The sequence below is a fragment of the Allobosea sp. Root381 genome, assembly GCF_001429395.1.
In the GTDB taxonomy this organism is placed as follows: domain Bacteria; phylum Pseudomonadota; class Alphaproteobacteria; order Rhizobiales; family Beijerinckiaceae; genus Allobosea.
In genome coordinates this window covers 55411-109435 of the sequence record NZ_LMJT01000034.1, presented here as the reverse complement: position 1 = coordinate 109435, position 54025 = coordinate 55411, and the positions used below count along the sequence as shown (strand labels likewise).

General features: G+C 67.7%; 58 protein-coding genes (1 of these 58 cut by a window edge). 29 read left to right on the top strand and 29 right to left on the bottom strand.

Annotated elements, in window-relative coordinates:
• Nucleotides 1–9 precede the first annotated feature (9 nt).
• From ASE63_RS20370 to ASE63_RS20355, 4 genes are all read right to left on the bottom strand, one after another.
• Nucleotides 10–540 (bottom strand): winged helix DNA-binding protein, encoded by a 531-nt coding sequence (locus ASE63_RS20370; protein WP_056805665.1) that lies wholly within the window; start codon nt 538–540, stop codon nt 10–12.
• An 81-nt stretch (nt 541–621) separates the two neighbouring features.
• Nucleotides 622–1617 carry a TRAP transporter substrate-binding protein gene (locus ASE63_RS20365; RefSeq protein WP_244491494.1) on the bottom strand — a complete coding sequence of 332 codons (996 nt, stop codon included), beginning with the start codon at nt 1615–1617 and terminating at the stop codon, nt 622–624.
• Between the two features lie 49 nt (nt 1618–1666).
• Entirely contained in the window at nt 1667–2977 is a 1311-nt protein-coding gene (locus ASE63_RS20360) for a TRAP transporter large permease subunit (RefSeq protein ID WP_056805663.1), read from the bottom strand.
• A 4-nt stretch (nt 2978–2981) separates the two neighbouring features.
• Nucleotides 2982–3530 carry a TRAP transporter small permease gene (locus ASE63_RS20355; RefSeq protein WP_056805660.1) on the bottom strand — a complete coding sequence of 183 codons (549 nt, stop codon included), beginning with the start codon at nt 3528–3530 and terminating at the stop codon, nt 2982–2984.
• A 213-nt stretch (nt 3531–3743) separates the two neighbouring features.
• On the opposite strand from ASE63_RS20355, the gene ASE63_RS20350 reads away from it, so the two are divergent.
• Nucleotides 3744–7343, top strand: coding sequence for a hydantoinase B/oxoprolinase family protein (locus ASE63_RS20350; RefSeq protein ID WP_056805657.1), 3600 nt, complete (start codon nt 3744–3746; stop codon nt 7341–7343).
• Nucleotides 7344–7370: 27 nt separating this feature from the next.
• Here the strand turns inward: ASE63_RS20350 and ASE63_RS20345 are convergent, their stop codons facing one another.
• A complete protein-coding gene (locus tag ASE63_RS20345) occupies nt 7371–8348 on the bottom strand; it encodes a tripartite tricarboxylate transporter substrate binding protein (RefSeq protein ID WP_056805654.1) in 978 nt (325 codons plus the stop codon).
• 143 nt (nt 8349–8491) lie between these two features.
• Here ASE63_RS20345 and ASE63_RS20340 point away from each other — a divergent pair, with 143 nt between their 5' ends.
• The 5 genes from ASE63_RS20340 (at nt 8492) to ASE63_RS20320 (ending at nt 13401) form a co-directional block, all read left to right on the top strand.
• A complete protein-coding gene (locus tag ASE63_RS20340; RefSeq protein WP_056805651.1) occupies nt 8492–9187 on the top strand; it encodes an SDR family oxidoreductase in 696 nt (231 codons plus the stop codon).
• A 136-nt stretch (nt 9188–9323) separates the two neighbouring features.
• On the top strand, nt 9324–9998 hold the full coding sequence (locus ASE63_RS20335) for an RraA family protein (protein WP_056805648.1): 675 nt from the start codon (nt 9324–9326) through the stop codon (nt 9996–9998).
• A 162-nt stretch (nt 9999–10160) separates the two neighbouring features.
• Nucleotides 10161–11837, top strand: a complete 1677-nt coding sequence (locus tag ASE63_RS20330) for a methyl-accepting chemotaxis protein (protein WP_162261813.1) — start codon at nt 10161–10163, stop codon at nt 11835–11837.
• An 82-nt stretch (nt 11838–11919) separates the two neighbouring features.
• Nucleotides 11920–13011 (top strand): ATP-dependent RecD-like DNA helicase, encoded by a 1092-nt coding sequence (locus ASE63_RS20325; RefSeq protein ID WP_056805642.1) that lies wholly within the window; start codon nt 11920–11922, stop codon nt 13009–13011.
• 72 nt (nt 13012–13083) lie between these two features.
• A complete protein-coding gene (locus ASE63_RS20320; RefSeq protein ID WP_056805640.1) occupies nt 13084–13401 on the top strand; it encodes a putative quinol monooxygenase in 318 nt (105 codons plus the stop codon).
• A 49-nt stretch (nt 13402–13450) separates the two neighbouring features.
• Here the strand turns inward: ASE63_RS20320 and ASE63_RS20315 are convergent, their stop codons facing one another.
• Both ASE63_RS20315 and ASE63_RS20310 read right to left on the bottom strand, forming a co-directional pair.
• Nucleotides 13451–14197 carry an anti-sigma factor gene (locus ASE63_RS20315; RefSeq protein ID WP_056805636.1) on the bottom strand — a complete coding sequence of 249 codons (747 nt, stop codon included), beginning with the start codon at nt 14195–14197 and terminating at the stop codon, nt 13451–13453.
• Nucleotides 14194–14757, bottom strand: coding sequence for a sigma-70 family RNA polymerase sigma factor (locus ASE63_RS20310; protein ID WP_156410504.1), 564 nt, complete (start codon nt 14755–14757; stop codon nt 14194–14196). Before ASE63_RS20310 ends, ASE63_RS20315 begins: the two co-directional genes overlap by 4 nt.
• A 193-nt stretch (nt 14758–14950) precedes the next feature.
• Between ASE63_RS20310 and ASE63_RS20305 the strand changes: the two genes are divergently transcribed.
• Nucleotides 14951–15745 (top strand): DUF4394 domain-containing protein, encoded by a 795-nt coding sequence (locus ASE63_RS20305; RefSeq protein WP_056805630.1) that lies wholly within the window; start codon nt 14951–14953, stop codon nt 15743–15745.
• Between the two features lie 149 nt (nt 15746–15894).
• Here ASE63_RS20305 and leuD read toward each other — a convergent pair whose 3' ends face one another.
• From leuD to rplS, 7 genes are all read right to left on the bottom strand, one after another.
• Nucleotides 15895–16497, bottom strand: coding sequence for a 3-isopropylmalate dehydratase small subunit (gene leuD, locus ASE63_RS20300; protein ID WP_056805627.1), 603 nt, complete (start codon nt 16495–16497; stop codon nt 15895–15897).
• Nucleotides 16498–16540: 43 nt separating this feature from the next.
• Complete coding sequence (locus ASE63_RS20295) at nt 16541–17170, bottom strand: LysE family translocator (RefSeq protein WP_056805624.1); 630 nt, start codon at nt 17168–17170, stop codon at nt 16541–16543.
• A gap of 2 nt (nt 17171–17172) precedes the next feature.
• Nucleotides 17173–17625 carry a metallopeptidase family protein gene (locus ASE63_RS20290; RefSeq protein ID WP_082610150.1) on the bottom strand — a complete coding sequence of 151 codons (453 nt, stop codon included), beginning with the start codon at nt 17623–17625 and terminating at the stop codon, nt 17173–17175.
• Nucleotides 17625–17870, bottom strand: coding sequence for a hypothetical protein (locus ASE63_RS20285; RefSeq protein ID WP_056805622.1), 246 nt, complete (start codon nt 17868–17870; stop codon nt 17625–17627). The genes ASE63_RS20290 and ASE63_RS20285 overlap by 1 nt, the downstream gene beginning before the upstream one ends.
• Nucleotides 17871–17892: 22 nt before the next feature.
• Nucleotides 17893–19311 carry a 3-isopropylmalate dehydratase large subunit gene (gene leuC / locus ASE63_RS20280; protein WP_056805617.1) on the bottom strand — a complete coding sequence of 473 codons (1419 nt, stop codon included), beginning with the start codon at nt 19309–19311 and terminating at the stop codon, nt 17893–17895.
• Nucleotides 19312–19421: 110 nt separating this feature from the next.
• On the bottom strand, nt 19422–19574 hold the full coding sequence (locus ASE63_RS27525; protein ID WP_156410503.1) for a hypothetical protein: 153 nt from the start codon (nt 19572–19574) through the stop codon (nt 19422–19424).
• Nucleotides 19575–19732: 158 nt separating this feature from the next.
• Nucleotides 19733–20128: a 50S ribosomal protein L19 gene (gene rplS, locus ASE63_RS20275; RefSeq protein WP_056805613.1), complete on the bottom strand. Its 396-nt coding sequence runs from the start codon at nt 20126–20128 to the stop codon at nt 19733–19735.
• Between the two features lie 205 nt (nt 20129–20333).
• On the opposite strand from rplS, the gene ASE63_RS20270 reads away from it, so the two are divergent.
• From ASE63_RS20270 to ASE63_RS20250, 5 genes are all read left to right on the top strand, one after another.
• Complete coding sequence (locus tag ASE63_RS20270; RefSeq protein WP_056805610.1) at nt 20334–21122, top strand: SDR family oxidoreductase; 789 nt, start codon at nt 20334–20336, stop codon at nt 21120–21122.
• Between the two features lie 117 nt (nt 21123–21239).
• Nucleotides 21240–22040, top strand: coding sequence for a class I SAM-dependent methyltransferase (locus ASE63_RS20265; RefSeq protein WP_056806154.1), 801 nt, complete (start codon nt 21240–21242; stop codon nt 22038–22040).
• 243 nt (nt 22041–22283) lie between these two features.
• Nucleotides 22284–24362 (top strand): elongation factor G, encoded by a 2079-nt coding sequence (locus tag ASE63_RS20260; protein ID WP_056805606.1) that lies wholly within the window; start codon nt 22284–22286, stop codon nt 24360–24362.
• Between the two features lie 124 nt (nt 24363–24486).
• Nucleotides 24487–26199 (top strand): AMP-binding protein, encoded by a 1713-nt coding sequence (locus ASE63_RS20255; RefSeq protein ID WP_056805603.1) that lies wholly within the window; start codon nt 24487–24489, stop codon nt 26197–26199.
• 152 nt (nt 26200–26351) lie between these two features.
• A complete protein-coding gene (locus ASE63_RS20250) occupies nt 26352–27434 on the top strand; it encodes a sulfite oxidase (RefSeq protein WP_056805600.1) in 1083 nt (360 codons plus the stop codon).
• Nucleotides 27435–27440: 6 nt separating this feature from the next.
• On the opposite strand, the gene mtaB is transcribed toward ASE63_RS20250, so the two are convergent.
• Together mtaB and dapF are read right to left on the bottom strand one after the other, a co-directional pair.
• A complete protein-coding gene (gene mtaB, locus ASE63_RS20245) occupies nt 27441–28715 on the bottom strand; it encodes a tRNA (N(6)-L-threonylcarbamoyladenosine(37)-C(2))-methylthiotransferase MtaB (RefSeq protein WP_056805597.1) in 1275 nt (424 codons plus the stop codon).
• On the bottom strand, nt 28715–29599 hold the full coding sequence (gene dapF, locus ASE63_RS20240; protein WP_056805594.1) for a diaminopimelate epimerase: 885 nt from the start codon (nt 29597–29599) through the stop codon (nt 28715–28717). Before dapF ends, mtaB begins: the two co-directional genes overlap by 1 nt.
• A 167-nt stretch (nt 29600–29766) precedes the next feature.
• Between dapF and ASE63_RS20235 the strand changes: the two genes are divergently transcribed.
• On the top strand, nt 29767–30633 hold the full coding sequence (locus ASE63_RS20235) for a GyrI-like domain-containing protein (protein WP_056805591.1): 867 nt from the start codon (nt 29767–29769) through the stop codon (nt 30631–30633).
• A gap of 115 nt (nt 30634–30748) precedes the next feature.
• Here ASE63_RS20235 and ASE63_RS20230 read toward each other — a convergent pair whose 3' ends face one another.
• From ASE63_RS20230 to ASE63_RS20210, 5 genes are all read right to left on the bottom strand, one after another.
• Nucleotides 30749–31807, bottom strand: coding sequence for an MBL fold metallo-hydrolase (locus ASE63_RS20230; RefSeq protein WP_056805587.1), 1059 nt, complete (start codon nt 31805–31807; stop codon nt 30749–30751).
• 54 nt (nt 31808–31861) lie between these two features.
• Entirely contained in the window at nt 31862–32461 is a 600-nt protein-coding gene (locus ASE63_RS20225) for a class I SAM-dependent methyltransferase (RefSeq protein WP_056805583.1), read from the bottom strand.
• A gap of 14 nt (nt 32462–32475) precedes the next feature.
• Nucleotides 32476–33102: a LysE family translocator gene (locus ASE63_RS20220; protein ID WP_056805581.1), complete on the bottom strand. Its 627-nt coding sequence runs from the start codon at nt 33100–33102 to the stop codon at nt 32476–32478.
• Between the two features lie 107 nt (nt 33103–33209).
• Nucleotides 33210–33785 (bottom strand): CAP domain-containing protein, encoded by a 576-nt coding sequence (locus ASE63_RS20215; protein ID WP_056805577.1) that lies wholly within the window; start codon nt 33783–33785, stop codon nt 33210–33212.
• A 72-nt stretch (nt 33786–33857) separates the two neighbouring features.
• Nucleotides 33858–34289: a hypothetical protein gene (locus tag ASE63_RS20210; protein WP_244491493.1), complete on the bottom strand. Its 432-nt coding sequence runs from the start codon at nt 34287–34289 to the stop codon at nt 33858–33860.
• Between the two features lie 304 nt (nt 34290–34593).
• Between ASE63_RS20210 and ffh the strand changes: the two genes are divergently transcribed.
• The 6 genes from ffh to trmD all read left to right on the top strand — a co-directional run bounded on the left by ffh (nt 34594) and on the right by trmD (nt 39697).
• Nucleotides 34594–36168, top strand: a complete 1575-nt coding sequence (ffh, locus tag ASE63_RS20205) for a signal recognition particle protein (protein WP_056805574.1) — start codon at nt 34594–34596, stop codon at nt 36166–36168.
• Between the two features lie 186 nt (nt 36169–36354).
• Nucleotides 36355–36714: a 30S ribosomal protein S16 gene (gene rpsP, locus ASE63_RS20200; protein WP_056805571.1), complete on the top strand. Its 360-nt coding sequence runs from the start codon at nt 36355–36357 to the stop codon at nt 36712–36714.
• Between the two features lie 150 nt (nt 36715–36864).
• The gene (rimM, locus tag ASE63_RS20195) at nt 36865–37389 is read left to right on the top strand and encodes a ribosome maturation factor RimM (RefSeq protein ID WP_056805568.1); all 525 of its coding nucleotides are present in this window, start codon (nt 36865–36867) and stop codon (nt 37387–37389) included.
• On the top strand, nt 37386–38054 hold the full coding sequence (locus ASE63_RS20190; protein ID WP_056805565.1) for an HAD family phosphatase: 669 nt from the start codon (nt 37386–37388) through the stop codon (nt 38052–38054). Before rimM ends, ASE63_RS20190 begins: the two co-directional genes overlap by 4 nt.
• A 224-nt stretch (nt 38055–38278) precedes the next feature.
• Complete coding sequence (gene catB / locus ASE63_RS20185; RefSeq protein WP_056806147.1) at nt 38279–38920, top strand: type B chloramphenicol O-acetyltransferase; 642 nt, start codon at nt 38279–38281, stop codon at nt 38918–38920.
• A gap of 81 nt (nt 38921–39001) precedes the next feature.
• On the top strand, nt 39002–39697 hold the full coding sequence (gene trmD / locus ASE63_RS20180; protein WP_056805563.1) for a tRNA (guanosine(37)-N1)-methyltransferase TrmD: 696 nt from the start codon (nt 39002–39004) through the stop codon (nt 39695–39697).
• 113 nt (nt 39698–39810) lie between these two features.
• On the opposite strand, the gene ASE63_RS20175 is transcribed toward trmD, so the two are convergent.
• From ASE63_RS20175 to ASE63_RS28755, 4 genes are all read right to left on the bottom strand, one after another.
• A complete protein-coding gene (locus tag ASE63_RS20175) occupies nt 39811–40233 on the bottom strand; it encodes a rhodanese-like domain-containing protein (protein WP_056805560.1) in 423 nt (140 codons plus the stop codon).
• Between the two features lie 5 nt (nt 40234–40238).
• Nucleotides 40239–41441 carry a pyridoxal phosphate-dependent aminotransferase gene (locus tag ASE63_RS20170; protein ID WP_056805557.1) on the bottom strand — a complete coding sequence of 401 codons (1203 nt, stop codon included), beginning with the start codon at nt 41439–41441 and terminating at the stop codon, nt 40239–40241.
• A gap of 241 nt (nt 41442–41682) precedes the next feature.
• Nucleotides 41683–41877 carry a hypothetical protein gene (locus ASE63_RS20165; RefSeq protein WP_056805554.1) on the bottom strand — a complete coding sequence of 65 codons (195 nt, stop codon included), beginning with the start codon at nt 41875–41877 and terminating at the stop codon, nt 41683–41685.
• Nucleotides 41874–42005: a hypothetical protein gene (locus tag ASE63_RS28755; RefSeq protein WP_280137457.1), complete on the bottom strand. Its 132-nt coding sequence runs from the start codon at nt 42003–42005 to the stop codon at nt 41874–41876. The genes ASE63_RS20165 and ASE63_RS28755 overlap by 4 nt, the downstream gene beginning before the upstream one ends.
• Before the next feature lie 267 nt (nt 42006–42272).
• Here ASE63_RS28755 and ASE63_RS20160 point away from each other — a divergent pair, with 267 nt between their 5' ends.
• From ASE63_RS20160 to ASE63_RS20145, 4 genes are all read left to right on the top strand, one after another.
• On the top strand, nt 42273–42749 hold the full coding sequence (locus ASE63_RS20160; protein ID WP_056805551.1) for a YaiI/YqxD family protein: 477 nt from the start codon (nt 42273–42275) through the stop codon (nt 42747–42749).
• 268 nt (nt 42750–43017) lie between these two features.
• On the top strand, nt 43018–43992 hold the full coding sequence (locus tag ASE63_RS20155) for a tripartite tricarboxylate transporter substrate binding protein (protein WP_056805546.1): 975 nt from the start codon (nt 43018–43020) through the stop codon (nt 43990–43992).
• Between the two features lie 92 nt (nt 43993–44084).
• A complete protein-coding gene (locus tag ASE63_RS20150) occupies nt 44085–45047 on the top strand; it encodes a phosphatase PAP2 family protein (RefSeq protein WP_056805543.1) in 963 nt (320 codons plus the stop codon).
• A 79-nt stretch (nt 45048–45126) separates the two neighbouring features.
• Nucleotides 45127–46251 carry a PQQ-dependent sugar dehydrogenase gene (locus ASE63_RS20145; RefSeq protein WP_056805540.1) on the top strand — a complete coding sequence of 375 codons (1125 nt, stop codon included), beginning with the start codon at nt 45127–45129 and terminating at the stop codon, nt 46249–46251.
• Between the two features lie 4 nt (nt 46252–46255).
• Here ASE63_RS20145 and ASE63_RS20140 read toward each other — a convergent pair whose 3' ends face one another.
• The 3 genes from ASE63_RS20140 to ASE63_RS20130 all read right to left on the bottom strand — a co-directional run bounded on the left by ASE63_RS20140 (nt 46256) and on the right by ASE63_RS20130 (nt 47718).
• On the bottom strand, nt 46256–47026 hold the full coding sequence (locus ASE63_RS20140; protein ID WP_056805537.1) for a class I SAM-dependent methyltransferase: 771 nt from the start codon (nt 47024–47026) through the stop codon (nt 46256–46258).
• A gap of 5 nt (nt 47027–47031) precedes the next feature.
• The gene (locus ASE63_RS20135; protein WP_056805534.1) at nt 47032–47388 is read right to left on the bottom strand and encodes a DMT family protein; all 357 of its coding nucleotides are present in this window, start codon (nt 47386–47388) and stop codon (nt 47032–47034) included.
• 69 nt (nt 47389–47457) lie between these two features.
• Nucleotides 47458–47718 carry a SemiSWEET transporter gene (locus ASE63_RS20130; protein WP_056805532.1) on the bottom strand — a complete coding sequence of 87 codons (261 nt, stop codon included), beginning with the start codon at nt 47716–47718 and terminating at the stop codon, nt 47458–47460.
• Nucleotides 47719–47852: 134 nt separating this feature from the next.
• Here ASE63_RS20130 and ASE63_RS20125 point away from each other — a divergent pair, with 134 nt between their 5' ends.
• The 6 genes from ASE63_RS20125 (at nt 47853) to ASE63_RS20100 (ending at nt 53287) form a co-directional block, all read left to right on the top strand.
• Nucleotides 47853–49049: a lytic murein transglycosylase gene (locus tag ASE63_RS20125; protein WP_056805529.1), complete on the top strand. Its 1197-nt coding sequence runs from the start codon at nt 47853–47855 to the stop codon at nt 49047–49049.
• A gap of 134 nt (nt 49050–49183) precedes the next feature.
• Nucleotides 49184–49576, top strand: a complete 393-nt coding sequence (locus ASE63_RS20120) for a RidA family protein (RefSeq protein ID WP_056805525.1) — start codon at nt 49184–49186, stop codon at nt 49574–49576.
• A 104-nt stretch (nt 49577–49680) separates the two neighbouring features.
• Nucleotides 49681–50790 (top strand): 3-isopropylmalate dehydrogenase, encoded by a 1110-nt coding sequence (gene leuB, locus ASE63_RS20115; protein ID WP_056805522.1) that lies wholly within the window; start codon nt 49681–49683, stop codon nt 50788–50790.
• A gap of 195 nt (nt 50791–50985) precedes the next feature.
• On the top strand, nt 50986–51942 hold the full coding sequence (msrP, locus tag ASE63_RS20110; protein WP_056805521.1) for a protein-methionine-sulfoxide reductase catalytic subunit MsrP: 957 nt from the start codon (nt 50986–50988) through the stop codon (nt 51940–51942).
• 69 nt (nt 51943–52011) lie between these two features.
• The gene (locus ASE63_RS20105) at nt 52012–52575 is read left to right on the top strand and encodes a methylated-DNA--[protein]-cysteine S-methyltransferase (RefSeq protein ID WP_056806142.1); all 564 of its coding nucleotides are present in this window, start codon (nt 52012–52014) and stop codon (nt 52573–52575) included.
• A 157-nt stretch (nt 52576–52732) separates the two neighbouring features.
• Nucleotides 52733–53287 carry an NADPH-dependent FMN reductase gene (locus tag ASE63_RS20100; RefSeq protein ID WP_056805519.1) on the top strand — a complete coding sequence of 185 codons (555 nt, stop codon included), beginning with the start codon at nt 52733–52735 and terminating at the stop codon, nt 53285–53287.
• Between the two features lie 695 nt (nt 53288–53982).
• Here ASE63_RS20100 and ASE63_RS20095 read toward each other — a convergent pair.
• Nucleotides 53983–54025: the 3' portion of a LysR family transcriptional regulator gene (locus tag ASE63_RS20095; RefSeq protein ID WP_056805517.1), read on the bottom strand. 848 nt of this gene lie beyond the right edge of the window; the window shows 43 of its 891 coding nt (coding positions 849–891); its start codon lies off the right edge, out of view; the stop codon is at nt 53983–53985.

Genomic DNA, 54025 nt, shown 5'->3' with positions numbered 1-54025 from the left:
GGACCCGCTCTACAGGCTCGCGGCGGCCCTTGCGGCCTGGTCGTACTGGCCCGACAGCGAGCGCATGGCAGCGGCGATCTCGGAGAGGCGCTTCGGGTCGATGCCGGTGCCGAGCACCGACCTGACCAGGAGCTGCTCGCGGATCTGGGCATAGCGCCGGCAGGCGTCTTCGCCCGCAGGCGTGACGGAGACTGTCTTCTCCTTGCCCTTGCGGCCGGACTTCAGGAGCTTGAGGCGCTCGAGCTTCTTCAGCGCGTAGTTCACCAGATGCGTGTCCTCGATGTTGAGGACGAGGCAGATGTCGGCGAGGCGCTTGGGCTTGGACCGATGGTTGACGTTGTGCAGGACCAGCACGTCGAGCGGCGAGAGATCGGGCACGCCAGCGGCTGCCATGCAGCGGACCATCCAACGCTGGAAGGCATGCACCGTCATGGTCATGGCGAACTCGAACTCCGAGAGGGCCGGCATCGCGCCCGCGGCCAGATGGCCGGAGGAGACGATGGGGCCGAGTTCGCTTACGTTCGGTGAGGTATCGGGCATTCAGTCGCTTGCAAAATGGGTCGCGGGGAACCCTCTCTCCTTAGAGGAGAGAGGGGGCCGCAGTCTTCAGGGCGTATCGCCTCACATCTTCTTGTAGGCGTCGATGATGGCCTGGCCTTCGGCGCCGGCCTTCTTCAGCCAGTCGGCGGTCAGGGTGTCGCCGGCCTTCTTGAAGCCGGCCGCCAGCTCGGGGCTCGGGGCCTGGACCTTCATGCCCTTGGCCTTGAGCTGGTCGAGATACCAGCCGGCCTTTTCCTGCCACATCTTCCAGCCGCGCTCCTCGGCCGTGGCGGCGGATTTGAGGATCGCGTCCTGCGTCGCCTTGTCGAGGGCGTTGAAGGCTGCCTTGTTGACGAAGGTGGCGTCCTTCGGGATCCAGGCCTGGGTGTCGTAGAAATGGGTCAGCGTCTCCCAGGCCTTCGAGTCATAGCCGGTGCCGCCCGAGGACATGAAGGAGTTGACGACGCCGGTGGCCAGCGCCTGCGGCAGCTCCGCCGCCTGGATGGTGACCGACTGCATGCCGAACAGCTCGCCGAGGCGCGTCGTGCCGACATTGTAGGAGCGCCACTTCAGGCCTTTCAGGTCGTCGGGCGTGTTGACGTCCTTCTTGGTGTAGACGCCCTGCGGCGCCCAGGGGACCATGAACAGCAGCTTCACGCCCTGGCTGTCGAGCTTCTTCTCGACGGCGGCCTTCGAGGCGGCATAGAGCTTCTTCGATTCCGGGAAGGAGGAGGCGAGGAACGGCACCACGTCGATGCCGAAGATCGGGTCCTCATTCTCGTGGATCGAGAGCAGCACCTCGCCCATCTGGGCCTGGCCGGTCTGGACGGCGCGCTTGATCTCCGGCGCCTTGAACAGCGAGGCGTTCGGGTGGACCGTGATCGTAAGCTTGCCGCCGGTCGCGGCCTCGACGTCCTTGGCGAAGAGGACGAGGTTCTCGCTGTGCGGGTTGTCGGCCGGGTAGGCGGCCGGCAGGTTCCACTTGGTCTGCGCCATTGCGCCACCAGCGGCGAGCGCGAGCGTCCCGGCCGCGACGCCGACCGCCAGAAGGCCCTTCATGAATTCGTTGCGCGTCATCTTGCTTTTCTCCGTTCCCGTTATTTGCCGATCGTGTGTTCTGGAGAGCCTATTGCGGTGGAAACGCCATCTGCGGCAGCAACATCACGATCTGGGGGAAGATCGTAATGATCGCCACGGCGGCGACCAGCAGAAAAAAGAAGGGCAGGGCGGCCAGCGCCACCGTGTTGGAGTCCTTGCCGGACATGGTCTGCAGCACGAACAGGTTGAAGCCCACCGGCGGCGAGACCTCGGCCATCTCGACGATCAGCACGAGGAAGATGCCGAACCAGACGAGATCGAAGCCGGCGGCCTTGATCATCGGCAGCACGATCGCGGTGGTCAGGACGATCATCGAGATGCCGTCCAGCGCCGTGCCGAGGATGATGTACATCACCGTCAGCGAGGCGATCAGCGCATAGGGCGAGAGGTGGAGCGAATCCACCCAGGCCGCCAGCGCTGCCGGGATGCCGGTATAGGCCATCGAGGTCGACATGAAGGAGGCGCCGGCGAGGATCAGCATGATCATGCCGGTGATCCGGGTCGTGCCCATCACGCTCTGCCAGAAGGCTTCCTTCGTCAGCGAGCCCGACCACCAGGCGATGCCGAAGGAGCCGAGCACGCCCCAGGCGGCGCATTCGGTCGCCGTCGCCCAACCCAGCATCAGGGAGAGGAAGACGAGCGCGATCAGCAGCATGCAGGGGATGAGCTGGGCCGATTCCCTGAGCTTCTCGCGCAGGATCATGCTCGGCTCCTTCGGCGGAGCCTGGTCGGGATAGATCATGTGCCAGACCGCGATGTAGCCGGAATAGAGGGTCATCACGAGCAGGCCGGGCAGGAAGCCGGCAAGGAAGATCTGGATGATCGAGACGTTGGCCGCGACCGCATAGACCACCATGGTGATCGAGGGCGGGATCAGGATGCCGAGCGTGCCGGCGCCAGCAAGCGAACCGAGCGCCAGCTTCTCGTTGTAGCCGCGCTTCTTGAGCTCCGGCAGGGCGATCTTGGCGACGGTGGCGCAGGTCGCGGCCGAGGAGCCGGAGACCGAGCCGAAGATGCCGCAGGCCAGCACGTTGACATGCATCAGCCGGCCGGGAAGCCAGTTCAGCCAGGGGGCGAGGCCGCGGAACATCTCCTCGGAGAGCCTCGTCCGGTAGAGGATCTCGCCCATCCAGATGAAGAGTGGCAGCGCGGCCAGGGTCCAGGAGGCGCTGTTGCCCCAGATGGTCGTCGCCAGCACGGCGCCGGCCGGGATGCCGCCGGCAACGAACTGCATGGCGACCCAGCCGCAGGCCATCAGCGAAATCGCGATCCAGACGCCGCCGGCGAGGAAGACGATGAGCAGCAGCAGGAGCAGCCCGGAGATCTCGATCATCGACATGCGATCAGACCCCGCTCGCCATGGCGCGCTCGACGATCTCCTCGTCGGATTGCGCGGGCGGCTTTTCGTAGCGCGGCTCCAGGCGGCGCAGGACGACATGGACGAACTCGTCGAGGAAGGCGATGAACAGGATCACGAGCCCGCCCGAATAGCCGATCTGCGGGATCCAGAGCGGCATCGGCACGACGCCGCCGGCGACGTCGTTGAACGCGTAGGACTGCCAGGTCATCACCACGGCGTGCCAGGCGAAGAAGCCGACGAAGCCGAGCCCCAGCACCAGCGAGAACACCTCGAAATACCAGCGGCCGCGGCCCTTGAACCGGTCGATCAACAGCCCGACGCGGATCATGTCGCCGGATTTGAAAGTGTGGGCGAGGCCGAGGAAGGCCATCGCGGCCATGCACCAGGAGGCGAAGTCGTCGCCGGCAGGGATGTTGAAGCCGACCTCGCGACCCAGCGACAAACCCATCATCAGCAGGAAGATGAGGACCAGAAAGGCGCCTGCAGCGTAGCCGGCCCAGAGATAGAGGCCATCGAGCGCGCGGCGGAGCATCAGCGGGGCCTCCCGGACGCGATAGGCCGTGCGTGTCCGATTGCCAGGGCTGATCCTGTCATTGCATCCTCCGTCGCGACCGCCCGGCCCCTCAGCCATGTTCCGGTCACAATCGCGATCGTATCCGCCGATTCATCCTTGTCAACGACACATCGACAAATTATCGATGAAATGTCATCGATATGGGCGGTGCGCAGCCGAAGGGAGATCAGGATGTCGTCGTCGCGTTGGGACTTCTGGATCGACCGGGGCGGGACCTTCACCGATGTCATCGGCAGGGATCCGTCTGGCAAGCTCCATGCCAGGAAGCTGCTCTCGGAGAATCCAGGCGCCTATCGCGACGCGGCGGTGCAGGGCATCCGCGACCATCTCGGGCTGCGGGCCGGCGAGGCGATCCCCGCCGGGCTGGTCGGCGAGGTCCGCATGGGCACGACGGTGGCGACCAATGCGCTGCTCGAGCGCAAGGGCGACCGCACCCTGCTGGTGACGACCAAGGGCTTCCGCGACGCGCTGCGCATCGGCTACCAGGCGCGGCCGGACATCTTCGCCAAGGAGATCGTCAAGCCGGACCAGCTCTATGACGCGGTCGTAGAGGTCGAGGAGCGGGTTCTCGCTGACGGCGTGGTCGAGCAGGTGCCGCAGGAACTCGCGATCCGCACCGCGCTGCAGGCGCATTACGATGCCGGCTTCAGGGCCGTCGCCATCGCGTTCATGCACGCGTATCGCTATCCGGCCCATGAGCAGCTCGCGGGCAGGATCGCCCGCGAGATCGGTTTCCCGCAGGTCTCCGTCAGCCATGAGGTCTCGGCCCTGATCAAGCTGGTCGGGCGCGGCGACACCACCGTGGTCGATGCCTATCTTTCGCCCATCCTCGGCCGCTATGTCGCGCAGGTTTCGGAAGAGCTCGACATCGCCCGCACCGGCGCGCGGCTGATGTTCATGATGTCGTCGGGCGGCCTCACCGCCGCCGAGCTCTTCCAGGGCAAGGACGCCATCCTCTCCGGCCCGGCCGGCGGGGTCGTCGGCCTCGCCGAGACCGGGCGTTCGGCCGGCTTCGACAAGGTCATCGGTTTCGACATGGGCGGCACCTCGACCGACGTCGCCCATTTCGACGGCGAATATGAGCGCGCCTTCGAGACCGAGGTGGCGGGCGTGCGCATGCGTGCGCCGATGATGCTGATCCACACGGTTGCTGCAGGCGGGGGATCCATTCTCCACTATGACGGGGCGCGCTTCCGCGTCGGGCCGGATTCGGCCGGGGCCAATCCCGGGCCGGCGGCCTATCGGCGCGGCGGGCCGCTCGCGGTGACCGATGCGAACGTCATGGTCGGCAAGCTGATCCCGTCCTATTTCCCGGCGATCTTCGGCGAGGGTCGCGACCAGCCGCTCGATGTCGAGGCGGTGAAGACGAAATTCGCCGCGCTCGCCGCCGAGGTCGGTGACGGTCGCTCGGCGGAAGAGGTCGCCGACGGCTTCGTGCAGATCGCGGTCGCGAACATGGCCGAGGCGATCAAGAAGATCTCGGTGCAGCGCGGCTACGACATCACGCGCTATGCGCTGAACTCGTTCGGCGGCGCCGGCGGGCAGCATGCCTGCCTGGTGGCCGATGCGCTCGGCATCAAGACGGTGCTGTTGCACCCGTTCTCGGGGCTGCTTTCCGCCTATGGCATGGGGCTGGCCGAGATCCGCTCGACCCGCACGGTGGCGCTGGACGTGCCCCTCGATGGCGGCGCGCAGGCGGCCGTCGAGGCGCTCGCTCGCGGCCTTGCCGCCGATGCGCAGGCCGAGGTCGTGGGGCAGGGCGTGCCGCAAGCCGAGATCACGCTGCTGACGCGTGCCCATGTCCGCTATGCCGGCACCGATACCGCCATCGCGGTCCCGGCCGGCGAGGCGCAAGCGATGAAGGCCGCCTTCCAGACCGCACACAAGGCCCGCTTCGGCTTCATGGACGAGAGCAAGGCGCTGGTCGTCGAGGCGGTCGAGGTCGAGGCCGTCGGCGGCGGCGCGAAATTCGAGGAGGCGGTCGCCGCGGAGAGCGCCGGCGAGCCGGGCGTGGCCGAACGCACGCGCTTCTTCTCGAAGGGGCAATGGCACGAGGCGGCGATCGTCCGGCGCGAGGCGATGCGGCCCGGCCAGGGCGTCGCGGGGCCGGCGATCATCATCGAGCCCAACCAGACCGTGGTGGTCGAGGAGGGCTGGTCAGCCAAGCTTACGGCCAAGGACCATCTCGTGCTCGATCGTACGAAGGCGCTGGTCCAGCAGGCGGCGATCGGCACCAGGGCCGATCCGGTGATGCTCGAGATCTTCAACAACCTGTTCATGTCGATCGCCGAGCAGATGGGCGTGACGCTGCAGAACACCGCCTATTCGGTGAACATCAAGGAGCGGCTCGACTTCTCCTGCGCCGTGTTCGACCAGACCGGCGCGCTCGTCGCCAATGCGCCGCACATGCCGGTGCATCTCGGCTCGATGGACAAGTCGGTCGAGACCGTCATCAAGAACAATCCGGTGATCAGGCCGGGCGACGTCTACTGCCTGAACGCGCCCTATAATGGCGGCACGCATCTGCCCGACATCACGGTCTGCACGCCGGTCTTCGACGAGGCCGAGAAGGAGATCCTGTTCTGGGTGGCGAGCCGCGGCCACCATGCCGATGTCGGCGGCACGGCTCCGGGCTCGATGTCGCCGCTGGCGACCGTGATCGAGGAAGAGGGCGTCTATATCGACAACTTCAGGATCGTTGACCAAGGGCGGTTCTGCGAGGACGAACTCGTCGCGATCCTGACCGGGGCGCGCTATCCGGTCCGCAACGTCGTGCAGAACGTCAACGACCTGAAGGCGCAGATCGCGGCCAACGCCAAGGGCGTCGCCGAGCTGAGCAAGATGATCGGCTCCTTCGGGCTGGAGGTGGTGCAGGCCTATATGGGCCATGTCCAGGACAATGCGGCGGAGAGCGTGGCGCGGCTCCTGACCAAGCTGCACGATGCCGCCTTCACCTATCCGATGGATCAGGGCTGCGCGATCAAGGTGAAGATCACCATCGATCGCGAAAAGCGCGAGGCGACCGTCGATTTCACCGGCACCTCCGAGCAGCGCCCGGACAACTTCAACGCGCCGGCCCCGGTGACGCGGGCCGCCGTGCTCTACGTCTTCCGCGTCATGGTTGATGATGCGATCCCGATGAATGCGGGGTGCCTCAGGCCGATCAGGATCATCGTGCCCGAGGGTTCGATGCTGGCGCCGCGCTATCCGGCAGCGGTGGTGGCGGGGAATGTCGAGGTCTCGCAGGCGGTGACGAACACGCTGTTCGGCGCGCTGGAGGCGATGTCGGCCTCGCAGGGGACGATGAACAACCTGACCTTCGGCAACGACCAGTACCAGTATTACGAGACGATCTGCTCGGGCTCTCCGGCAGGGCCTGGCTTCAACGGCACCTCCGGCGTGCATGTCCACATGACGAATTCGCGCCTGACCGATCCGGAGATCCTTGAGACGCGTTTCCCCGTCGTGCTGGAGGATTTCCACATCCGGGCCGGCTCCGGCGGCAAGGGACGATGGAACGCCGGCGACGGCACCAGCCGCACCATCCGGTTCAGGACCGGCATGGACTGCGCGATCCTGGCCTCGCACCGCAAGGTTCCGCCCTTCGGCGCCAAGGGCGGCGAACCCGGCCAGGTCGGCAAGACGCTGGTGCGGCGCCTGTCCGGCGCGGTCGAGGAGCTGAAGCCCTCCGACCAGACCTGGCTCGACGCCGGCGAGGCGGTGACGGTGATCACGCCAACTGCCGGCGGTTATGGCAAGCGGGAGGGCTGAGCGCCCTCCCATAGGCCGCGTAGCGGCTTACTGCTGAAGGCCGGCGGCCGCGACCAGCGGGCGCCAGGCTTCCATGCCAGCCTTGATCGCCGCGGCGAACTGGGCTGGCGTGTTGGCCTCCGGCGCGACAAAGCCGAGCTGTTCGTAGCGCTGGGCGATCTCGGGCGAAGCGACTATCGCGGAGATCTCGCGGTTGTAGAGCTCGACGATGCCCTGCGGCGTACCCTTCGGCAGCAGATAGCCGTTCCAGCCATTGCTCTCGAAGCCCTTGACGCCGGCTTCGGTGAAGGTCGGCACGTCGGGCAAGGCGGGCGAGCGCTTCGCCCCGGACACCGCCATCACCTTCAGCGTGCCGGCGCGGTGCTGCTCGCTGAAATCGGCGACCGTCGCGACGGCGCCGGAAAGCCTTCCTGCCAGCACGTCCTGCATCGCCAAGGCCATGCCGCGGAAGATCACCATCTCGACCTTGGCATCGGCCGCCTCGACGAAGCGCAGGCCGGTGAGATGCGACAGGCTCGCCTGCAGCGGCACGGCGATATTGGCCTTGTCGGGGTTCTTCTTGAGCCAGTCGATGAAGGCCGCGACGTCGGCCGCACCCGTCTGCTGCGAGGCGGCGACGGCGAGCTGGAAATCGGCGGCGCGGACAACCGGCTCGAAATCGGCGAAGACGTCGTAGCTCAGGTTCTTGAAGGTCACCGGCGCCAGCACGACGAGGCCGATATTGCCGACGAGCACGGTCGAGCCATCCGGAGCGGCTTTCTTGACCTGCTCGGCGGCGAGGCGGCCCGAGGCGCCGGCGTTGTTCTCGATGATGACGCCGCGGCCGATCCGCTGCGACAGGCGCTCGCCGATCAGCCGGGCCATGGCGTCGGTCGAGCCGCCGGCGGCGAAGCCGACGACCATCCGAACCGGCCCCGGAGGCAGTTCCTGCGCCCTTGCGGTAGCGGGCAAGGCGAGGCCGGCGGCGCTTGCCGCGGCTGCACCGATGAATTGGCGCCGATCCATTCTGTCATCTCTCCCATCAAATCAGGCTCCGCCCTCTGTCGGAGCCGCATCCTGACACCATATCGTCCGGGCGACGCCGGATATCTTCGCCGGCGGTTACTGCGCCGCCGTTGCGTCTATGCCTAACCGAAGGGAATTTCGCCATGCCCCAGACCTGGATGATCACCGGCGCCAATCGTGGCATCGGGCTTGCGCTGACGATGGAACTGGTGCGGCGGGGCGACCATGTCGTCGCGGCGGCGCGGGACCCCTGGGGCGGCGCGCTGGCCGAGCTCGCGGCCGAGCATGTCGCGGCCGTGACGCCGCTCGAACTCGACGTCACCTCCGACGACAGCGTCGCGGCGGCGAAGGCGGCCCTGGCGGGGCGCCCGATCGACGTGCTGGTCAACAATGCCGGGCTCTATGGCCCGCGCGACCGGCAGGGCGCGCTCGACACCGATTTCGATGCCTGGCGCGAGGTCTTCGAGGTCAATGTCTATGCGCCGCTGCGGGTGGCGCAGGCCTTCCTGCCGAATGTCGAGGCGGGGAGCGGCCGCAAGATCGCGACGATCTCGAGCCGCATGGGCTCGATCGGCGGCAACCCTTCGGGCAGCGTCGTCTATCGCTCATCGAAGGCGGCGGTGAACATGGCGATGGTGGTGTTCGGCAATGCGGTGCGCGAGCACAATATCAGCGTGCTGCTGTTCCATCCCGGCTGGGTGCGCACCGAGATGGGCGGCGGCGGCGCCGACATCGCCCCTTCCGAGAGCGCCGGCGGCCTGATCGCCACCATCGACGCCTCCGGCATGGCGCAGACCAACAGCTTCCGGACCTGGCAGGGCGAGACGATCCCCTGGTGAGCCGCAAGCTTCTCGCGGCGGCATGGCATCATGCGTCGCGAGGGCTGGACCGCAGCCGTCCTCCGGTCCCACTCTGGCCCTCGCAAGCGCCCGCATCGAGGCGCGATCGAGGCCGGTGGGCCGGGGAGGAAACGGAATGTCGGGATTGTTGGATGCGTTCGACCTCGAGACGCTGCGGACGAAGCTCTATTCCGCGGTGCTCTCCGACGTGCTGGACGAGCTCGGCGCGCCGAACCAGGCGCTAAAGCCTTTCGTGCGGCCGCTGGACGAGGCCTCGATCCTGTGCGGATTCGCCCGGACCGGGCTCTACATGAAGCGCTACCATCTGCCCGAGGGGCACAACCCCTACGCGCTGGAAATGGACCTGATCGACAGCCTGCAGCCGGGCGAGGTCGCGGTGCTGGGTTGCGACGGGCCGACCGACCGGATCGCGCCCTGGGGCGAGTTGCTGACGACGGCCTCCAAGGTCCGCGGCGCCGCGGGCTGCCTGACAGACGGGCTGGTGCGCGACATCCGCCGCATCAAGGAGCTGGGCTTTCCGGTCTTCCATGGCGGGATCGGGCCGCTCGACACCAAGGGCCGGGCCGAGATGATGGCGATGGACGAGCCGATCGAGATCGCAGGCGCGCGGGTCGAGCCGGGCGACTTCGTCTTCGGCGATGCGGACGGTGCCGTCGTCGTGCCCAAGGCGATGGCACCGGAGGTGGTTCGGCGCGCGCTCGCCAAGATCGAGGCCGAGGACACGACCCGCGAGGAACTGCTGGCTGGGGCGAGCCTGCGCTCGGTGTTCGAGCGGCACGGCGTGCTGTAGCGCGCCTCGCCCAGCTGGCGCATGCCGAGGCAAGCCTGCGCCCGGGCCGATCCGTAACCGGCTAATGGATTGAAAGACATCGGGTTTTCGCCTGCCGTTAACCCGCTGTTCGTTCGCATCTGCGAAATCGCGGATCGTTTCCCGACGATGGCGGCCTCGACGATGCGAAGACTTGGACTGACGGCGAAGATCATCCTGCTCTTTGCCCTTCTGAGCCTGGCCTCGGGTGGCGGCCTGATCAGCGCCCTGCGCGGCCTCGAGGCCGTCCACCGCATCGACGAGGAAGCCATCGGCGCGCTCGCGCTGGCCAATCGGGCCGCGCTCCTGACCAGCCGCGTGACCTATGCCTCGCTGCTCAGCAGCTTCGACGAGGCGGCTGCCGGGCGCGAAGTCGAGCAGGCACTCGACCGGCTCGACGCTGCCGTCGATATGGTCGATTCGGCCCGCGCCAGCCTCGTATCCGCGTTGCCGCCGGAGATGATCGAGGAAAATCCGGGGCTCGACCGGAGCATCAGGACGTTCATCGACTTCCAGCGTGGCATCGTCGACATCGGCCGGCGCGTGTCGGCGAAGGCGGCGCTGCTGGAGGCTGGGGCCGATGCGGCGCGCCTGAACGTCAATCAGATCATCGTCACGACGACCGCGATGCGCGACGGGCTCACTAAGCGGGCGGAAGCCGCCAAGGTCGAGGCCGAGGACCTCGTCACGACCGTGCGCCGCCAGACGATCGCGCTGGCGTTGGGCCTGACATTGGCCGGCGCCGGGCTGGCCTTCCTTCTGTTGCGGGCGCATCTGACGCGGCCGTTGCGCGATCTCATGGCGGCGATCGCCCGCACGACCCAATCGACCGATGCGGTCGAGGTCCCGCATCAGGGCCGGTCCGACGAGATCGGGCAACTCGCCCGAACAGTAAGGGCGCTCAGCGAGGTTCGTGCGACGCTGGTGACGCGGGAAGCGGAAGCCGACCTCGCCCGGGAGCACCGCCAGCAGCGGACGCGGGAGCTGGAGCGGATTGCCGACGAGTTCGAGCAGCGGCTCGGCACGCTGCTCGGCGAGATCGCCGGGGCGAGCGAGGTCCTGCGGATGGCGCTCCAGGATTCGGCCGTCCGCGTCCATCAGGTCTCGAAGAGTGCCGAGACTGCTGCTTTCTCCGTGCAGAGCGCCGGGGCGGAAGCGCAGAGCAGCGCCCAGGCCGCGATGCGGCTGGAAGGCGTCGTCGACCAGATCCGCTACGAGGTCAGCCGGGTATCAGTGATGGCGTCCGGCGCGGCGCGGGACGCAGAAGGGACCACGGCGCTGGTCCAGCGCCTGACCGACAACGCTTCGCAGATACGCGAGGTCGTCGGCATCATCGAGGCCATCGCGCGGCAGACCAACCTGCTCGCCCTCAATGCCACGATCGAGGCAGCGAGGGCGGGCGTCCATGGTCGCGGCTTTGCCGTGGTTGCCAGCGAGGTCAAGGAACTGGCCGGCCAGACCGGCGAGGCGACGGCGCGCATCGTCGGCCGGATCGGCCACGTCAACGAAGCCCTGTCTCAGGCAGCCGAAGCCGTCTGGGCGATCGGCAGCAGCGTCGGCGCGGTCGAGCAGGCCGGCACGGAGATCTCGGCCATGGTCGGCTCCCATGCGGAACTGCTGGGTTCGCTCGGCGAGACGGTGTCGCTTATCTCCGGCGTCACCGAGAACGCGGCCGGGGCGATGGCCGAGATCGCGGTCGCCAATGCCCAGACGGTCGCCCAGGCGGATATGGGCGCGGCCAGCGCCGGCGCTCTCGACGAGCGCATCGGCACCCTGCAACGCGAAGCCTTCGACTTCGTCCGCCGCCTGCGCGCCGCGTGAGGCGGGAGACACCGCCGCTCTTGCCATCGGGATGCGACTAAGGCCCCATCTGCGGCATGATTCCGTTCGACCTTATCCGCCTATGAGCTGGTCACCCCAACAGGACGATGCGCTCAGCGCCGTGGCACGCTGGCTGCAGGCCGGCGAGCCGCAGGTCTTCCGCATGTTCGGCTATGCCGGCACGGGGAAGACCACGCTCGCCCGCCATATCGCCGAGGCCGTCGATGGCGACGTCGCCTTCGCCGCCTTCACGGGCAAGGCCGCGCTGGTGCTGCGCAACAAGGGCTGCGTCGGCGCGCAGACCATCCACTCGCTGATCTACCGTTCGCGCGGCGTCGACGAGGAGAGCCCGACCTTCGTGCTCAACCGCGAGAGCAATGCCGCCAAGGCCAAGCTGATCATCATCGACGAATGCTCGATGGTGGACGAGGAACTCGGCCGGGACCTGCTCTCCTTCGGCACGCCGGTGCTGGTTCTGGGCGACCCGGCGCAGCTTCCTCCGGTCAAGGGCGGCGGCTTCTTCACCGAGACCGAGCCGGACATCATGCTGACCGAGGTGCACCGGCAGGCGGCCGACAACCCGATCGTGCGAATGTCGATGATCGTGCGCGAGGGCGGGCGGCTCGATGTCGGGGAGTACGGCCCGAGCCGGGTGATCCGGCGCAGCGAGGTCGATCCCGAACTGGTGATGAGCGCCGACCAGGTGCTCGTCGGCATGAACAAGACGCGGCGCAGCTACAATGCCCGCATGCGGCAGATCATGGGCCGGACCGAGACGGTGCCGGTCGCCGGCGAAAAGCTGGTCTGCCTGCGCAACGACAAGAGCAAGGGCCTGCTCAATGGCGGCTCCTGGATCGTGCAGGAGCTGAAGACCTCGAAGAAGGGGCTGGTGACGATGCGGGTGACGCCGGAAGACGACCCTTCGGCCAAGCCGGTCAAGGTCTCGGTGCTGCCGAACTTCTTCGACGGTACCGAGGATGAGATTGCCTGGGAGCTGCGCCGCCACACCGACGAGTTCACCTTCGGCTACGCGCTGACGGTGCACAAGGCGCAGGGCTCGCAGTGGAACGACATCGTGCTCTTCGACGAGAGCTTCGCCTTCCGCGAGCACCGCGCAAGGTGGCTCTATACCGGGCTGACCCGAGCGGCGGAGACGATCACGGTCGTGGTCTGATCAATAACCTGCGGTGTAATTGCCCGGGCACCGAGGCGTGCATATTGCTGTGCTACAGACCGGGAGCACGGCATGATCGTCACCTATCTCATTACCTTCGTCGTCAAGAGCGGTTCGGAAGAGGAGTTCCTGGGACTGCTCAAACCGGTCCTCGACGCGATGCGGCATGAGCACAGCTTCCTGAACGCCGTGCTGCACCGCGACAACGAGGCGCCGAACCGCTTCATGCTCTACGAGAGCTGGTCGGATGCCGACGATGTCGCTCGGGTCCAGATGCATCGCGACTATCGCCAGCCCTTCTGGACGCGGCTGCCAGAACTGCTGGCCGAGCCGCGGCAGGTGCAGAGCTGGGTGCCGATGCGCAGCGATTTCAGCGGCGCAATGCGTTGACGGGATGGCGGAGCGGGCGGCGGCATCTTCTGATCCGCCGCCGCCTACGTCAGAGCGTCTGCGCGGTCGTGCCCTTCGCCACGATCGGCCCCGTCGGCCTGCCGGTGGGCGAGCCGGTCGCCGGTTCGATCGTGATCTCGAAGAGCTGGTCCTTGCCGAGCGGCAGCTGGTCTAGCCTGAGCGGCGTGGTGCGGGCGCGGTCGATCAGGCCGACCGAGCGCGGGCCGACCGCGCGATCCCACAGCGTCCAGATTTCCAGTGCGCGGCCTTCCGGCACCGCGATGTTCTGAAGCGGCACCATCTCGACACGGCCGTCGGCGAAGGTGTTGACGACGGCGGCGGCCACGTTGGTGTCGGTCAGCAGCACCGCGACCATGAGAGGCTGGCGCTTGGCCCGGTCGAGCGCGCCGTTCAGGCCGATCGCCAGCAGGATGACCGCCAGCGCGCCGGCAAAGGCGGCGCCGCGCCAGACGAACAGGCTGTTCCACCAATTGGCCAGCGTGTTGCCGGCCTTGATCGCTTTGCTGCGCCCGCGTTCGGCCGCGGGCAGGATCGCCGCGATCTCGGCCTCGATCCGGGACCAGAGTCCGGGCGAGGGGGGGATCGGCCGGGCCGTGGCGTCGATGGCCGCAAGATGGTCGCGCCAGCTTTCGACCGAGGCCGCGAGCGCTGGCTCCTGCTCGATCCGCTGCTCCAGCGCGTTGCGGTCGGCGCCCTCGACGAGGCCGAGCACATATTCGCCGGCTAGCACGTCGCGGTCCTGCGGGGTTTCGTCGCGATCGGGAGTGATGCTCATCCGAGGCACTCCTTCAGCGTGATCAGCGAGCGCCGGATCCAGGATTTGACACTGCCGATCGGCAGCTTCAGCCGGCCGGCGATCTCGCCATGGGTGAGCCCCTGGACGAAGGCGAGCAGCACCAGCCCGCGGCGCTGCTCGGGCAGCGTCTCCAGGCAGGCATGCAGGGCCTTGGCATCCGACAGCTTCGTCATCACCGTCTCAGGATCGTCCTCTTCGCTCGCCGTTTCATCGGCGATGGGTGTCTCGCTCAACTCGGTCCGCTTCTCGTCGCGCAGGATCGAGAGGGCGCGATTGCGCAGGATCGCATAGATCCAGGTCAACCCTGCGCCGCGCTGCGGATCGAACCGCGCGGCATGCCGCCAGATCAGCACGAAAGCATCCTGCACCGCCTCTTCAGCGAGCGCACGACGCCTGAGCAGGCGCTGCGCCACACCGATCATACGCGGGCACTCGGCATCGTAGATGCGCCGCAGCGCAGATTTATCGCCCGAAGCGCAGGCAAGCAGGGCCGCCTCGATCTCTCCCGCCTTCTGCGTCGATGCGGTGTCGCTCGCCATTCCGGTCTCCATCCGACGCTGCCCGACGACCCGTGCCGGCCACTATCTACGCGCCGAGTGCCAGTTCGGATGCAGCAGTTTTCTTTATTTTTTGCGCTGCATCCGCGGCCAGGCCGCCAGCATACCCGGTCCGAGTGCCGCGGCCCGCCAGCGCATGACGCGGCATCGACCTGATGAACCGGAGAAAGACGACATGAACAAGACCGCACGTCTCGTATCGCTCGCCACGACCATCATCGGTGCCTCCATGGCTGCAAGCCTGTCCGCCCAGGCCGGCACGCTCGCCGCGCTGACCGGCGACGACACCCTCACCATGATCGACACCGCGACCCAGAAGGCCGGCAAGTCGATGAAGGTCACCGGCATCAAGGGGAAGATCGCCGGCATCGACGTGCGTCCGGCGGATGGAATGCTCTATGCACTGACGACGGACGGTACGATCTACACCGTCGACAGCGCCGGCAAGGCGACGATGAAGTCGAAGATGGACACGGTGCTCGCCGCGTCCGCCATGGCGACCGTCGACTTCAATCCGGCGGCTGACCGGCTGCGCGTCATCGGCTCCGACGGCACCAATCTTCGCGTCAACGTCGATGACGGCAAGACCACGGTCGACGGCAAGCTGAAATTCGCCGAGAGCGACATGCACAAGGGCGAGACGCCGATGATCGTGGCCGGCGCCTACACCAATTCGGTCAAGGGCACGAAGGAAACGGTGCTCTACGACATCGACGGCAAGATCGGCGCCCTGCTCAAGCAGGCGCCGCCGAACGACGGCGTTCTGGGTGCTGTCGGAAAGCTCGGCGTGATGCCGAAGGCGGTGGCCTTCGACATCGAGGCGGGCCCGGATGGGACGAATACCGGCTGGCTGCTCGCGGACGGCGCCCTGCACAAGGTCGACCTCGCCACGGGCAAGGCCTCGATGGTTGGCAAGGTTGAGGGGCTCACGGTGCCGGTCCGTGATGTCGCCATACTTCCGGTGATGTGACCGAACCAACCATTCGGGAGCCGCCGCCCTATAAGGGGCGGCGGCTTTCGCATTCCGGGGACTCTGCAGATCGCTTGCCGACAAACAAAACGGGCCGCTTGCGCGGCCCTTTCGCATTCCGATCTGTGACGCTGAAGCGGTGGTTGGCTTCAAGCCCAGGCGCGCTGCTTCAGCTTGTCCTCGAAGGCCTCGATCTTCGGTGCCTTCTCCATGGTCAGGCCGATATCGTCGAGGCCGTTCAGCAGGCAGTGCTTGCGGAAGGGGTCGATCTCGAAGTTGATCGTGCCGCCGTCCGGACCCTTGATCGTCTGGTTCTCGAGGTCGACCGTCAGCGTCGCGTTCGAGCCGCGATCGGCGTCGTCGAAGAGCTTCTCCAGCTCCTCGGGCGTGACCTTGATCGGCAGGATGCCGTTCTTGAAGCAGTTGTTGTAGAAGATGTCGGCGAAGCTGGTCGAAATCACGCAGCGGATGCCGAAATCGAGCAGGGCCCAGGGCGCGTGCTCTCGCGACGAGCCGCAACCGAAATTGTCGCCGGCGACGAGGATCTCGGATTTGCGATAGGCCGGCTGGTTCAGCACGAAATCCGGGTTGTCCGAGCCGTCGTCCTTGTAGCGCATCTCCGAGAACAGCGCGGTGCCGAGCCCGGTGCGCTTGATCGTCTTCAGATACTGCTTGGGGATGATCATGTCGGTGTCGACATTGATCACCTTCAAGGGCGCGGGGGTGGAGGTCAGTGTGGTGAAGGGCTGCATGGTCGGTAACTCCGGAAAACGTAGAAAGTCGGATGTTTCGTGATCAGGGCATCGTCAGAAGCTTGAAGCCGGCGAAGGCGAAGAAGGCGGAGAGAGCGGCCTCGGCGCGGCGGCGCACGCGGCGATAGCCGGCGACCATCCGGGCGGTCGAGAACAGCAGCGCGTAGCCCTGGTTGAGAAGCACAGAGATCAGCAGGCAGCCGACGACGATCGCCGCCACGACGGTGCCGGGCGTGTCCGGCCGCAGGCCCAACGCGATCATCGCCGTCCAGCTCAGGATCGCCTTCGGGTTGGTGAGATGCATCAGGTAGCCGCGCAGCCAGAGGCGCCGGCCGGAGGGCATCGCCCTGATCGCGGGCGTCTCGGTGCGCATGGCAGAGCGGGCCGAGCGCCAGGCCAGGTAGAACAGGTAGAGCCCGCCGGCGATCTTGATGGCGTAGAGCGCGCCGGGCTGCGCCGCGACCAGCGTCGAGACGCCGAGCGCGGCGAGGATGCCCCAGGTCAGCGAGCCGGTGCTGACACCGAGCGCGAGCGTCATGCCGGCGGCGCGGCCATGCTCCATCGCGGTCGCCATCACCGCCATGTTGCTCGGACCCGGGCTCGCGATGGCGATCAGGAAGGCCGAATAGACCAGGGCGAGTGCGGGCCAATGGCGGATGAGATCGTCGACCATGCTCACCCCGCCGCCTGCTCGATGGCTTCCATGTCCTCGTCGGAGAAGCCGAAATGGTGCCCGATCTCATGCACCAGCACATGGGTGACGATGGCGCCGAGGCTCTCGTCGTTCTCTGCCCAGTAGTCGAGGATCGGGCGGCGATAGAGGTGGATCGTGTTCGGCATCTGGCCGGTCTGGGGGCTGTAGCCCTGCTGCGGCAGGCCGACCCCGGAGAACAGGCCGAGGATGTCGAAGGGGCTCTCGGCCCCGAGCTCCTTGCAGACATCGTCCTCCGGGAACTCGGTGACGTTGAAGATCACATCCGCGCAGAGCGCGCGGAATTCGTCCGGCAGCCGGTCGAACGCGGTTTGAGCCAGCTCCTCGAAATCTCCGAGGGAAGGAGCCTTCGCGCTGTCCCAGCCGGGATCGGGAGATCCTGCCGACGCAGCCTTGATCGCCGGAACGCTGCCCATCACCAGACCTTCAGCTGGTGGCCGAGCCACCAGGCCAGAACGACGACGCCGACGAGCGAGAGGGAGCGGCCGATGCGCCGCCCCCAGAGCTCGATCTTGTCGCCCTCGGGCGCATCGCTGCCGGAGAAATGCCCGGCAGCGCGGCCCATCGATGAGCCGAGCACGGTTTCGCTGTCGCGCTTGACGCGGTCGAGCGAGGCCTTTGCCTCGGCGGCGCGAGCGGCTTCGCGGGGGTCGTTCGACATGAGGCGCTCCCCGGTTCGATCGTCAGCCCAACCTGCGCACGTCGACGAAGTGGCCTGTCAGCGAGGCTGCCGCCGCCATCGCCGGCGAGACGAGGTGGGTGCGGCCGCGATAGCCCTGCCGGCCCTCGAAGTTGCGGTTCGAGGTCGAGGCGGCGCGTTGGCCCGGCTTGAGCTGGTCCGGATTCATGCCGAGGCACATCGAGCAGCCCGGCTCGCGCCATTCGAAGCCGGCGGCGAGGAAGATCTTGTCCAGCCCCTCGGCCTCGGCCTGCTGCTTCACCAGGCCGGAGCCCGGCACGATCATGGCATAGTCCAGGCTCTCATGGATCTTCTTGCCCTCGACGATCTTCGCGACCGTACGCAGGTCCTCGATGCGGCCATTGGTGCAGGAGCCGATCCAGATCACGTCGAGCGGGATCTCGGTCATTTTCGTGCCAGCGGTCAGGCCCATATATTCCAGCGCGCGCTTCTTCGAGGCGCGCTTGACCTCGTCCTCGATCTGCTCCGGATCGGGCACGATGCCAGCAACCGAGACAACGTCCTCGGGGCTGGTGCCCCAGGAGACGATCGGCGGCAGGTTACCGGCGTCGAGGCGCACGATCCGGTCGAAATGCGCGCCCTCGTCGCTGAACAGCGTCTCCCAGTAGCGCACGGCTTCGTCCCAGGCCGCGCCCGTCGGGGCCTTTGGGCGGCCCTTCAGGTAATCGAAGGACTTCTGGTCAGGCGCGACCATGCCGGCGCGGGCGCCGCCCTCGATCGACATGTTGCAGACCGTCATGCGGCCTTCCATCGACAGGCCGCGAATGGCCTCGCCGGCATATTCGATCACCGAGCCGGTGCCGCCGGCGGTGCCGATCTCGCCGATGATGGCGAGCGTGATGTCCTTGGCGCCGACGCCGGGCGCAGGCGTGCCGTCCACCTGGACGAGCATGTTCTTCGCCTTCTTCTGGATCAGCGTCTGGGTGGCCAGCACATGCTCGACCTCCGAGGTGCCGATGCCGTGCGCCAGTGCCCCGAAGGCGCCATGCGTCGAGGTGTGGCTGTCGCCGCAGACGATCGTGGTGCCGGGCAGGGTGAAGCCCTGCTCGGGGCCGACGATGTGGACGATGCCCTGGCGGATATCGAGCTCGTTGAAATACTGCACGCCGAACTCGGCTGCGTTCTTCGCCAGCGCCTCGACCTGGATGCGGCTTTCTTCCTCGGCGATGCCCTTGGAGCGGTCGGTCGTCGGGATGTTGTGGTCGACGACGGCGAGCGTCTTCTCGGGGCTGCGGACCTTGCGGCCGGTCATGCGCAGGCCCTCGAAGGCCTGCGGCGAGGTGACCTCATGGACGAGGTGGCGGTCGATATAGAGCAGGCAGGTGCCGTCCTCCTGCCGGTCGACGACGTGGTCGTCGAAAATCTTGTCGTACAGGGTGCGGGGTGCGGATGTCGCGGTCATGGCGTCGAGCCTTTAAGTGTCGAATATCAAGCGGAAATCTGGAGGGCGCCGGCGCGTTTGCGGCTGGCGTCATGTCGCGTCGGCCTGTCGCCCGCGCGGCAGCGCGGGTCTCAGGCGCGGCTAAGGCCTGCGGCGAGCGACGCGGTGAAGCGGCCGAAGAAGCGCCAGGGCAGGCGGGCGTGATCGTCCAGCGCAACGAAGTCCTGCGTCGTCGGCAGGGCGGGCAGATGGCCCTCGCCCTGGACGATGTTGAAGTGCAGCAACTGATGCTCTCGGCACGGCATGGCTACTATGTAGCAGTTCCAATCAGGCCGGACAATCGAGACGCGGCACGGCGCCACCGAAACAGTGCGGGCAACAAAAAAACGCGGCCCGGAGGCCGCGTTTCGAAAGCATATGACGAAGAAGCGTCGTCTGCCGCTTACTTGGCGGCGGCCTTGCTGCCCTTGGCGGGGCGGGCCTCGACGCGCTCGGCGATGCGGGCCGACTTGCCGCGGCGATCGCGCAGGTAATAGAGCTTGGCGCGGCGCACCTTGCCCTTGCGGACGACCTTAATCGAATCGAGGTTCGGCGAGAACAGCGGGAAGACGCGCTCGACGCCCTCGCCATAGGAAATCTTGCGGACGGTGAAGCTCTGGTTGAGCCCGCCGCCGTTGCGGGCGATGCAGACGCCCTCATAGGCCTGGACGCGGCTGCGCTCGCCTTCCTTGACCTTCACGTTGACCTGGACGGTGTCGCCGGGCTGGAAGTGCGGGATCTCGCGACCTTCGCTGAGCTTGGCGATCTGCTCCTGGTCGAGCTGTTCGATGATGTTCATGGGTCTCTCCATGGCCGTTGGCGCGTGTGGACACGCGGGCGTTCGGCACGCTGTTTTCAGTTGAGTGAGCGGCCCATACAGGAGATGCGGGCGCTTGTCGAGCGAGGCCTTCGGCAAACTGCGTTGCGGCCATGCCTGGCTTGGCTCGGCGCGCGGCCACGTGCATACGGGTGCTCAATAACAACGACAGCACCGGGCCGGAACCATGACACAAGACGCCTCCAAAGTCGCCCTCGTCACCGGTGCCGCGCGTGGGATCGGGCTCGCCGCCGCGAAGCGCTTTCTCACCGAGGGTTGGCGGGTCGCACTGCTCGACATCGACGGCGCGACGCTCGATGCTGCGGTGGCGGAGATCGCCCGGCCGGATGTGACTCTGGCGCTCGTCTGCGACGTGTCCGAGCCCGCGGCCGTCGAAGCCGCCTTCGCCGCGCTGGCCGCGCGCTTCGGGCGGCTCGATGCGCTGGTCAACAATGCCGGCACGGCGGTGTTCAAGCCGCTGCTGGAGACCAGCCATGCCGAGTGGAGCCGGGTGCTCGCGGTCAACCTGACCGGCCCCTTCCTGACGACGCAGCTCGCGGCGCCGCTGATGGCGGACACCGGCGGTGGGGCCATCGTCAACATCACCTCGATCTCAGGCCTGCGTGCCTCGACGCTGCGCGTCGCCTACGGGACCTCCAAGGCGGCGCTGGCCCATCTCACCAAGCAGCAGGCGGCTGAACTCGCCGCGCTCGGCATCCGCGTCAACGCGGTCGCGCCCGGCCCGGTCGAGACGGCGATGGCCAAGGCGGTGCACACGCCCGAGATCCGCGCCGATTATCGCGACGCAATCCCGCTCGCCCGCTATGGGCTCGAGGAAGAGCTGGCGGCTGCGATCTTCTTCCTATGCGGCGAGCAGGCGAGCTACATCACCGGGCAGACGCTGGCGGTCGATGGCGGCTTCGACGCGGCCGGCATCGGGCTTGCGACGCTGCGCGGCGAGCGGCGAAACCTTTAGGGGGGACGAGAGGCGCCCTGCGCGCCTGTCTTGCCTGTTGGGCGCCACTCCTCGGTTGGCAGTCACTCTGCCGGGGGCTACCATGAGGCACGCATAGCGGAGCACATGGAGGCTTTGATGACCTCTTGCTTCAACGTTCACGATGCTGCCGCCTATGACCAGCTCATGGGCCGCTGGAGCCGGAAGCTGGCGCCGCTTTTCATCGATTTCGCGGGAATTGCCGGCGGCGAGAGGGTTCTCGACGTCGGCTGCGGCACCGGCAGCCTGACCTTTGCATTGGCCAAGACCGCCGGCCTGGCCGAGATTTCCGCCATCGACTTTTCGCCGGTTTTCGTCGAGGCGGCGATCCGGCGCAATACCGATCCGCGCATCACGATCCAGCAGGCCGATGCCTGCGCCTTGCCGTTCGAGGACGATCGCTTCGACCGTGCCCTGGCGCTGCTCGTCCTCCACTTCGTGCCCGAAACCGCCAAGGCCATAGCTGAGATGCGCCGCGTCACGCGATCGGGCGGCGTCGTTGCGGCGGTCGTCTGGGACCATTTCGGCGGCATGCCGGGCATGCGGATGATGGTCGACACGGTCGCGGCGCTCAGCGAGGGCGGGCGCGAACTGCGGAGCCGCTACTGCTTCCAGCCGATGATGCGGCCGCATGAAATGCAGCAGGCCTTCGTCGCCGAGGGGCTCGCGGACGTCACCGAGACGGAGCTGATGATCCGCATGGACTACCAGAGCTTCGACGATTTCTGGGCACCGATCGGCGCGGGTGAGGGACCTCTTGGCAAATATCTCGTCACGCTGGACGCGGAAGAGCGCGGGCGGGCAGTGGCGGCCGTGCGCGACGCCTACCAGGCCGGGCGGCCTGACGGCCCGCGATCCTTTGCGAATGTCGCCTGGGCCTGCCGCGGCGTGGTTCCCTGATCGCGGCTGCGGCTCTCCGACTGCGCTGCGTCGCAGCAGAACTTTGTCTTGCGCCGGCCGGTGAACGGCGCGAACGTGACCCCACGATCCCTCTTCGACGGCCGCCCGGCCTCGTCGGGCCGGTGCGACCGCCGCCCGACCGGCGTGGGTGCATCCATCCGTCCTCGCCGGCTTCACGCCGCGCCGGAGCCCTGAGGCCTTCGCCTCCCGCCCTCTTCGCGGCACGACCCGAAGGAGGACACCATGTCTGCAGCTTCCCCGGCCGGAGGCCCCCGCAACGGCGCGAGACAACCGGGGCCGCGATGCATCGCCATCGTCGGCCCCTTCCAGAGCGGCAAGACCACCCTGCTTGAAAGCATCCTGGAGCGCTGCGGTGCTCTCTCCCGCGCCGGCTCCGTCAAGACCGGCAACAGTGTCGGCGATGCGGCCCCCGAGGCCCGCTCCCACCAGATGAGCACCGACCCGAACGTCGCCAGCGTCACCTTCCTCGGCGAGCGCTTCCATTTCATCGACTGCCCCGGCTCCGTCGAATTCCTGCACGAGATGCGCCACGTCCTGCCGGTGGTCGACGCCGCCGTCGTGGTCTGCGAGGCCGATGACAGGAAGGCGCCGGCGCTGGAGCTCGTGCTGCGCGAGCTGGAGGAGGCGGACATTCCGCGCTTCCTCTTCCTCAACAAGATCGACAGCGCGACGCGGCGCGTGCGCGAGACGCTGCCCATCCTGCAGCGGGCGTCGCGGACGCCGCTGCTGCTGCGCCAGATTCCGATCTGGCAGAAGGGCATCGCGATCGGTTTCATCGACCTCGCGCTCGAACGAGCCTTCATCTATCGCGAGCACGCCCCCAGCGAGATCGTGCCGCTCGCCGCCGAGGAGACCGGGCGCGAGAAGGAAGCGCGTTTCTCGATGCTGGAGAAGCTCGCCGACTATGACGATGCGCTGATGGAGGAACTGCTCGGCGACATGGAGCCGCCGCAGGACCGGATATTCGACGATCTCGCCCGCGAATTGCAGGAGCGCCATGTCGTGCCGGTGCTGATCGGTTCGGCCGAGCGCGGCAACGGCGTGACGCGCCTGCTCAAGGCGCTGCGACACGAGGCGCCGGGACTGGACGTGACGCGCGGACGCACCGGCGTCGTGGCCGAGGGCGTGCCGCTCGCGCAGGTGATGAAGACCTGGCACTCCAACCATGGCGGCAAGCTCTCGCTCGCCCGCATGCTGCGCGGCCGGCTGGCCGAAGGCGATGTCGTGACCTCGTCGAGCGGGGTCGAGACGCGCATCGCCGGCGTCATCGAGCTCAAGGGCGCGGAGCAATCGCGTCACCCGGCGGTCGAGGAAGGCGATGTCGCGGCCTTTGCCCGTCTCGAAAGCGTGGCCACGGGGGATTCGATCGCGCTCGGCAAGCTGCGCGCGCCGATGGTCAGCACGATCGCGCCGCCCGAGGCGGTCCATGCACTGGCCGTCGCGGCGCGGGACCGCAAGGACGACGTCAAGCTGACATCGTCCCTCGCACGTCTTGCCGACGAGGACACGGCGCTCTCGATCGAGCAGCTGCCGGAACTGGGCGAGCTGCGGCTGGCGGGGCAGGGCGAGATGCATCTGCGCGTCACGCTCGAGCGGCTGGCGGGGCGCCATGGCGTGACTGTCGAAAGCAAGCCGCCGCAGATCGGCTATCGCGAGACGATCCGCGGCAAGGGCGGGGCGCGCGGGCGGCATCGCAAGCAGAGCGGCGGCCATGGCCAATATGGCGACGTGGTGCTGGAGGTCGCGGCCCTGCCGCGTGGCGAGGGCATCCGGTTCGTCGACCGCATCGTCGGCGGGGCCGTGCCGCGGCAGTACATCGCCTCCGTCGAGGCCGGGATGCGGGACTATTGCCGCAATGGCCCGCTCGGCTTCCCGCTCGTCGATCTCGAGGTGACGCTGACCGACGGTTCCTATCACAGCGTCGATTCCTCCGACATGGCCTTCCGCCAGGCGGCGCGGATCGCGATGGCGGAAGCGGTGCCGCAGGCGAAGTCCGTGCTGCTCGAGCCGATCCTGGCCGTGGAGGTGGTCATCCCGTCGGAAGCGATGTCGCGCGCCTCGGCGATCGTCTCCGGCCGGCGCGGGCAGATCCTCGGCTACGATTCGCGCCCCGGCTGGCGCGGCTGGGACCAGATCAACGCGCTGATGCCCGAGGCCGAGATGGCTGGGCTGATCGTCGAACTGCGTTCGGCGACCTCGGGCGTCGGCTCCTTCACCGCGCGCTTCGATCACCTTGCCGAACTCGCCGGGAAGCCGGCCGATGCGGTCGTTTCCGCCCATGCCCTGGCACAGGCGCGCTGAGCGACGAAGTTTAAGCGGCGGGCGCTTGCGCCCGCCGCCGCCGTTACGCAGTGTAGCCGGGAGAAAAAGGCGCACCGACCGCCCGGCCTAGCGGGTCAAGGCCGGGCGATCGGGGAGGACGACCATGAATGCGAGCGCCCAGCAGGGGAAGCCGGACCCGCGGCCGTGGCTGGCACATTATCCGGCTGCCGTGCCGCCCCGGATCGACGAAGCCCAGACCGGGACGCTGGCCGACCTGATCAACGGCGCGTGCCGCAGCTATGCGCAGCGCCCGGCCTTCGAAAGCTTCGGCAAGGCGATCAGCTTCGCCGAAACCGGCGCCGCCGCGCGCGCCTTCGCCGCCTGGCTGCAGTCGATGGGCTTCCAGAGGGGCGACCGCGTCGCGCTGATGATGCCGAACATCCTGGCTTATCCGGCGGTGATGTTCGGCGCGCTGATCGGCGGCTTCACCGTCGTCAACGTCAATCCGCTCTACACGGCGCGCGAACTCGCCCATCAGCTCAACGATTCGGGCGCGCGGGTGCTGGTGGTGATCGAGAACTTCGCCCATGTGGTCCAGGAGGCGAAGCCGCAGCTGAGTTTGGACGCGATCATCGTCGCCACCGCCGGCGACCTGATGGGCTTCAAGGGACACATCGTCAATTTCGTCGCGCGCCGGATCAAGAAGGTGGTCAAGCGCTACGACCTGCCCGGCTCCGTCCCGCTGGCGACGATCCTGGCGGGCTCTGCCGAGATGCAGCCGGTCAAGGTCGGGCCCGACGACGTCGCCTTCCTGCAATACACCGGCGGAACGACCGGCGTCGCCAAGGGCGCGACGCTGACGCATCGCAACGTCGCCTCCAATGTCGAGCAATGCGCGCTCTGGCTCGGCTGGGCGCTGGAGCCGCCGCATGGGCGCAGCGACTACCAGCACGTCATGGTGACGGCGCTGCCGCTCTACCACATCTTCGCGCTGACCTGCTGCTGCCTGTTCATGCTGCGCATCGGCGCCAAGGGGCTGCTGATCGCCAATCCGCGGGACATCGACGGCTTCGTCAAGACGCTGAAATCCAGCCGCTTCACGATCATCTCCGGCGTCAACACGCTCTACAACGCGCTCGCGAACCATCCCGGATTCGCAGAGGTCAATTTCGAGGAGCTGCGCTTCGCCGTGTCGGGTGGCATGGCGACGCAGGCCGCTGTCGCCAAGCACTGGAAGCAGGTCACGGGACGGCCGATCATCGAGGGCTACGGCCTGTCCGAGACCTCGCCCGTCGCGTCGATCAACCGGCCCGACATCTCTGAATTCAGCGGCACGGTCGGCTTCCCGGTCCCCTCGACGGACTTTGCGATCCGCGACTCCGAGGGGAACGATCTGTCGATCGGCGAATCCGGCGAGATCTGCATCCGCGGCCCGCAGGTGATGGTCGGCTACTGGAACCGGCCGGACGAGACCGCCAAGGTGATGACGCCGGACGGCTTCTTCCGCAGCGGCGACATCGGCGTGATGCAGCCGGACGGACAGGTCCGGATCGTCGACCGCATGAAGGACATGGTGCTGGTCTCGGGCTTCAACGTCTATCCGAACGAAGTCGAGGAGGTGCTGGCGGCGCATCCCGGCGTGCGCGAGGCCGCGGTCGTCGGCCTGCCGGACGAGCATTCCGGCGAGGCCGTCACCGCCTTCGTCGTCCGCAAGGACGATACGCTCAGCGCCGACGAGCTGCGCGCCTTCTGCAAGCAGAGCCTGACCGGCTACAAGGTGCCGCGGCAGATCTTCTTCCGGGAGAGCCTGCCGAAGACCAATGTCGGCAAGGTCCTGCGCCGGGCCTTGCGCGAGGAGCACGTCTCAGGGTCCTAGCGGCGGGCGTTGTCGCTGGCCGCCCGCGCGGCGTCGCCTTTGCCGACGGGGTGGGCTAGCTTGCCGCCGTTCCCGGCGCGGCCCGTCCGTGCTCGATTGCAATCCGAGCCGAACGGAGTGGCTGTTTGTCCCGACGCCTGACCGAACTTCCATTGCTGCGCCTCTTGAAGCCCGGGCTCTACGTCCATGACGACGAGGCCCTGAACGCCGAGCCGACGCTGGAGCTTCTGTCCGAGCCGATCACGCCGATCGATGCCTTCTTCATCCGCAACAATGGCGACGTGCCGGAGGCCGGAGGGCGCGACTGGACGCTGACCATCGATGGCGAGGTCGAGCGCCCGGCCTTGTGGACGCTGGCCGGGCTGCGCGAGAAGTTCGAGACGGTCACCGTCACCGCCGTGCTCGAATGCGCGGGCAATGGCCGCTCGCAATTCTCGCCGGCGACCGACGGGCTGCCCTGGCGGCTCGGCGCGGTGGGTTGCGCCCGCTGGACCGGGGTGAGGCTCAGGGATGTGCTTGAGCATGCGGGGTTGAAGGAGAGCGCCGTCTATACCGGCCATTACGCGCCCGACCGGCTGCTCGCCGATCCCTCGCGGCCGGCCTTGTCGCGCGGGCTGCCGGTCGCCAAGGCGCTGGCGCCGGAGACGCTGATCGCCTTCGCGATGAACGGCGAGCCGCTGCCGCGGCTGCATGGCGGGCCGCTGCGGATCGTGGCGCCGGGCTTTCCGGGTTCGGCCTGGCAGAAATGGCTCGACCGCATCACGTTGCGCCCGCACGAGCATGACGGCGAGAAGATGTGCGGGACCAACTACCGGATGCCGGTCCGGCCAGTGAGGCCGGGCGAGCCGCTCGACACGAGCGAATTCGCGGTCATCACCGACATGCCGGTGAAGTCCTTGATCACGGCTCCGGCGCCCGGCTTCACCGTGCCTGTCGGCGGCAGGCTAAAGGTTTCGGGCTTCGCCTGGAGCGGCGCGATCCCGCTCGCGGGCGCGCGCGCTTCCTGCGACGGCGGCGCGAACTGGTGCGAGGTGGCGCTGGAGGAAGGCGAGGGGCCCTTCGCCTGGCGGCGCTTCAGTACGACCTTCGAGATCGGCCAGGCCGGACCTCTGGTCGTGCTGGCGCAGGCGCGCGACGTGCAGGGCAATGTCCAGCCGCTCGAGGTCGAGTGGAACCCGCGCGGCTATTGCAACAACCAGGTGCAGCGGGTGAGTGGTGCGGCAGTCGCCGCCTGACGCGCCTCACGCTGCGATCAGCGCGCGCTCGTCGGCAGCCTTCGCCGTCACCGGGACGACATCGCCCGCCGCCACGTCGCGGGCGAAGCGGATCAGGGTGAAATCCTCGGCGCGGCCGGTGTTGCCGCGCTCGGTCAGCACACTCAGCGCCTTGCCGAGGCGGGTTTCGAGATGGCTCGCATGGGCGGTCGCGGCAGCCGCGCGCAGCCTCGCCGCCCGCTCGGCGACGAGCCCGCCCGGATGCTGCGGCATGCGGGCCGCCGGCGTGCCGGGGCGGGCGGAATAGGGGAAGACATGGACGTAGCTCAGCCCGCATTCGCCGATCAGGTCGAGCGAGCGGGCAAACATCGCCTCGTCCTCGGTCGGGAAGCCGGCGATCAGGTCGGCACCGAAGGCGATGTCGGGCCGCAGATCGCGCATCTGCGCGCAGAAGCGGATCGCATCCTCCCGGCCATGGCGGCGCTTCATGCGTTTCAGGATCAGGTCGTCGCCGGCCTGCAGCGAAAGATGCAGATGCGGCATCAGGCGGGGCTCGGTCGCGATCGCCTCGCGCAGCTCGTCGTCGACCTCGACCGCGTCGATCGAGGACAGGCGCAGGCGGGGCAGCTCCGGCAGCGCGCGCAGGATCATGAGGACCAGGTGTCCCAGCGTCGGAGCGCCGTCGAGGTCGCGGCCATAGCTGGTCAGGTCGACGCCGGTCAGGACGATCTCGCGTGCGCCGGCTTCCGTCAGGCTGCGGCACTGCGCGACCACGGCGTCAACGGCGAGCGAGCGTGAATTGCCGCGCCCGAAGGGGATGACGCAGAAGGTGCAGCGGTGGTCGCAGCCGTTCTGGACCTGCACGAAGCCGCGCGTCTGCCGCTGCGAGCGGCCGGCCTCCACGGGTGCGAGCCGGCTTTGCGCCATGATGTCGCCGACCGCGATCTTGTCGGCCGCTTCTCCGTCCGAGGCAGCCATCAGGCTGTTGGAGCCGGCAAGTGCGGCCCAGGTCGCCCGCTCCATCTTCTCGGCATTGCCGATGACGCGCGCCGTCTCCGGCATCTCCGCGAAGCGGGCGGGCTCGATCTGGGCGGCGCAGCCGGTGACGACGACAGGCCGGTCGGGCTGCTCGCGCCGCAGCCGGCGCACGGCCTGGCGGGCCTGCCGCGTCGCTTCCGCGGTGACGGCGCAGCTGTTGACGATTGCGAGATCGCCGATACCTGCAGCCTGCGCCTGCCGCCGGAGCGCCTCGCCCTCGACGATGTTGAGGCGGCAGCCGAAGGTGACGACCTCCAGGGCCATCAGGCGGCATTCTCGAACAGCTCGGGCGCGAGCGTGCCTTCCCACTCGAACTCGGCCGGCCCGGTCATCAGGACATGGCCGTCGCTCTCGCGCCATTCGATGGTGAGATCGCCGCCGGGCAGGCTGACGACGGCCTTGCGCGCCGAGAGTTCGCGGCGGACGGCCGCGACCAGCGCCGCGCAGGCGCCCGAGCCGCAGGCCTGGGTGATGCCGGCGCCGCGCTCCCAGACGCGCAGGACGATATGGTCGAGCGCCTTGACCGCGGCGAGCTCGATATTGGCGCGGTCGGGGAAGATCGGATGGTTCTCCAGCAGCGGACCGATCTGCTCGAGGTTGAAGGCGTAAGGGTCGTCGACGAAGAAGACGGCGTGCGGGTTGCCCATGTTGACGGCGCTGGGTGTGTGCAGGATCGGCGCGTCGATCGGGCCGATCTGGAGCTCGAAATGCGCGGTATCGTGGAAGGGCTCGGCCAGCGGGATCTCGTCCCAGGCCAGCCTGGGCTCGCCCATGTCCACCGTGAAGACGTCGCCGCTTTCGCGCCGCGCCGGCAGCAATCCCGCCTTGGTCTGGAGGGTGAGCGCCGTCTTGGCGGAATCGCCCATCAAGGGGTCGGCGAGCATCGCCCAGGCGACGCAGCGCGTGCCGTTGCCGCAGGCGCCGGCCTCGGAGCCATCGGTGTTGTAGATGCGGATGAAGGCGTCGGTGCCGGGCGTGACGGGGTCGTGCAGGACCATCAGCTGGTCGAAGCGGGCGCGCGGCTCGGCGGCGATGGCGCGGGCCTCCTCGGCGCTGACGCGCAGCCTGGTTCCGCGCAGGTCGAGCACGGTGATCTGGTTGCCGAGACCGTTCATCTTGAGGAACCGGCGATGGGCCAGAGCGTTCATTCCGTCACACATCCCAATGAAACACGGTCCTATGACGGAGGTGACGTGAAAAAGCCACCCTCCGGGTCGTTCCTTGGCGTAGGTGGAGATTCTATGCTGCGCCGCAAGGGCGCGAATCGCTGACGGTGAGCAGGGCGGTCTCAATGCGGCACTACCGGATTGCAGTTTTGGCGGTCGCTGCCCTGACGGGCTGGTCCGTGTTTGCGCTGGCCCAGTCGCGCGTTGCGCCGCCGACGCCGGTCGAGTCGGCGCCGCTCGCGCCGCCACCGGGATCGGCGGCCCCTGCCCAGGCCCAAATTCCCAACCCGCCGGCCGCAGTGCCGGAACCGGTGCCCGGGCCGCAGCCGGTCCAGCCCGCGCCCGCGCCGCAGCGCCCCGTGACGCCGGAGCCGGTCCAGCCGGCGCCGACGCCGGATGTTCCCCTGGAGCCGCAGCCCGTCCAGCCGCCGCCGACGCTGCCGGAGCCGGCGCAACCCGGTCAGCCGCCGGCCCAGCAGCAGATTCGGCAGCAGACCGGGACACTCGACCCGAACCAGACTCTCGCCGGCAAGCGCGGCGACACGAGCGATGTCGACGAGGTGCTGCTCGTCGCCAAGCCGGTGCTGACCCTGTCGGGTTCGGCGAGCTGGGACGAAGGCTTCAAGCGGCTGACCGAGAGTTTTGCCGTGTTGCGCCAGGAGGCGGAGAAAGCCAGGCTGCCGATCGCGGGGCGGCCGCTGTCGCTTTTCCTCGAAACGGACGACAACGGCTTCCGCTACGAGGCGATGCTGCCGGTCGGTCCCGGGCCGGGCGGCGAGCGGCCGCAGAGTTTCGGCAACGGCGTTCGCGCCGGCACGACGCCAGCCGGGCCGTCGTTGCGCTTCGTGCACATCGCGCCCTATGACGACATCGACTCGACCTATGAGACGATCACCGCCTATCTCGATGCGAAGAGCATCGTCGTGAAGGACGCCTTCCTCGAGGAATATGTCGGCGACCTCAAGGATCCGGCCGACCCCAATCTCGAGATCAACGTCTACGTCCAGCCGCGCTGAAGCGTCTGCCAGCCCGTCATTGCGAGCGTCAGCGAAGCAATCCAGGAAGGCGTAGAGCGCTGCTGCCCCCGGGGTTACTTCGTCGCTTCGCTCATCGCAATGACGCGGACGTTGCTTATGCCGTCCAGCTCAGGCCCGGCCGCATCGGCCGGAAGCGCTCCTCGGGCAGCCCGGCATCGACCATGGCGGCGGCAAGGGCCGCCAGCGGGCGCTCGATGCCCTCATCGGTGAGCTGGAAGGTGCCCCAATGGTGGCCGAGCGCCTGTTCGGCCCGCAGCGCCAGCATCACCTTCACCGCCTCTGCCGGGTTCATATGGTTGTCCTGCATGAACCAGCGCGGCTCATAGGCGCCGATCGGCAGCAGGGCGAGGTCGAAGGGGCCGTGCTCGCGGCCGAGCCGTTCATAGAGCGAGCCGTCGTGATAGCCGGTGTCGCCGATGTGGAAGATGCGCTTGCCGCCGCCTTCAAGGATGAAGGAGCACCACAGCGCCATACGCCGGTCCATCGCGCCGCGGGCCGACCAGTGATAGCTCGGGACCAGCGTGGTCGAGACCGTCTCGGAGAGCTGAAGCCGCGTGCCCCAGTCATGCGCTTCGGCGCGCACGTCCGGCACCGCCTCGCGCACGATCGCGTCGTTGCCCAGCGGCATGATCATGCGCGGGTCGTCGCGGCGGTGCAGCCGGCCGAGCGTCTCGACGTCGAGATGGTCGTAGTGATTATGCGTGACCAGCACGACGTCGATCTTGGGCAGATCGGCGAAGGCGATGCCCGGCGCGTTGACGCGCTTCGGCCCGAAGAAGCTGAAGGGGCTGGCACGCTCCGACAGCACCGGGTCGACCAGGATGTTGAGCCCGCCGATCTGGTGCAGGAAGGAGGCGTGGCCGATATGGGCGACCCGCACGCCCTCGATGCGCTGAGGCGGCTTGTCCTGCGGCGGGGCGGGGTAATGCTCCGGGAAGCGCTCGCGGCCGCCACGCTCGGCCTGCCAGCGCAGGAAATCACCGAAGCCCTTGGTCACGGGCCTGCCATCGGAGAAGCGCAGGCCGTCGAAATTGTCGCTGACCGGACCTTGATAATAGGGATTGCGCGAGCGCTGGTACGAGGCCCAGGCCACGCCCGAGCCTCCCAGCAGGGCAGGGAGGGCGAAAATGCGGAGAAGGCGGCGACGGTTCATGGTCGCGAAGATGTAGCGCAGGCGCCTCCGAAAACCAGAGAGATTCGGCCGGGATCAAGCGTTCTTGACCGCGAAGGCATGGAGCCAGCGCGTCGGCTCGGCATCGTAGCCGCTGCCCGACGCCTCCTCGACGACCAGGCTTTCCCAGCCTTCCGGGCCATAGGCGCCGCGCAGCCAATCCGGCGAGGGATAGTTGAAATAGCGTCCGAAACGGTCGCGGCCCTCGGCCTCGCCGGCCTTGAAGCTGGCGAAGAAGACGCCGCCCGGACGTAAAGCGCGCGCGATACGGGCGAGGATGCCGGGCAGCGCGGCGCGGGGCACATGGAGCAGGCTGGCATGGGCCCAGACCGCGTCATAGGCATCGACTTCGTCCAGTTCCTCGAACAGCAGGACGCGCACCGGAACGCCGAGCCGCTTGCCGGCTTCCGCCGCCAGTTCCGGCGAGCCGTCGCTCGGTACGACATCGAAGCCGCGCGCCAGCATCGCAGCACTGTCCTGCCCGCCGCCGCAGCCGAGCTCGAGAATGCGGGCGCCCGGCGTGAGCAAAGTGGTAAAGCGACCGATCAGCGCGTTCTCCGCCTCGCGGTCCCGTCCGGCATAGGCCTGTGCCTCGGCGGCGTAGAAATCGAGCGTAGCGCTGTCGCGGGCTGGCATATCGGTTTGAACTCTCAAGGGTTGGCGGGCCGGATCGCCACCGCGGCGATGCCGGCGCCGATCAGTGCCGCGCCGCCGGCCTTGTTGAACAGGCCGATGGCGCGTTCACTGCGCACCAGCGAGCGCGCCCGCGAAGCGACGAGCGCGTAGCCGAAGGCATTGGCGAAGGCGAGCGTCACGAAGGTCGCCTCGAAGATCAGCATCTGCGTCCAGAAATCCGCCTTCGGGTCGAGGAACTGCGGCAGGAAGGCGACGAAGAAGGTGATGCTCTTCGGGTTCAGCGCCGTGACCAGCCAGGCATGGCCGAGCATCTTCCAGGCCGAGGCGGCATCCTCCCTCGGCCTGGCGTCGAGCGTGCCGCCGGCGCGGAAGAGCTTGAAGCCGAGCCAGATCAGATAGGCGGCGCCCACCCATTTCAGCACGGTGAAAACGGTCGCGGAGGCGGCCAGCAATGCGCCGACGCCGAGCATGGAGAGCGTCATCGCCGTGAAGTCGCCGAGCGCCACGCCGATCGCGGTGGGCAGCGCGGTGCGCCAGCCCTGGCCGAGCGCATAGGAGACGACGAGCAGGATCGTCGGTCCGGGAATGATGAGCAGGACGGCTGTGGCGGCGGCGAAGGCGGCCCAGGCTTCGAAGGTCATGGCGGGCTCCCGGAGGACTGATGCTGGCGGAGCCATCCCCAAGCCGCGGTGTTTGTAAAGGGGCTCGTGTCCGGTCCGGTTGCCCGAGTCGAGCGTCCTTCGCCCGGCTAGCGAGATTGCGGTCGGTTCGACCCGAAATGCATGATGGGGCCGGCCGACATCTCGACGCGGCGCTCGGGCTCGCCGGCGACGACGAGGGCCCACCAGGCGCGGTATTGCGTCTGCGGGTCCTTGGCGAGGGCAATGCCGAAGCGCGTCGCTTCCTTCATCCGGAGATTGGCATCGTGGCCGCTGGAGTTGCGCCAGCCGGAGAAGGCCTCCTGCGTGGAATAGTAGCCGCCGCCGAGATTCTCAGCCGAGCGCGCGGCGTCGAGGCCAGCGGCGTGGACGCGCGAAGCGAAGTTGCCGGCCACGGTATGCGAGAGGCTGTTCGCCTTCGCCATCGCATCGGCCTGGCGCTGAGCCATGCCGGTCAGGACGGGGTCAAGCCGCACCGGGCCGAGACCATGGCTCGCGCGATAGGCGTTGAAAATGCGCCCGGCCTCGGCGGGATCGAGCGTCACGGCGGCGAGGCGCTCGGTGGAGCGGGCATTGAGAGAGGTCGTGCGGCGCGCCTCGCCGGCGCAACCGGCGGCGAGCAGGGCGAGGGCGAGAAGAGCGAGGCGGGGAGCGAGCGGGATCATCGTCGGCTTTCGTGAAGGAGGCCGGCGATGTGCCCCGCGATCCCGGCGGTTTCGCGGCGAGGCCTGCCGGAATCAGCCGCGGCCGCCGGCAATGACGCGGCAGAGCGCGTCGCGGACATAAGCTTCGGGGGCGACCTGGCCGGCCTGCACCACGAAGGCTGCATCGACGCGGGTCGCGGGGCCGCTCTTGCGGGCGGTGACGCGCAGGTGCTGCGGCCGGCCCGAGCCGCTGGTCTCCTGGATCGCGACAACGGAACTCGTGGCCTTGTCGACGCGGATGCCGGCGAAGCCTTCGGCCGAGACGGCGGCGGCGAGGTTCTTCAGGACGGCGGCCGGCGCCTTGCCCTTCACCAGATCCCAGCTGCGGTAGGTGATACCGGTGACCATCGGGACGCCATCGACCTTGAAATTGCCGGGGCAGGCCTGCGCCATCGCCTGCGAGGCGAACAGGACCGCGGCAGCGGCAAACAGGCAGGTCTTGAGGCTTCCGGCAATCATCGTCATTCTCCGTCTCGATCGGCCGCCTTGTGTAACCGAAGAGTGCTCGGGCTCAACCGCCGCGCCGCGCAGTTGGGGCATCCGCGGCCACAACCTTGACTTTCGCCGCATTCTGCGGCTTTAAACGCCGCATCCGTTTCGCCGACATCGTCGAGACCGCATCCGCCGACCGGGCCGCGCACAGCGCTTCATGAGCCCGGAGGTCAACGCCCGACAGCGCGTCTGCGCCCTCGGGCGCGAAACCGTTTGGCGGTCATGTTGGTTTTCGGCGAGAGACGAAACCCGACAGACCAGACAGGACAGCGTCCGCATGTTCGGCACTCTGAGCGACAAGCTGTCAGGCATCCTTTCGGGGCTCACCCGCAGGGGTTCGCTGACCGAGGAGGACGTCAACGCCGCGCTGCGCGAGGTGCGCAAGGCGCTGCTGGAGGCCGACGTCGCGCTCGAGGTCGTGCGTTCCTTCACCGACAAGGTTCGCGAGCGGGCCGTCGGCGCCGAGGTGCTGAAGTCGATCACGCCCGGCCAGCAGGTCATCAAGATCGTCAACGACGCGCTGATCGAGATGCTCGGCGGCGAGGGCGAGGGCATCAATTTCGATGCCGTGCCGCCGGTGCCGATCCTGATGGTCGGCCTTCAGGGCTCGGGCAAGACGACCTCGACGGCTAAGATCGCCAAGCGCCTGACCGACCGGAACAAGAAGAAGGTCCTGATGGCGTCGCTCGATACGCGGCGCCCGGCCGCGATGGAGCAGCTTGCCATTCTCGGCAAGCAGGTCGGCGTTGAGACGCTGCCGATCGTCGCCGGCCAGTCGGCCGTGCAGATCGCGCGCCGTGCCATCGAGGCAGCCAGGCTTGGCGGCTACGACGTCGTGATGCTCGACACCGCCGGCCGCGTCACGCTCGACGACACGCTGATGGCGGAAGTGGCCGAGGTGAAGGCCGCGACGAACCCGCATGAGGTGCTGCTCGTTGCCGACGCGCTGACCGGCCAGGACGCCGTCAACACGGCGCGCGCCTTCGACGGCCGCGTCGGGCTGACCGGCATCGTGCTGACCCGCATGGACGGCGATGGCCGCGGCGGCGCGGCGCTCTCGATGCGCGCGGTCACCGGCAAGCCGATCAAGCTCGTCGGCACGGGCGAGAAGACCGACGCGCTGGAGGATTTCCACCCGTCGCGCGTCGCCAACCTGATCCTCGGCATGGGCGACATCGTCGGCCTCGTCGAGCGGGCGGCCCAGACGATCGATGCCGAACAGGCGCAGGCGACCGCGCAGCGCATGGCCAAGGGCCAGTTCGACCTCTCGGACATGCGCGCGCAGTTCCTGCAGATGGAAAAGATGGGCGGGCTCGGCGGCGTGATGGGCATGCTGCCCGGCATGAAGCAGGCTCAGGGCCAGCTCGCCAATGCCGGCGTCGGCGACCAGATGTTCAAGCGCATGATCGCGGCGATCGATTCGATGACGCCGGCCGAGCGCAAGAACCCCGACCTGCTCAAGAACAGCCGCAAGAAGCGCATCGCCGCCGGCTCAGGCACCTCGGCCGAGCAGATCAACAAGCTGCTGAAAATGCATCGCGGCATGGCCGACGGCATGAAGGCGATGGCCAGGCAGAAGGGCGGCATGATGGGCAAGCTCGGGCAGATGTTCGGGCTCGGCGGCGGTGGCCTGCCGCCCGGCATGCCGGACCCCTCGAAGATGGATCCGGCCCAGCTCGCCGAACTGCAGAAGCAGCTCGGCGGGGGTGGCGGCATGCCCGGCCTGCCGCCGGGCGGCTTCCCGGGCCTGCCGAAGGGCGTCACGCCACCTGCCGGCATGATGCCGAAGCTGCCGGGCCTCGGTAGCGGGCTGCCCGGGCTGGGCGGGCCGTTCGGGGGCAAGAAGAAGTGAGTTGTTCGTCCGCAAGCGTCCGGGACGTCATGGTCGGGCTTGCCCCGACCACCCACGTCTTCACCGGGCGAGGGCGGTGTTCAAGACGTGGATGCCCGGCACAAGGCCGAGCATGACGGAGAGACTGTCGGCCCTGTCGGCCGGCAATGCAGCAAAACCTACTCAAGACCAGAGAAAGAGAAGACCATGTCCCTCAAGATCCGCCTGACCCGTGGCGGCGCCAAGAAGCGCCCCTATTACCGCATCGTCGTCGCCGACGCCCGCTCGCCGCGCGATGGCCGCTTCATCGACAAGATCGGCTCCTACGACCCGATGAAGGCCAAGGATTCGCCGGAGCGCGTCGTACTCGACGTCGAGAAGGCCAAGGATTGGCTCGCCAAGGGCGCCCAGCCGACCGACCGCGTGCTGCGCTTCCTGGACGCCGCCGGCGTCTCCAAGCGCCCGGCCCGCAACAACCCGAAGAAGGCCGAGCCCGGCGAGAAGGCCAAGGAGCGCGCCGCCGCCAAGGCCGAGAAGAGCGCCGCCCCGGCCGAAGCCGAGGCGTGATGCCGATCACGGCCTGCGATGCCGGTCGTCATGGTCGGGTTCGTCCCGACCATCCACGCCTTCGCGGGTCGTGCATGGTGTTCGAGACGTGGATGCTCGCCACAAGGGCGAGCATGACGGCGAGGCCGTCTTTGCCCTGTGGTGGACACCATGGCTGCTGACAATACGCGCGTCCTGCTCGGCGTCATCGGCGCCGCGCATGGGATCAAGGGTGAGGTCCGCATCAAGACCTTCACCGGCGATCCGCTGGCGATCGCGGATTACGGCCCTCTGTCCGACGACAAGGGGCGCCTCTTCGAGATCGCCGAAATCCGCCCCGCCAAGGAGGTGGTCGTCGCCCGGCTCAAGGGCGTCACCAGCCGCGAGGCTGCGGAAAGCCTGAACGGTGTCGAGCTCTTCGTGGCGCGCGACAGCCTGCTCGCGCCCGAGGACGAGGACGATTTCCTGCATGCCGACCTGATCGGCTGCCGGGTGCTCGGCCCCGATGGCGCCGCGCTCGGCACCGTCACCTCGGTCGAGAACTACGGCGCGGGCGACCTGCTCGACATCGAGACGCCCGATGGGCACTCGGTGCTGATGCCCTTTACCAAGGCTTTCGCGCCGCGCATCGACATCGCCGCGCGCGTGATCCATGCCGAGCCGCCGCTCGGCCTGTTCGAGGATGGCGAGGCATGAACACCGCCCCGGCGCGCGCGCTGATCTTCGACATGGACGGCACCATCGTCGACAACATGCGCTATCACGAGGCGGCCTGGGGCCGGCTGCTCGCCGAGCACGGCCTGCCCTTCGACGCCGATGAATTCTTCCGCCGCACGGCGGGTATGGCGTCCCGCGAAATTCTGGCGCCACTCTTTCCCAACGCCGACGCCGCGCAGATCGACGCGCTTGGCCATGACAAGGAACTCTACTACCGCGAGGCCTATGGCCCGCATGTCGCGCCGCTGCCCGGCCTGCTGCCGCTGATCGCGCGGGCGACGAGCCATGGCGTGCCGATCGCGGTGGCCTCGGCGGCCCCTCCGGGCAATATCGATCTCGTGCTCGACGCGCTGGAACTGCGCCCCTTCCTGAAGACGATCGTCGCGCCGAGCCAGGGCTATCGCGGCAAGCCGCATCCCGACCTGTTCCTGGCGGCGGCCGAGCGCATGGGTGTCGCGGCCGAGGATTGCATCGTGTTCGAGGATGCGCCGAACGGCGTCGAGGCGGCCAGACGGGCCGGCATGCGCGCCGTCGCGCTGCTGACGATGATCGAGGCCGATTCCTTTGCCGGTTTCGACAATCTCGTGGCGAGTGCCAAGGATTTCAGGGCACTGGACCGGCTGCCGGTGTTGCAGTTCGGCTGAGCCATGGGGCGGGCGGCGCAGGCTCTCGCCGAATTTGCGCTCAGGCCGCTGCCGCGACTATGCTGCCGCCATCATGAAGCAGGCGCACTGTACCAACAGCATCGCGTCCCCGCGCTTCTGACGCGAGGGACGAAGGACCAGGGTGGGCATCGGCACGGCCGGTGACCTGCTTTTCGCATGTCTTTCAGCCGATGCGCCGCGCGCGCCATTGCGAGCACAGCTTCATGAGCAATGTTTTCGAAAGCCCGTTCAAGGGTATCCCCCTGTCGCGGCAGGTCCGCAACCCCAACATCCTCGTCGGACGCCACAGCTATTATTCAGGCTATTATCACGGCCATGGCTTCGACGATTGCGCCCGCTATCTCCTGCCCGATGCGGGCGCCGACCGCCTAATCATAGGGAGCTTCTGCTCGATCGGCTCCGGTGCTGCCTTCATCATGGCCGGCAATCAGGGCCATCGGAACGAGTGGGTCAGCACCTTCCCGTTTCATTATCTACCGGATGTTCCACATTTCGCCGGTGCGCGCGACGGATACCTCCCGGCCGGCGATACGGTCATCGGCAGCGATGTCTGGATCGGGTCGGAAGCGATCGTCATGCCCGGGATCAGGATCGGGGACGGCGCGGTGATCGGCACGCGGGCGCTCGTCACCCGTGATGTCGAGCCCTATGCCATCGTCGGCGGGAATCCGGCGAAGCCGATCCGCAAGCGCTTCGACGAGGCGCGAATCGCCCTGCTGCTCGAAATGGCATGGTGGGAGTGGAGCGACGCCGAGATTGGCGAGGCGATGACCTTCATCACCAGCGCCGATATCGAGGGCTTGCACGTACATTGGCAGGCCCGCATCGCAGGCCAGTCGAGCTGAGGCAAACCCCACCTGGGCATTGCCGGCACTGAACGGCGCCGCTCTGATGACGCGGCGCCGATTTCGTGCCAGCAGGAGGTCATGACCTTTCGCGCCTCGATCCTGACCCTCTATCCCGAGATGTTTCCAGGCCCGCTCGGTGCCTCGCTGGCGGGCGAGGGGCTGCGGCGTGGCTTGTGGTCATTGGAGACGCACCAGATCCGCGACCACGGCATCGGCCGGCACCGCAATGTCGACGACAACCCGGCCGGCGGCGGCGCCGGCATGGTGCTGCGCTGCGACGTGCTGGGGGCGGCGATCGATACGGCCGTGCCGGCGGAGGATGTCCGGCCGCGGCTGCTGATGTCGCCACGGGGGCGGCCGATGACGCAGGCCCAGGTGCGCGAATGGGTGGCGGGCGAGGGCGTCGTCATCGTCTGCGGCCGCTTCGAGGGCGTCGACGAGCGCGTGATCGAGGGGCGGGGGCTGACCGAGGTCTCGATCGGCGACTACATCCTCTCCGGCGGCGAGATGGCGGCGATGGTCCTGCTCGATGCCTGCGTGCGGCTGATTCCCGGCGTGATGGGCAAGGATGCCTCCGGCGAGGAGGAAAGCTTCGAGAACGGCCTGCTCGAATACCCGCACTATACCCGCCCGCGCGAATGGGAGGGCAGGGGCCTGCCCGAGGCACTGCTCTCCGGCGACCATGCCCGCATCGCCAGATGGCGGCGGGCGGAAGCGGAGCGGATCACGCGGGAAAGAAGGCCGGATTTGTTGATGAAGCGCGAAGAGAGCTGAGCTTACATCCGTCATTCTCGGGCGGAGCGAAGCGCAGACCCGAGAATCTCTCCCCGGAAGGGGCGTCCTTTCCGCGAGGGATGCTCGGGTCAAGCCCGAGCATGACGGCGTGGTCAGCGATAATCCGTCACCGGCAGCTTCTCCGCGAGCCAACCGCCGGGCGCGAGCATGCCGCCGCGCACGGCCCTGACATCGCGCCAGCCGCGCCCGGTCAGCTTGGCCGCGAGGGCCGCCGCCTGGGCCCCGGTGCGGTCGATGAAGGCGATCGGCCGTTTCGGGTGGTCGAGGCGCAACCCCGCCAGCCGCGGTTCGAAGGCGGCGCCGTCGGCATCGAGCGGGAGCGCGCCCTGCGGCAGGCCGGTGTCGCGCCATTCCTCCGGCGTGCGGATGTCGACGACGATCAGCCGGCCAGCGCGGACGGCTTCATGCGCATCGCGTGGGGAAAGCGACGCGGCGCCCTGGCCGAAAACGAAAGAAGCCGGGAGCGCGAGGCTCCCGGCCAGAATCGTACGGCGCGTCGTGGCGCCTTTTCGCATGTGGCTCAGCGCAGTTCGGCGCAGAAGCGCTGGATGCGGCGGCAGGCTTCTTCCAGCTTCTCGTCCGAGGTGGCGTAGGAGATGCGGAAGTTCGGGCCGAGGCCGAAGGACGAGCCGTGGACGGCGGCGACGGCTTCCGTCTCCAGGATGCCCATGACCAGGTCCTCGTCGGTCTCGATCTTCTTGCCGTTCGGCATCGTCTTGCCGATCAGGGCCGAGCAGTCGGGATAGACGTAGAAGGCGCCTTCCGGCTTCGGGCAGACGAGGCCGCGGGTCTGGTTCAGCATGGAGACGACGAGGTCGCGGCGGCGCTCGAACGCCTTCTTGAAGACGGGCAGGTGGTCCTGCGTGCCGTCCAGCGCCTCGACGGCGGCCCATTGCGAGATCGCCGAGGTGCCCGAGGTCTGCTGGCCCTGGACGAGATCCATGGCGTTCATCAGAGCCTGAGGGCCCGCCGCGTAGCCGATGCGCCAGCCGGTCATGGCGTAGGACTTCGAGACGCCGTTCATGGTCAGCGTGCGCTCATAGAGCGCGGGCTCGACCTGGGCCGGCGTCACGAACTGGAAGTCGCCATAGACGAGGTGCTCGTACATGTCGTCGGTCAGGATCCAGACATGCGGGTGGCGCATCAGCACGTCGGTCAGCTTCTTCATCTCGTCGAAGCTGTAGGCGGCGCCGGACGGGTTGGACGGCGAGTTCAGGATGACCCACTTGGTCTTCGGCGTGATCGCGCGCTCGAGCTCCTCCGGCTGGAGCTTGAACTCGTTCTCGATCTTGGTCTCGGCGAAGGTCGCGGTGCCGCCGCAGAGCGCCACCATCTCGGGATAGGAGACCCAGTAGGGCGAGACGCAGATCACCTCGTCGCCCGGGTTCAGCGTGGCGAGGAGGGCGTTGTAGATGACGTGCTTGCCGCCGGTGGAGACGATGGTCTGGCTCGGCTTGTAGTCGAGGCCGTTCTCGCGCTTGAACTTGCGGGTGATCGCCTCGCGCAACTGCGGGATGCCGGAAACCGGCGTGTACTTCGTCTCGCCGCGGTTGATCGCCGCGATCGCCGCCTGCTTGATGTTGTCCGGCGTGTCGAAATCGGGCTCGCCGACGGAGAGCGAGATCACGTCCTTGCCCTGCGCTTTCAGGTCGCGCGCCTTCTGCGTGATGGTGATGGTCGCAGACGGCTTCACGCGCTTCAGGGCGTCGGCAAGAAAGGCCATGGGACTGATCTCCGGGGAGCGAGAGGTTCGGCGCCGGGCAGGCGCGCGCGTGGTTTAGGGCGCATGGCGCCCCATCGCAAGCCAGAGTGCTTGATCAATGCCAGCAGCGAAGCGAATTTGATCGTGGCTACCGCTGGAGGCGATAGCGCCGACATCGCCGTCGCCACGGCTTTCGCGCTTGCCGCCCGGATGGTTTCTCGTTCCCCGAATGCCCCCTGTGCGATCAGGCCGGCACCGCGCGTCAGTCCTTGAACGAACGGGAGCTGCCGGCCTTCTTCGCCCGCAGCGGCGTCTTGCGCGTCAGGCCCTTCCTCGCGGCTGCCGGCTCGCCGTCGCCGGCAGGTGCCGACGCAGCGACGGCGGGCTTGGCCGGCGCAACGGGCTTCTCTGCCGGCTTGTCCTGATCGGCCGGGTCGATCGTCCTGAAGCGGATCATTTCTTCTTCGGCTCCGCGGCCTTGGCGACTACGGCTGCGAAGGTCGAGGGTGCCGCGGCCGTGACCTTCGGCTTGTCCTTCTTCGGCTTCTTGGCTTCGCGGTTGCTGCGCTGTTCGCCTTTTGCCATCGTCAGGCTCCTTTGGTTGAGCGGCGCGGGGTCGCGTCGCTCTGCGGTCTCGGGTGAACGTCGGGGCTGAGGTCCAGCATGGGGGGGCGGCTTTCGCCTGCCGCGGCCGGCCCGGCGGAAGCGGGCCTCGTCATGTCGAAGCAGAAGGCAAGACTAGGCCATCGCGCTCGCGGGCGCACGCGGTTTCTTACCGTAGCCCCGCATTTCCGCGCGTGTCGGACCTTGCCGCTTGCGCGTGGCCTTCGTCCCTGCGATGCGCTTGTCGCCATGAATACCCCGACACCGATCGCGATCTATATCGATGCCGATGCCTGCCCGGTGAAGCCCGAGATCTTCAAGGTCGCGGAGCGCCACCGCCTGCACGTCTTCGTCGTCGCCAACAGCTACATGGCGCTGCCGCGCGAGCCCTGGATCGAGCGCGTCGTGGTGACGGACGGATTCGATGCGGCCGATGACTGGATCGCGGAGCGGGCCCGGCGCGGCACCATCGTGGTGACTGCGGACATTCCGCTCGCCGACCGCTGCATCAAGGCGGGCGCCGAGGTCATCGGATCTACCGGCAAGCCGTTTACCGAGGCGTCGATCGGCATGGCGCTGGCGACACGCGACATGATGGAGGATCTGCGGGCCATGGGTGCGGCGACCGGCGGCCCGAAGCCGTTCTCGCCGAAGGACCGCTCCGCCTTCCTGCAGGCGCTCGACCTCGCGGTGCAAAGGCTGAAGCGGGCGGGGTTTACGGCATAGCGCTTTGTTCTCGCGGAAAGCTCCTCGTCATTCCGGACCAGCTGCGGAGCAGCGCAAGTTCTGGATGACGGCGCTATTGGCGTAGAGTTTCCCTCAAATATCCCCGAAATTGCCGCCGGCGCCTCCGAAATTCAGGCTTTCCGGGGTCGCTATCCAGCGACGCTTTCGCATCGGATTGTCCGAAAACCGGGATTCCCCTTTTCGGCCCGATGCTCTAAATCTCGCCCCAACCAGTCCGCCATAGAGGCGGCCTTCCGGGAGGATACTGATGTCGTTGACCCGCCGCTCGACGCTCGGCCTGATGGCCGGCGCCGTATTCGCGCCCTCGCTCGTTCGCGCGCAGAGCTTCCCGAGCAAGCCAATCACCCTCGTCGTGCCCTATCCGGCAGGCGGGCCGACAGATGCGATCGCGCGCTTCGTGGCGCAGGATCTTTCGGGCTCGATCGGCCAGGGTGTCGTGGTCGACAACCGGGCGGGCGCTTCCGGCGCCGTGGGCACGCGGGCTGTCGCGCATGCACCGGCCGATGGCCACACCATCATCTTCGGCAACAACCAGACGCATGGCAACAACATGTTCCTGCTGAAGGAGCCGGGCTACGACGCGGTCAAGGATTTCGCGCCGCTCGCCGGCGTCGGCGCCTTCGAGCACGCCTTCGTGGTGCGCAAAGATCTGCCGGCCAAGGACATCAAGGAGCTGATCGCGCTCGCCAAGGCGGACCCCGACAAGCTGAATTACGGCTCGACCGGCGCCGGCTCCGGCTCGCATCTGGCGATGGAGCTGTTCATGCAGCGCACCGGCATCAAGATGACGCATGTGCCCTTCCGCGGCGCGGCGCCGCTGGTGCAGGAGATCATCGGCGGCCGCATCGACATCGCCAATTCGACCCTGCCGAGCGTGCTCGAGCAGATCAATGCCGGCAATCTGCGCGCGCTGGCGCTGGCCAGCCCCGAGCGCAACCCGCGCGCCAAGGACATCCCGACGCTGCGCGAGCAGGGCGTCAGCAATGCCGATGCAGATTCCTGGGCGGCTTTCTTCGCGCCGGCGAAGACGCCCGCTCCCGTGCTCGACACGCTGTCGAAGGCGATCCTGGCCTCGCTCGCCAAGCCGAACATCACCGAGCAGATCCTGAAGCTCGGCTTCACGATGAAGCTGCGCAATCCCGAGCAGTTCCAGCCCTATCACCTGCAGGAAATCGCGGTCTGGGAGCAGATCATCAAGGATGCCGGGGTGCAGCCGGCGTAAAGGGCAGAGTATGCCGTCCTTTAACCAATCGCATTGACCTGGCCGAAAGGGCTTTGGGCTAGGTAACGCTCCGTGGGCAACGGGGCGTCGAGATGCGTGAGCAGGAAAGCGGCAGGGTAGAGCGCGCGAACCGGGTCGCCTGGAGCGTGATCGCTCTCGTTCTCGCCGCCGACCTGGTGTGGCTGAGCTTTGCCAGCCTGTCGGTTGCCCCCCTCTCGCTCGCAGGGCCTCTGGCAGCGGCGGCGGCCCTGGCCGCCGCGGCCTGGTACTACCGCACGAAGCGGGCCGAAACGAAGCTCGCCGACGCGCTGGATTGCACCGGCCAGATGACCGCCTTCATGGCGGGTGGCGCGCTGCTGTCCTATCTGATGGCGACGCTTGGGCTGCCCTTGCAGGACGCCGCCTTTCAGGCAGCGGATCGCGCGCTGGGGCTGGACTGGCTCGCCTATCTCAAGGCGGTGGACGCCAGGCCCTGGCTCGGAACGCTGTTTTCCCTCGCCTATGCGAGCTTCATCCCTCAGGTCCTGATCCTCATCCTCGGCCTCTGTTTCACGGGCCGGGGCGATGCGGCGCGCATCATGGTGCTGGCGATGATCCTCTCGGGTGCGGTGACGATCGTGATCTCCGGCTTCCTGCCGGCGATGGCCATGTTCGTCCATCTCGGGCTCGGCCCGGCGGATTATCCCAATCTCTCTCCGGGAGCGTCCTTCGTGCATGTCGCGGACATGCAGGCCCTGCGTGCCGGAGCGCCGTTCACGCTCGATATCGGCCGGGCCGAGGGCATCATCACCTTTCCCTCCTACCATGCCGCGCTCGGGCTGATCATGCTGCTGGCGGCCTGCGCGCATCCCTGGCTGCGCTGGCCCTTCGTCCTGCTCAACCTGGCGATGATCGCCGCAACGCCGATCGATGGCGGGCATTACTTCGTCGATGTTCTGGCCGGGCTCGCCATCGCCTGGGCAGCACATCTGGCGGCTGGCCGCATCGTTGCAGTCAAGGCCGCTGCCCGGCCCGAGATCGGCTTCGCCGCTTCGCAGGTTCTCGCAAAGCCGTGATCCGCCGGCCTTCGCGGTTGCGCGAAGAGCGGGCATGCCTATCTCGGTTGGCATGACCCCAAGCCTGCGGAGCCCGGCCATGCGACTTTCGACCCCGATCCTGGCGCTTGCCGCCGCGCTTCTGGCCGCCGGTTCCGGGCAGGCCCAGCAGCGCTTTGCGTCGAGCGCGGGAGAGCTTACCGTCGAGACGGTGGCGAGCGGGCTCGAGCATCCCTGGGGCCTCGCCTTCCTGCCGGACGGACGCATGCTGGTGACCGAGCGGCCGGGCCGGCTCAGGCTGGTCGGCACGGACGGCAAGCTTTCCCCGCCGATCACGGGGGTCCCCAATGTCGCCGCGCGCGGGCAGGGCGGGCTGCTCGACGTCGCGCTCGATCCCGGTTTTGCCCAGAACCGGACGGTCTACCTCTCCTTCGCCGAGGCGCGAGCCGGCGGCAGCGGCACCAGCGTGGCTCGTGCGAGGCTGAACGCACGCGGCACGGCGCTGGAGGGTGTGAGCGTGATCTTCCGGCAGATGCCGACGGTCAGCAGCAACCTGCATTTCGGCTCGCGGCTGGTCTTCGACCGCAGCGGCGCGCTCTTCGTCACGGTAGGCGACCGCTACAGCCAGCGCGACCAGGCGCAGAACCCGGCCAACCATATCGGCAAGATCATGCGCATTCGTCCCGAGGGCGGCGCCGCGGAGGGCAACCCCAAGGTCCAGGGCTGGCAGCCGGAGATCTGGTCGATCGGCCACCGCAATGTGCAGGGCGCCGCCCTCCACCCGCAGACGGGCCAGCTCTGGACCGCCGAGCACGGCGCGCGCGGCGGCGACGAGGTCAACACGCCCAAGGCCGGCCGCAATTATGGCTGGCCGGTGATTACATTCGGCATCGACTATTCGGGCGCGAAGATCGGGGAGGGGACAGCCAAGGCCGGCATGGAGCAGCCGCTGCTTCACTGGGACCCCTCGATCGCGCCTTCGGGCGCCGCCTTCTACACCGGCGCGGTCTGGCCGGCCTGGAAGGACTCGCTGTTCGTCGGCGCGCTGGCGGGCTCGATGCTGGTGCGGCTCTCGACGCAGGGCGAGAGCGTGACCGGACAGGAGCGCCTGCTGGAAGGTCTCGGCGAGCGCATCCGCGATGTCAGACAGGGCCCGGACGGCTTCATCTACCTGCTCGCGGATTCGTCCGAGGGCAAGGTGCTGCGGGTGCGGCCGGCGAAGTAGCGGTTCAGCGGATCTCAGCCAGCCGCGTGTCCTGTGACAGCACCAGGCACCAATGCGGCTCGAAATCGGCGCCGAGCGGCCAGATCCAGTCCTTGAAGATGTCGAGCATGTGCGTTTGGTAGCGCTCGAACCAGTTGCGCTGGCAAAGCACGAACTTGGCCGCGCCGACGATGGTCTCGCGGTCGATGATGCAGAGCGGTACGATCTCCGGATTGGCCTCGAGAAAGGCCTGCACCGCGACCATCAGCGTCGGGTAGCCGGGGTGGAGCATGTCGTCGAGGACGATCAGTCCGCCCTCGCCCAGGCAGGCGGTGGCGAGCGCGAGGTCCTTCGCCAGCGCCGCCCGCGAATGCTCCCCGTCGATATGGATCAGCCGCAGCCTCGTGCCGCCGGCATGCGCGACGAGGTCGGCCGGGGCCATCTCGCCGGCATTGGCCTTGATCGTGCGGCGGCGCTGCGCTGCGATGCCGTGGCGCTCGCAATTGGCCTCGAAGCGCTGTTCGACGCTCGCGTCGGGCCATTCGAAGATGTCGAGCGCCAGCGCAAGCTCGCCGGGCTCGAGTGCATGGGCGAGCGCGATGAAGAAGCGGCCCTCGAAGGCCCCGATCTCGGCGATCGGCCCTGCGACGTCTTCCTCGCTCTGCAGGCGCAGCAGGCGCGCGCAGATCGCGGCCGCGAAGCGCGAGGACATGCCCGGCACGCGGTCGTAGCCATCCGCCAGATAGGCCTCGACCGCCTGATGGCCGGGGGAGGGGATCGTCGTGCTCTTGCTCATCGGCGTCAGGCCTTCGCCTGGAAGATGAAGAAGGCGCCGGCCGCGATCAGGGTGAAGCCGACGGCATGGTGCCAGGTCAGGGCCTCCTTGAGCCAAAACACCGAGAACCCGGCGAAGACGGTCAGGGTGATGACCTCCTGCATCGTCTTGAGTTCGGCGGCGGAGTAGACCGCGGAGCCGATGCGGTTGGCCGGTACGGCCAGCATGTATTCCGGCAGCGCGATCATCCAGCTGGCCAGGATCGCGAGCCAGATCGCCGTGCTCTTGTAGCTGAGATGCCCATACCAGGCGAAGGTCATGAAGATGTTCGAGCCGATCAGCATGGCGATGGGCAGGACATGGGCGGTGGTCAAAGCGGGCATGTCGGGCTCTTTCGCGGGCGATGGGCCGAGAAGGCGGTTTCCGGATGTCGGCGCGGGCAATGCAACGCTTCAGCCGAAGCGCAGTTTCATCGTCACGATCGTCAGGACCAGGATCAGCGTCAGCGTGTTGGCGAGGATGATCGGCCCGGAACCGAGCTGAACTCCATAGGTGAGCCAAAGCGCGGTGCCAGCGGCAAAGAGCGATTGCGTCCAGAGGGAGATGGCGCGGGTGTCGCGCGTGGTGATGGTGCGCCAGGCCTGCGGCAGCCAGCACAGGCTGGTCAGGGCCGCGGCGGCAAAGCCGAGGAGCTCGATCGAGGCGGACGACATGGCGGCGCAGTTCCAGCTTGGAAGACCGCTCTTCATAAGCGGATTCGCGGCTTTGTGCCGCAGATTCGCGATGATTAACCTCCCTTAACCGCGGCGCCCTAGTTTCGCGTCATTCCCTCGATTCGGTGGAGACCATGCGCGCTTTTCATTTTGCCCTGCCTCTCGCCCTTCCTCTCGCACTGTTCGCTTCGGCGGCTTCGGCCCAGGGCAAGTTCCAGTCCTGCCTGTCGGGCCTGCGCTCCGCCGCCGCGGAGCGGGGCGTTTCGGGGACGACCTTCGACAGGGCCATGGCGGGCGTCGAGCCCGAGATGAAGGTCATCGAGGCGATGAACAACCAGCCGGAGTTCAAGACGCCGATCTGGGACTATCTCGGCACGCTGGTCGACGAGGAGAAGGTCGCCGAAGGGCGCGCAATGCTGCGCCAGCACGCCTCGACGCTGGCCGCCGCCGAGAAGCGCTTCGGCGTCGACCGGCACACCATCGCTGCAGTCTGGGGCGTGGAGAGCGATTTCGGCAATGCAAAGGGGCGCTGGCCGCTGGTGCAGTCGCTTGCCACGGGCGCCTGCCTCGCGCCGCGGCGCAACGCCTTCTTCCGCGGCGAGTTGATCGCGACGCTCCAGATCATCCAGCGCGGCGACCTCAGGCCCGAGCAGTTGATGGGGTCCTGGGCGGGTGCCTTCGGCCATACCCAGTTCATCCCCTCGACCTATATGCGGCTCGCGGTGGATGGCGACGGCGACGGCCGGCGCGACCTGGTCGATTCGATCCCCGATGCGCTGCATTCGACCGCGAACTTCATGGCCAAGGCCGGCTGGGTGACCGGCGCGACCTGGGGCTACGAGGTCCGCGTGCCGCGCGGCTATTCCGGCAATAGCGGCCGCAACCCGAAGCGCCCGGTCTCGCACTGGGCCGGGCAGGGCATCGTCAAGTTCGACGGCTCGGCGCTGAACGGCACCGGCAATGCCGGGCTCCTTATGCCGGCCGGCCGCAACGGCCCGGCCTTCCTCGTCTTCAAGAACTACGACGCGGCCTACAGCTACAACGGCGCGGATTCCTACGCGCTCGCCATCTCGCTCTTGTCCGACCGCCTCCGCGGCAGGCCGGGCGTGCAGGGCGACTGGCCGACCGACGACCTGCCGCTCTCGCGCGAGCAGCGCCGCGAACTGCAGCGCCTGCTGATCGCCCGCGGCTACGATGTCGGCGAGCCGGACGGTGCCGTGGGTTCGCTGACCCGGGCCGCTATCCGCGACATCGAGGGCAAGATCGGCATGCAGCAGACCGGCCGGCCCGGCGAGAAGGTGCTGCGCGCGCTGAAGGGCGGGCGCCTCTGAGTTCCACGTCATGCTCGGGCTTGACCCGGGCACCTCCTGACATGGAGTCTCCAGAACCTATCCTGCCGGAGATTCTCGGGTCTGCGCTTCGCTCCGCCCGAGAATGACGGCAAGTTCCTAGCTCCGGAGCCTTCATGACCCGCCGCCTGATTTCCACCGGCTCGCCCTTCGAGTCCGCCTTCGGCTATTCGCGCGCCGTGATCGACGGCGACCTCGTCTTCGTCTCCGGCACGACCGGCTACGACTACGTCACCATGACGCTGCCGGAGGATGTCGCCGAGCAGGCGCGCAACATCTTCCGCACGCTGGATGCGGTGCTGGCCGAGGCCGGCTCCTCGCTGGCCCGGGTGGTGCGGGCCCAGTATTTCGTCACCGACCGCAGCTATTGCGAGCCGGTGCTCGGCGTCTGCGGCGAGGTGTTCGGCGACATTCGCCCGGCGGCCGGCATGTATGTCGTCGCCGGCCTGCTGAAGCCCGAGATGAAGGTCGAGATCGAGGTCACGGCGCGGCTGCTGCAGACGGCCTGAATTGATATCGAGGGAGGGCAGGGCTGCATCGCCGCGCTTGCGCGCCGGGTCCGGCCCTCGTAATCACCCCGCCAACGCAAACATGTGAAGGCGAGGCGACGACCATGGCGACCCACAAGCTCCTGTTGCTCCCCGGCGACGGCATCGGCCCCGAAGTGGCGGCGCAGGTCGAACAGATCGTCACCTGGTTCGACAAGCAGGGCGTCGCGTCCTTCGAGATCGAGAAGGGCCTCGTCGGCGGCGCGGCCTATGACGCGCATAAGCAGGCGATCTCGGAAGGCGACATGAAGCTCGCCCAGGATGCCGACGCCGTGCTGTTCGGCGCCGTCGGCGGGGCGAAATGGGCGGACGTGCCCTATCAGCACCGGCCCGAGGCCGGCCTGCTGCGCCTGCGCAAGGATCTCGGCCTGTTCGCCAACCTGCGTCCGGCGATCTGCTATCCGGCGCTGGCCTCGGCCTCCTCGCTGAAGCCCGAGGTCGTCGAGGGCCTCGACATCCTGATCGTGCGCGAGCTGACCGGCGGCGTCTATTTCGGCGAGCCGAAGGAGATCGTCACGCTGGAGGACGGGCAGAAGCGCGGCGTCGACACGCAGCTCTACACCACCGGCGAGATCGAGCGGATCACGCGCGTCGCCTTCGAGCTGGCGCGCACCCGCCGCAACAAGCTCTCCTCGGCGGAGAAGCACAACGTCATGAAGACCGGCGTGCTCTGGAAGCAGACGGTCACCGCGCTGCACGCCAAGGAATACGCGGATGTCGAGCTCGAGCATGTGCTCGCCGACAATTGCGCGATGCAGCTGGTGCGCTGGCCGAAGCAGTACGACGTCATCGTCTGCGACAACCTCTTCGGCGACATCCTCTCCGACGTCGCGGCGATGCTGACCGGCTCGCTCGGCATGCTGCCATCCGCCTCGCTCGGCGCCGAGGACCCGGCCACCGGCAAGCGCAAGGCGCTCTACGAGCCCGTCCACGGCTCGGCGCCCGACATCGCCGGCAAGGGCCTCGCCAACCCGATCGCGATGATCGGCTCGTTTGCCATGGCTCTGCGCTATTCCTTCGGCGCGGGCGAGGCGGCGGACCGGCTCGAGGGCGCCATCGCCGACGTGCTCGGCTCCGGCACCCGCACCAAGGACATCGCCGCACCGGGCGCCAACGCCGTCTCGACCAGCGAGATGGGCCAGGCGATCATCAAGGCGCTCGAAGCGCGCGGCTGAGGCTTCCAGCCGTCATCGCGAGCTTAAGCGAAGCAATCCAGGGGGGCGGGGAGCTCTGCCGCTTCTGGATTGCTTCGTCGCTTTCGCTCCTCGCAATGACGGAAAGTGACGCATCGTCCGCTCTCCCGCTCGTGACTTGCGGGTGGGGCAGGGCCGGCGCAGACTCGCAGCATCTGAAACGGAGCATGTCCGTCGATGCTGATCAAACACCGTCCTGGCTGGGAAATGCCCGAGAGCCAGGCCACGCCCGAATCCGTCTTCCTGAACCGCCGTGCCTTCATCGCCGGCGGTGCCGGGCTGATCGCGGCGAGTTCCCTGCCGAAGATCGCCGCCGCGCAGGGGCCGGACCCGACCGCCGACCTGTACCCGGCGAAGAAGAATGCCGCCTACACGCTCGACCGGCCGGTGACCGACGAGGAACTCGCGGCGAACTACAACAATTTCTACGAGTTCGGCGGGTCGAAGGACATCGTGGCCGCGTCCAAGAAGCTGGCGACGCGGCCCTGGACGGTCTCTATCGGAGGCATGGTGGAAAAGCCTTTCGAGATCGGCTTCGACGATCTCGTGCGCAAGCTGCCGCTGGAGGAGCGACTTTATCGATTCCGCTGCGTCGAGGCCTGGTCGATGGCCGTGCCCTGGACCGGCATCCCGCTGAAGGCCTTCGTCGATTTCGCGAAGCCGCTCTCGGATGCGAAATACATTCGCTTCGAGACCTTCCTGAATCCGCGCATGGCGCCCGGCCAGATGCAGCGCTGGTATCCCTGGCCCTATACGGAGGGGTTGACCATCGCCGAGGCGACCAATGAGCTGCCGCTGCTCGTCACCGGAATCTACGGCAAGCCGATACCGACCCAGCACGGCGCGCCGCTCCGGCTGATCGTGCCGTGGAAATACGGATTCAAGTCGGTGAAATCGATCACCAAGATCAGCTTCGTGGCCGAGCGTCCCAAGACCTTCTGGGAGGGGCTGCAGGCCTCGGAATACGGCTTCTGGGCCAATGTGAACCCGGCCGTTGCCCATCCGCGCTGGAGCCAGGCCAGCGAGCAGGTGCTGGGATCGCGCGAGCGCAAGCCGACCCTGCTGTTCAACGGTTATGGCGAGCAGGTCGCCGGCCTCTACAAGGGGCTCGAGGGCGAGAAGCTCTACATGTGAGGGGCGGCGCCAGGCGCGGTCACCGCTTGGGGATGACGGAGCGTCCGGCAATGGCCTATGCTGCGGGGCATGCAGCATTACCGCCTCTTCGACACTGAGATCGGCGCCTGTGCGCTCGTGTGGCAGGCCGGTCGCATCATCGGCGCGCAGTTGCCCGAGAAGGACGAGGAGACCGCCCGGCAGCGGCTGGTGCGGCGCTTCCCGCAGGCCAGCGAGGCCGAGCCGCCCGATTTCGCGGCGGCGGCGATCGCCGACATCAAGGCGCTGCTCGGCGGCGAGCCGCGCGATCTCTCGCATCTGCCGGTGGACCTCGCGAGCGTCCCGGAATTCAACCGCAGGGTCTATGAGGTGGCGCTCGCGATCCTGCCCGGGGAAACGCTGACCTATGGCGAGGTCGCGGCCCGGATCGGGGAGCCGGGAGCCGCCCGTGCCGTCGGCGTGGCGCTCGGCCAGAATCCGTTCCCGATCATCGTGCCGTGTCATCGCGTGCTGGCGGCGGGCGGCAGGACCGGCGGCTTCTCCGCGGATGGCGGCGTCGAGACCAAGCTCAGGATGCTGACGATCGAGAAGGCGCGGACCAGCAAGCTGCCCGGCCTGTTCGACGACCTGCCGCTGGCGGCACGGCCGCGCTGAGCCGCACAAGCGCGCCGCGCTGCGTCATACCCTGATCAGCTTCATCCGAAAGGCGGCTTCCGCTTTGCGGCCCGATGTCGGACTGTCCGAACCCGGAGCCGCTCCGGTGCGTTCCCTCCCGGTCCCTTTCCTTTCTTTCTGTTCGCGAGGCTTCTTCATGGCTCAGTTCAAGCTCGCCGTTATCGTCGGCAGCAACCGCAAGGCGTCCATCAATCTCCGGCTGGGACGGGCGCTGGCGAAGCTCGGCGAGGGCTCGTTCACGTCGCGTTTCTCGCGGATCGACGACCTGCCGCTCTACAATCAGGATCTCGAGGCGGAGGCCTGGCCTGAGAACGCAACGCGGCTGAAGCGCGAGATCGAATCGGCGCAAGGCGTGCTGGTCGTCACGCCCGAGCACAACCGCTCGATTCCGGCGGTGCTCAAGAACGCGATCGACTGGGCGGCCAGGCCTTCGGGCAAGGGCGTCTGGGGCGGCAAGCCGGTGGCGATCATCGGCGCGAGCCCGGGCTCCGTCGGCACGGCCTGCGCCCAGCAGCACCTGCGCGACATCCTCGGCAACCAGGGCGCGCTGGTGATGGGCGGGCAGATGTTCATCACCTACAAGGACGGGGCGATCGACGATCTCGACGCCGTGACGAACGAGGCGACGCGCGAGTTCCTGCAGAAGTTCATGGACAGGTTCGCCGGGCTGGTCGGCAAGCTCGCTGCGTAGACACCGCTTTTGCCGTTGCGACCGTCCAAGGCAGCCAACGCTATACCTGCTCCTGGATTGCTTCGCGGCGTCTGTCCTTGGGCCTGCCAAAGGCAAGACTCGGGGGCTCGCAATGACAGGAAAAGGCGGCGTTCAGCCAAAAAAAGGGCCGGCGTCCCGTGAGGGAGCCGGCCTTGAAAGTTTGAAACATTCGGCTCAAACGCCAAACATCTCAGAGGGGAACGGCTGAAACGAACTCGATGCCGGGAGGAGATAGCAGAGCCCGTTCCGAACAACCGTGATTGCTATATCGGACAGCACCTGCCTTTTTGCAATGCAGCATTTCTTGGGTCCGCCATGCACAAATTGCATGCGCTGCGGCTAATCGTCCAAGATTGGCGCTAAATTATTGATAAACATGCGTGTAGCGCAGCCATCGCTCGCGGACGGCCCAGCTTTTTCAAGCGTTCGCTGTACTTCTGCCCAAGTCGGGGGCAGGGCTGCCGCTGCATCATGCAATCGGAGGATGCGCGACGAAATGAGCGTGAACCCGCGCTGACCGCTCGGCCAGCCATCATGGAATCAGCGCTGCCGGCGGACGCCAGCCGTCATTCCAGGCTCTTCGCTTTGCGAAGTCCCGGAATGATACGCGGTTTTGTGAAGTCAGCCCGCTTCGTCAATGACGGGGAGGGCGTTCCAATCTGATCGGCACGCGATCAATAGGTCCAGCGTTGGGCCTTCTGGATCAGGAAGTCGCGG

Excerpts from the sequence above, each read along its gene's own strand:
- leuC (WP_056805617.1), bottom strand. The coding sequence starts at position 19,311 with ATGACCGCGACATCCGCACCCCGCACCCTGTACGACAAGATTTTCGAC.
- ASE63_RS20255 (WP_056805603.1), top strand. The coding sequence starts at position 24,487 with ATGAATGCGAGCGCCCAGCAGGGGAAGCCGGACCCGCGGCCGTGGCTG.
- ASE63_RS20155 (WP_056805546.1), top strand. The coding sequence starts at position 43,018 with ATGTCGTTGACCCGCCGCTCGACGCTCGGCCTGATGGCCGGCGCCGTA.
- ASE63_RS20330 (WP_162261813.1), top strand. The coding sequence starts at position 10,161 with ATGCGAAGACTTGGACTGACGGCGAAGATCATCCTGCTCTTTGCCCTT.
- catB (WP_056806147.1), top strand. The coding sequence starts at position 38,279 with ATGAGCAATGTTTTCGAAAGCCCGTTCAAGGGTATCCCCCTGTCGCGG.
- ASE63_RS20125 (WP_056805529.1), top strand. The coding sequence starts at position 47,853 with ATGCGCGCTTTTCATTTTGCCCTGCCTCTCGCCCTTCCTCTCGCACTG.
- ASE63_RS20285 (WP_056805622.1), bottom strand. The coding sequence starts at position 17,870 with ATGTCGAACGACCCCCGCGAAGCCGCTCGCGCCGCCGAGGCAAAGGCC.
- ASE63_RS20230 (WP_056805587.1), bottom strand. The coding sequence starts at position 31,807 with ATGAACCGTCGCCGCCTTCTCCGCATTTTCGCCCTCCCTGCCCTGCTG.
- ASE63_RS20140 (WP_056805537.1), bottom strand. The coding sequence starts at position 47,026 with ATGAGCAAGAGCACGACGATCCCCTCCCCCGGCCATCAGGCGGTCGAG.
- msrP (WP_056805521.1), top strand. The coding sequence starts at position 50,986 with ATGCTGATCAAACACCGTCCTGGCTGGGAAATGCCCGAGAGCCAGGCC.
- ASE63_RS20360 (WP_056805663.1), bottom strand. The coding sequence starts at position 2,977 with ATGTCGATGATCGAGATCTCCGGGCTGCTCCTGCTGCTGCTCATCGTC.
- ASE63_RS20215 (WP_056805577.1), bottom strand. The coding sequence starts at position 33,785 with ATGATCCCGCTCGCTCCCCGCCTCGCTCTTCTCGCCCTCGCCCTGCTC.
- ASE63_RS20370 (WP_056805665.1), bottom strand. The coding sequence starts at position 540 with ATGCCCGATACCTCACCGAACGTAAGCGAACTCGGCCCCATCGTCTCC.
- mtaB (WP_056805597.1), bottom strand. The coding sequence starts at position 28,715 with ATGGCCCTGGAGGTCGTCACCTTCGGCTGCCGCCTCAACATCGTCGAG.
- ASE63_RS20260 (WP_056805606.1), top strand. The coding sequence starts at position 22,284 with ATGTCTGCAGCTTCCCCGGCCGGAGGCCCCCGCAACGGCGCGAGACAA.
- ASE63_RS20225 (WP_056805583.1), bottom strand. The coding sequence starts at position 32,461 with ATGCCAGCCCGCGACAGCGCTACGCTCGATTTCTACGCCGCCGAGGCA.
- ASE63_RS20145 (WP_056805540.1), top strand. The coding sequence starts at position 45,127 with ATGCGACTTTCGACCCCGATCCTGGCGCTTGCCGCCGCGCTTCTGGCC.
- ASE63_RS20290 (WP_082610150.1), bottom strand. The coding sequence starts at position 17,625 with ATGGGCAGCGTTCCGGCGATCAAGGCTGCGTCGGCAGGATCTCCCGAT.
- ASE63_RS20325 (WP_056805642.1), top strand. The coding sequence starts at position 11,920 with ATGAGCTGGTCACCCCAACAGGACGATGCGCTCAGCGCCGTGGCACGC.
- ASE63_RS20340 (WP_056805651.1), top strand. The coding sequence starts at position 8,492 with ATGCCCCAGACCTGGATGATCACCGGCGCCAATCGTGGCATCGGGCTT.
- ASE63_RS20265 (WP_056806154.1), top strand. The coding sequence starts at position 21,240 with ATGACCTCTTGCTTCAACGTTCACGATGCTGCCGCCTATGACCAGCTC.
- ASE63_RS20165 (WP_056805554.1), bottom strand. The coding sequence starts at position 41,877 with ATGATCCGCTTCAGGACGATCGACCCGGCCGATCAGGACAAGCCGGCA.
- trmD (WP_056805563.1), top strand. The coding sequence starts at position 39,002 with ATGACCTTTCGCGCCTCGATCCTGACCCTCTATCCCGAGATGTTTCCA.
- leuD (WP_056805627.1), bottom strand. The coding sequence starts at position 16,497 with ATGCAGCCCTTCACCACACTGACCTCCACCCCCGCGCCCTTGAAGGTG.
- ASE63_RS20100 (WP_056805519.1), top strand. The coding sequence starts at position 52,733 with ATGGCTCAGTTCAAGCTCGCCGTTATCGTCGGCAGCAACCGCAAGGCG.
- ffh (WP_056805574.1), top strand. The coding sequence starts at position 34,594 with ATGTTCGGCACTCTGAGCGACAAGCTGTCAGGCATCCTTTCGGGGCTC.
- ASE63_RS20150 (WP_056805543.1), top strand. The coding sequence starts at position 44,085 with ATGCGTGAGCAGGAAAGCGGCAGGGTAGAGCGCGCGAACCGGGTCGCC.
- ASE63_RS20305 (WP_056805630.1), top strand. The coding sequence starts at position 14,951 with ATGAACAAGACCGCACGTCTCGTATCGCTCGCCACGACCATCATCGGT.
- ASE63_RS20315 (WP_056805636.1), bottom strand. The coding sequence starts at position 14,197 with ATGAGCATCACTCCCGATCGCGACGAAACCCCGCAGGACCGCGACGTG.
- ASE63_RS20120 (WP_056805525.1), top strand. The coding sequence starts at position 49,184 with ATGACCCGCCGCCTGATTTCCACCGGCTCGCCCTTCGAGTCCGCCTTC.
- ASE63_RS20310 (WP_156410504.1), bottom strand. The coding sequence starts at position 14,757 with ATGGCGAGCGACACCGCATCGACGCAGAAGGCGGGAGAGATCGAGGCG.
- ASE63_RS20135 (WP_056805534.1), bottom strand. The coding sequence starts at position 47,388 with ATGCCCGCTTTGACCACCGCCCATGTCCTGCCCATCGCCATGCTGATC.
- rplS (WP_056805613.1), bottom strand. The coding sequence starts at position 20,128 with ATGAACATCATCGAACAGCTCGACCAGGAGCAGATCGCCAAGCTCAGC.
- dapF (WP_056805594.1), bottom strand. The coding sequence starts at position 29,599 with ATGAACGCTCTGGCCCATCGCCGGTTCCTCAAGATGAACGGTCTCGGC.
- ASE63_RS20130 (WP_056805532.1), bottom strand. The coding sequence starts at position 47,718 with ATGTCGTCCGCCTCGATCGAGCTCCTCGGCTTTGCCGCCGCGGCCCTG.
- ASE63_RS20320 (WP_056805640.1), top strand. The coding sequence starts at position 13,084 with ATGATCGTCACCTATCTCATTACCTTCGTCGTCAAGAGCGGTTCGGAA.
- ASE63_RS20270 (WP_056805610.1), top strand. The coding sequence starts at position 20,334 with ATGACACAAGACGCCTCCAAAGTCGCCCTCGTCACCGGTGCCGCGCGT.
- rpsP (WP_056805571.1), top strand. The coding sequence starts at position 36,355 with ATGTCCCTCAAGATCCGCCTGACCCGTGGCGGCGCCAAGAAGCGCCCC.
- ASE63_RS20190 (WP_056805565.1), top strand. The coding sequence starts at position 37,386 with ATGAACACCGCCCCGGCGCGCGCGCTGATCTTCGACATGGACGGCACC.
- ASE63_RS20355 (WP_056805660.1), bottom strand. The coding sequence starts at position 3,530 with ATGCTCCGCCGCGCGCTCGATGGCCTCTATCTCTGGGCCGGCTACGCT.
- ASE63_RS20345 (WP_056805654.1), bottom strand. The coding sequence starts at position 8,348 with ATGGATCGGCGCCAATTCATCGGTGCAGCCGCGGCAAGCGCCGCCGGC.
- ASE63_RS20105 (WP_056806142.1), top strand. The coding sequence starts at position 52,012 with ATGCAGCATTACCGCCTCTTCGACACTGAGATCGGCGCCTGTGCGCTC.
- ASE63_RS20335 (WP_056805648.1), top strand. The coding sequence starts at position 9,324 with ATGTCGGGATTGTTGGATGCGTTCGACCTCGAGACGCTGCGGACGAAG.
- ASE63_RS28755 (WP_280137457.1), bottom strand. The coding sequence starts at position 42,005 with ATGGCAAAAGGCGAACAGCGCAGCAACCGCGAAGCCAAGAAGCCGAAG.
- ASE63_RS20220 (WP_056805581.1), bottom strand. The coding sequence starts at position 33,102 with ATGACCTTCGAAGCCTGGGCCGCCTTCGCCGCCGCCACAGCCGTCCTG.
- ASE63_RS20365 (WP_244491494.1), bottom strand. The coding sequence starts at position 1,617 with ATGACGCGCAACGAATTCATGAAGGGCCTTCTGGCGGTCGGCGTCGCG.
- ASE63_RS20350 (WP_056805657.1), top strand. The coding sequence starts at position 3,744 with ATGTCGTCGTCGCGTTGGGACTTCTGGATCGACCGGGGCGGGACCTTC.
- rimM (WP_056805568.1), top strand. The coding sequence starts at position 36,865 with ATGGCTGCTGACAATACGCGCGTCCTGCTCGGCGTCATCGGCGCCGCG.
- ASE63_RS20210 (WP_244491493.1), bottom strand. The coding sequence starts at position 34,289 with ATGACGATGATTGCCGGAAGCCTCAAGACCTGCCTGTTTGCCGCTGCC.
- ASE63_RS20160 (WP_056805551.1), top strand. The coding sequence starts at position 42,273 with ATGAATACCCCGACACCGATCGCGATCTATATCGATGCCGATGCCTGC.
- ASE63_RS20295 (WP_056805624.1), bottom strand. The coding sequence starts at position 17,170 with ATGGTCGACGATCTCATCCGCCATTGGCCCGCACTCGCCCTGGTCTAT.
- ASE63_RS20175 (WP_056805560.1), bottom strand. The coding sequence starts at position 40,233 with ATGCGAAAAGGCGCCACGACGCGCCGTACGATTCTGGCCGGGAGCCTC.
- ASE63_RS20170 (WP_056805557.1), bottom strand. The coding sequence starts at position 41,441 with ATGGCCTTTCTTGCCGACGCCCTGAAGCGCGTGAAGCCGTCTGCGACC.
- leuB (WP_056805522.1), top strand. The coding sequence starts at position 49,681 with ATGGCGACCCACAAGCTCCTGTTGCTCCCCGGCGACGGCATCGGCCCC.